Annotated in this window: 54 protein-coding genes and 1 tRNA gene (2 of these 55 running past the window's edge); 36 read left to right on the top strand and 19 right to left on the bottom strand. The window is 70.7% G+C overall.

Features of this window, described 5'->3' with window-relative positions; translation table 11 throughout:
* Nucleotides 1-2358 carry the 3' portion of a DUF6185 family protein gene (locus A3CQ_RS0133845; protein ID WP_020515388.1) on the top strand. The gene continues 102 nt to the left of window position 1, outside the view, so only the last 2358 of its 2460 coding nucleotides appear in the window; its start codon lies off the left edge, out of view; it ends in the stop codon at nt 2356-2358.
* 3 nt (nt 2359-2361) lie between these two features.
* Here the strand turns inward: A3CQ_RS0133845 and A3CQ_RS0133840 are convergent, their stop codons facing one another.
* The 4 genes from A3CQ_RS0133840 to acs all read right to left on the bottom strand — a co-directional run bounded on the left by A3CQ_RS0133840 (nt 2362) and on the right by acs (nt 8321).
* The gene (locus A3CQ_RS0133840) at nt 2362-3276 is read right to left on the bottom strand and encodes an alpha/beta fold hydrolase (protein ID WP_020515387.1); all 915 of its coding nucleotides are present in this window, start codon (nt 3274-3276) and stop codon (nt 2362-2364) included.
* Nucleotides 3277-3340: 64 nt separating this feature from the next.
* Nucleotides 3341-3712 (bottom strand): hypothetical protein, encoded by a 372-nt coding sequence (locus A3CQ_RS0133835; protein ID WP_020515386.1) that lies wholly within the window; start codon nt 3710-3712, stop codon nt 3341-3343.
* 78 nt (nt 3713-3790) lie between these two features.
* Nucleotides 3791-6097, bottom strand: coding sequence for an immune inhibitor A domain-containing protein (locus A3CQ_RS0133830; protein WP_020515385.1), 2307 nt, complete (start codon nt 6095-6097; stop codon nt 3791-3793).
* A 238-nt stretch (nt 6098-6335) separates the two neighbouring features.
* Nucleotides 6336-8321, bottom strand: coding sequence for an acetate--CoA ligase (gene acs, locus A3CQ_RS0133825; protein ID WP_020515384.1), 1986 nt, complete (start codon nt 8319-8321; stop codon nt 6336-6338).
* A 199-nt stretch (nt 8322-8520) separates the two neighbouring features.
* On the opposite strand from acs, the gene A3CQ_RS0133820 reads away from it, so the two are divergent.
* Together A3CQ_RS0133820 and A3CQ_RS0133815 are read left to right on the top strand one after the other, a co-directional pair.
* Complete coding sequence (locus A3CQ_RS0133820; RefSeq protein ID WP_026206510.1) at nt 8521-9261, top strand: Fic family protein; 741 nt, start codon at nt 8521-8523, stop codon at nt 9259-9261.
* 60 nt (nt 9262-9321) lie between these two features.
* Nucleotides 9322-9801, top strand: coding sequence for a PH domain-containing protein (locus A3CQ_RS0133815; protein ID WP_020515382.1), 480 nt, complete (start codon nt 9322-9324; stop codon nt 9799-9801).
* Between the two features lie 566 nt (nt 9802-10367).
* Here A3CQ_RS0133815 and A3CQ_RS0133810 read toward each other — a convergent pair.
* Nucleotides 10368-11165: an HAD family hydrolase gene (locus A3CQ_RS0133810; RefSeq protein ID WP_020515381.1), complete on the bottom strand. Its 798-nt coding sequence runs from the start codon at nt 11163-11165 to the stop codon at nt 10368-10370.
* Between the two features lie 477 nt (nt 11166-11642).
* Here A3CQ_RS0133810 and ssd point away from each other — a divergent pair, with 477 nt between their 5' ends.
* From ssd to A3CQ_RS0133770, 8 genes are all read left to right on the top strand, one after another.
* On the top strand, nt 11643-12722 hold the full coding sequence (ssd, locus tag A3CQ_RS0133805) for a septum site-determining protein Ssd (protein WP_020515380.1): 1080 nt from the start codon (nt 11643-11645) through the stop codon (nt 12720-12722).
* A complete protein-coding gene (locus A3CQ_RS0133800) occupies nt 12719-13903 on the top strand; it encodes a TadA family conjugal transfer-associated ATPase (RefSeq protein WP_020515379.1) in 1185 nt (394 codons plus the stop codon). The genes ssd and A3CQ_RS0133800 overlap by 4 nt, the downstream gene beginning before the upstream one ends.
* Complete coding sequence (locus A3CQ_RS62265; RefSeq protein ID WP_051115432.1) at nt 13900-14760, top strand: hypothetical protein; 861 nt, start codon at nt 13900-13902, stop codon at nt 14758-14760. Before A3CQ_RS0133800 ends, A3CQ_RS62265 begins: the two co-directional genes overlap by 4 nt.
* Nucleotides 14757-14939, top strand: coding sequence for a hypothetical protein (locus A3CQ_RS0133790; RefSeq protein ID WP_020515377.1), 183 nt, complete (start codon nt 14757-14759; stop codon nt 14937-14939). The genes A3CQ_RS62265 and A3CQ_RS0133790 overlap by 4 nt, the downstream gene beginning before the upstream one ends.
* Nucleotides 14936-15679, top strand: a complete 744-nt coding sequence (locus A3CQ_RS0133785) for a type II secretion system F family protein (protein WP_040433483.1) — start codon at nt 14936-14938, stop codon at nt 15677-15679. The genes A3CQ_RS0133790 and A3CQ_RS0133785 overlap by 4 nt, the downstream gene beginning before the upstream one ends.
* A 149-nt stretch (nt 15680-15828) precedes the next feature.
* The gene (locus A3CQ_RS0133780) at nt 15829-15957 is read left to right on the top strand and encodes a DUF4244 domain-containing protein (RefSeq protein ID WP_370657635.1); all 129 of its coding nucleotides are present in this window, start codon (nt 15829-15831) and stop codon (nt 15955-15957) included.
* The gene (locus tag A3CQ_RS0133775; protein ID WP_020515374.1) at nt 15954-16313 is read left to right on the top strand and encodes a TadE family type IV pilus minor pilin; all 360 of its coding nucleotides are present in this window, start codon (nt 15954-15956) and stop codon (nt 16311-16313) included. Before A3CQ_RS0133780 ends, A3CQ_RS0133775 begins: the two co-directional genes overlap by 4 nt.
* A complete protein-coding gene (locus A3CQ_RS0133770) occupies nt 16310-16678 on the top strand; it encodes an Rv3654c family TadE-like protein (protein WP_020515373.1) in 369 nt (122 codons plus the stop codon). The genes A3CQ_RS0133775 and A3CQ_RS0133770 overlap by 4 nt, the downstream gene beginning before the upstream one ends.
* A gap of 76 nt (nt 16679-16754) precedes the next feature.
* On the opposite strand, the gene A3CQ_RS0133765 is transcribed toward A3CQ_RS0133770, so the two are convergent.
* From A3CQ_RS0133765 to sftH, 3 genes are read right to left on the bottom strand one after another with little or no spacing between them, the layout of a single operon-like run.
* Entirely contained in the window at nt 16755-17762 is a 1008-nt protein-coding gene (locus A3CQ_RS0133765) for a hypothetical protein (RefSeq protein ID WP_020515372.1), read from the bottom strand.
* A gap of 2 nt (nt 17763-17764) precedes the next feature.
* Nucleotides 17765-18295 carry a SigE family RNA polymerase sigma factor gene (locus A3CQ_RS0133760; RefSeq protein ID WP_245577436.1) on the bottom strand — a complete coding sequence of 177 codons (531 nt, stop codon included), beginning with the start codon at nt 18293-18295 and terminating at the stop codon, nt 17765-17767.
* 54 nt (nt 18296-18349) lie between these two features.
* Complete coding sequence (gene sftH / locus A3CQ_RS0133755; protein WP_020515370.1) at nt 18350-20602, bottom strand: DEAD/DEAH box helicase; 2253 nt, start codon at nt 20600-20602, stop codon at nt 18350-18352.
* Between the two features lie 215 nt (nt 20603-20817).
* Between sftH and A3CQ_RS0133750 the strand changes: the two genes are divergently transcribed.
* From A3CQ_RS0133750 to topA, 6 genes are all read left to right on the top strand, one after another.
* Nucleotides 20818-21177: an STAS domain-containing protein gene (locus A3CQ_RS0133750; RefSeq protein ID WP_020515369.1), complete on the top strand. Its 360-nt coding sequence runs from the start codon at nt 20818-20820 to the stop codon at nt 21175-21177.
* Nucleotides 21174-21614 (top strand): ATP-binding protein, encoded by a 441-nt coding sequence (locus tag A3CQ_RS0133745; RefSeq protein ID WP_026206506.1) that lies wholly within the window; start codon nt 21174-21176, stop codon nt 21612-21614. Before A3CQ_RS0133750 ends, A3CQ_RS0133745 begins: the two co-directional genes overlap by 4 nt.
* A gap of 261 nt (nt 21615-21875) precedes the next feature.
* Nucleotides 21876-24230, top strand: coding sequence for a sodium-translocating pyrophosphatase (locus A3CQ_RS0133740; protein ID WP_026206505.1), 2355 nt, complete (start codon nt 21876-21878; stop codon nt 24228-24230).
* A gap of 82 nt (nt 24231-24312) precedes the next feature.
* Entirely contained in the window at nt 24313-24843 is a 531-nt protein-coding gene (locus A3CQ_RS0133735) for a hypothetical protein (protein WP_020515366.1), read from the top strand.
* 15 nt (nt 24844-24858) lie between these two features.
* The gene (locus A3CQ_RS64280) at nt 24859-25938 is read left to right on the top strand and encodes a hypothetical protein (protein ID WP_020515365.1); all 1080 of its coding nucleotides are present in this window, start codon (nt 24859-24861) and stop codon (nt 25936-25938) included.
* 195 nt (nt 25939-26133) lie between these two features.
* The gene (topA, locus tag A3CQ_RS0133725; protein WP_020515364.1) at nt 26134-28905 is read left to right on the top strand and encodes a type I DNA topoisomerase; all 2772 of its coding nucleotides are present in this window, start codon (nt 26134-26136) and stop codon (nt 28903-28905) included.
* Nucleotides 28906-28908: 3 nt separating this feature from the next.
* Here topA and A3CQ_RS0133720 read toward each other — a convergent pair whose 3' ends face one another.
* Complete coding sequence (locus A3CQ_RS0133720; RefSeq protein ID WP_020515363.1) at nt 28909-30207, bottom strand: D-arabinono-1,4-lactone oxidase; 1299 nt, start codon at nt 30205-30207, stop codon at nt 28909-28911.
* 137 nt (nt 30208-30344) lie between these two features.
* On the opposite strand from A3CQ_RS0133720, the gene A3CQ_RS0133715 reads away from it, so the two are divergent.
* Entirely contained in the window at nt 30345-30974 is a 630-nt protein-coding gene (locus tag A3CQ_RS0133715; RefSeq protein WP_026206504.1) for a TetR/AcrR family transcriptional regulator, read from the top strand.
* A gap of 19 nt (nt 30975-30993) precedes the next feature.
* Here the strand turns inward: A3CQ_RS0133715 and A3CQ_RS0133710 are convergent, their stop codons facing one another.
* Nucleotides 30994-32214, bottom strand: coding sequence for an amino acid deaminase/aldolase (locus A3CQ_RS0133710; RefSeq protein WP_020515361.1), 1221 nt, complete (start codon nt 32212-32214; stop codon nt 30994-30996).
* Nucleotides 32215-32311: 97 nt separating this feature from the next.
* On the opposite strand from A3CQ_RS0133710, the gene tmk reads away from it, so the two are divergent.
* Complete coding sequence (gene tmk / locus A3CQ_RS0133705) at nt 32312-34513, top strand: dTMP kinase (RefSeq protein WP_020515360.1); 2202 nt, start codon at nt 32312-32314, stop codon at nt 34511-34513.
* 3 nt (nt 34514-34516) lie between these two features.
* On the opposite strand, the gene A3CQ_RS0133700 is transcribed toward tmk, so the two are convergent.
* Together A3CQ_RS0133700 and A3CQ_RS54980 are read right to left on the bottom strand one after the other, a co-directional pair.
* Nucleotides 34517-35599, bottom strand: a complete 1083-nt coding sequence (locus A3CQ_RS0133700; RefSeq protein WP_026206502.1) for a peptidoglycan-binding domain-containing protein — start codon at nt 35597-35599, stop codon at nt 34517-34519.
* A 177-nt stretch (nt 35600-35776) separates the two neighbouring features.
* Nucleotides 35777-36202, bottom strand: coding sequence for a DUF2231 domain-containing protein (locus A3CQ_RS54980; RefSeq protein ID WP_245577433.1), 426 nt, complete (start codon nt 36200-36202; stop codon nt 35777-35779).
* A 425-nt stretch (nt 36203-36627) separates the two neighbouring features.
* On the opposite strand from A3CQ_RS54980, the gene A3CQ_RS0133685 reads away from it, so the two are divergent.
* The 6 genes from A3CQ_RS0133685 to A3CQ_RS0133660 all read left to right on the top strand — a co-directional run bounded on the left by A3CQ_RS0133685 (nt 36628) and on the right by A3CQ_RS0133660 (nt 40375).
* Nucleotides 36628-37074: a DUF6232 family protein gene (locus A3CQ_RS0133685; RefSeq protein ID WP_020515356.1), complete on the top strand. Its 447-nt coding sequence runs from the start codon at nt 36628-36630 to the stop codon at nt 37072-37074.
* 313 nt (nt 37075-37387) lie between these two features.
* The gene (locus A3CQ_RS0133680) at nt 37388-37816 is read left to right on the top strand and encodes a DUF6232 family protein (RefSeq protein WP_020515355.1); all 429 of its coding nucleotides are present in this window, start codon (nt 37388-37390) and stop codon (nt 37814-37816) included.
* Between the two features lie 213 nt (nt 37817-38029).
* Entirely contained in the window at nt 38030-38953 is a 924-nt protein-coding gene (locus A3CQ_RS0133675) for a helix-turn-helix domain-containing protein (RefSeq protein WP_051115431.1), read from the top strand.
* An 83-nt stretch (nt 38954-39036) separates the two neighbouring features.
* Nucleotides 39037-39228 carry a DUF397 domain-containing protein gene (locus tag A3CQ_RS0133670; RefSeq protein WP_020515353.1) on the top strand — a complete coding sequence of 64 codons (192 nt, stop codon included), beginning with the start codon at nt 39037-39039 and terminating at the stop codon, nt 39226-39228.
* 350 nt (nt 39229-39578) lie between these two features.
* Complete coding sequence (locus tag A3CQ_RS0133665; protein WP_020515352.1) at nt 39579-39773, top strand: DUF397 domain-containing protein; 195 nt, start codon at nt 39579-39581, stop codon at nt 39771-39773.
* 71 nt (nt 39774-39844) lie between these two features.
* On the top strand, nt 39845-40375 hold the full coding sequence (locus A3CQ_RS0133660) for a DUF6226 family protein (RefSeq protein WP_020515351.1): 531 nt from the start codon (nt 39845-39847) through the stop codon (nt 40373-40375).
* Here the strand turns inward: A3CQ_RS0133660 and A3CQ_RS0133655 are convergent.
* On the bottom strand, nt 40356-41474 hold the full coding sequence (locus A3CQ_RS0133655; RefSeq protein WP_040433481.1) for a geranylgeranyl reductase family protein: 1119 nt from the start codon (nt 41472-41474) through the stop codon (nt 40356-40358). The two genes, A3CQ_RS0133660 and A3CQ_RS0133655, sit on opposite strands and share 20 nt — an antisense overlap.
* A 63-nt stretch (nt 41475-41537) precedes the next feature.
* Here A3CQ_RS0133655 and A3CQ_RS0133650 point away from each other — a divergent pair, with 63 nt between their 5' ends.
* From A3CQ_RS0133650 to A3CQ_RS0133640, 3 genes are read left to right on the top strand one after another with little or no spacing between them, the layout of a single operon-like run.
* Entirely contained in the window at nt 41538-42104 is a 567-nt protein-coding gene (locus tag A3CQ_RS0133650) for a sugar O-acetyltransferase (RefSeq protein WP_020515349.1), read from the top strand.
* Entirely contained in the window at nt 42101-42670 is a 570-nt protein-coding gene (locus tag A3CQ_RS0133645) for a TetR/AcrR family transcriptional regulator (protein ID WP_020515348.1), read from the top strand. Before A3CQ_RS0133650 ends, A3CQ_RS0133645 begins: the two co-directional genes overlap by 4 nt.
* Nucleotides 42667-43881, top strand: coding sequence for an MFS transporter (locus tag A3CQ_RS0133640; RefSeq protein WP_020515347.1), 1215 nt, complete (start codon nt 42667-42669; stop codon nt 43879-43881). Before A3CQ_RS0133645 ends, A3CQ_RS0133640 begins: the two co-directional genes overlap by 4 nt.
* 163 nt (nt 43882-44044) lie before the next feature.
* Here the strand turns inward: A3CQ_RS0133640 and A3CQ_RS0133635 are convergent, their stop codons facing one another.
* Nucleotides 44045-45238, bottom strand: a complete 1194-nt coding sequence (locus A3CQ_RS0133635; protein WP_020515346.1) for a DNA polymerase III subunit delta' — start codon at nt 45236-45238, stop codon at nt 44045-44047.
* Between the two features lie 165 nt (nt 45239-45403).
* On the opposite strand from A3CQ_RS0133635, the gene A3CQ_RS0133630 reads away from it, so the two are divergent.
* The 3 genes from A3CQ_RS0133630 to A3CQ_RS0133620 are packed head-to-tail and all read left to right on the top strand — an operon-like array spanning nt 45404 to nt 46603.
* Nucleotides 45404-45721 carry a YbaB/EbfC family nucleoid-associated protein gene (locus A3CQ_RS0133630; protein WP_020515345.1) on the top strand — a complete coding sequence of 106 codons (318 nt, stop codon included), beginning with the start codon at nt 45404-45406 and terminating at the stop codon, nt 45719-45721.
* Nucleotide 45722: 1 nt separating this feature from the next.
* Entirely contained in the window at nt 45723-46019 is a 297-nt protein-coding gene (locus A3CQ_RS0133625; RefSeq protein WP_020515344.1) for a hypothetical protein, read from the top strand.
* Nucleotides 46019-46603: a hypothetical protein gene (locus tag A3CQ_RS0133620; RefSeq protein ID WP_020515343.1), complete on the top strand. Its 585-nt coding sequence runs from the start codon at nt 46019-46021 to the stop codon at nt 46601-46603. The genes A3CQ_RS0133625 and A3CQ_RS0133620 overlap by 1 nt, the downstream gene beginning before the upstream one ends.
* A 216-nt stretch (nt 46604-46819) precedes the next feature.
* On the opposite strand, the gene A3CQ_RS0133615 is transcribed toward A3CQ_RS0133620, so the two are convergent.
* Nucleotides 46820-48553, bottom strand: a complete 1734-nt coding sequence (locus tag A3CQ_RS0133615; RefSeq protein WP_020515342.1) for a hypothetical protein — start codon at nt 48551-48553, stop codon at nt 46820-46822.
* 171 nt (nt 48554-48724) lie between these two features.
* Here A3CQ_RS0133615 and A3CQ_RS0133610 point away from each other — a divergent pair, with 171 nt between their 5' ends.
* The gene (locus A3CQ_RS0133610; RefSeq protein WP_020515341.1) at nt 48725-49561 is read left to right on the top strand and encodes a PSP1 domain-containing protein; all 837 of its coding nucleotides are present in this window, start codon (nt 48725-48727) and stop codon (nt 49559-49561) included.
* Nucleotides 49562-49691: 130 nt separating this feature from the next.
* Here the strand turns inward: A3CQ_RS0133610 and A3CQ_RS0133605 are convergent, their stop codons facing one another.
* A complete protein-coding gene (locus tag A3CQ_RS0133605; RefSeq protein ID WP_020515340.1) occupies nt 49692-51413 on the bottom strand; it encodes a metallophosphoesterase in 1722 nt (573 codons plus the stop codon).
* Nucleotides 51414-51512: 99 nt separating this feature from the next.
* On the opposite strand from A3CQ_RS0133605, the gene A3CQ_RS0133600 reads away from it, so the two are divergent.
* From A3CQ_RS0133600 to A3CQ_RS0133590, 3 genes are all read left to right on the top strand, one after another.
* Nucleotides 51513-51589, top strand: a tRNA-Thr gene (locus A3CQ_RS0133600).
* A 140-nt stretch (nt 51590-51729) separates the two neighbouring features.
* Complete coding sequence (locus tag A3CQ_RS0133595) at nt 51730-52467, top strand: SDR family oxidoreductase (RefSeq protein WP_051115430.1); 738 nt, start codon at nt 51730-51732, stop codon at nt 52465-52467.
* Nucleotides 52468-52491: 24 nt separating this feature from the next.
* Entirely contained in the window at nt 52492-52782 is a 291-nt protein-coding gene (locus A3CQ_RS0133590) for a ScoMcrA-related endonuclease (RefSeq protein WP_020515338.1), read from the top strand.
* A gap of 14 nt (nt 52783-52796) precedes the next feature.
* On the opposite strand, the gene A3CQ_RS0133585 is transcribed toward A3CQ_RS0133590, so the two are convergent.
* From A3CQ_RS0133585 to ku, 3 genes are read right to left on the bottom strand one after another with little or no spacing between them, the layout of a single operon-like run.
* Complete coding sequence (locus A3CQ_RS0133585) at nt 52797-54074, bottom strand: MFS transporter (protein ID WP_020515337.1); 1278 nt, start codon at nt 54072-54074, stop codon at nt 52797-52799.
* A gap of 39 nt (nt 54075-54113) precedes the next feature.
* Nucleotides 54114-54599: an NUDIX domain-containing protein gene (locus A3CQ_RS0133580; protein WP_026206499.1), complete on the bottom strand. Its 486-nt coding sequence runs from the start codon at nt 54597-54599 to the stop codon at nt 54114-54116.
* Between the two features lie 14 nt (nt 54600-54613).
* Nucleotides 54614-55483 (bottom strand): non-homologous end joining protein Ku, encoded by an 870-nt coding sequence (ku, locus tag A3CQ_RS0133575; protein WP_020515335.1) that lies wholly within the window; start codon nt 55481-55483, stop codon nt 54614-54616.
* 71 nt (nt 55484-55554) lie between these two features.
* Here ku and ligD point away from each other — a divergent pair, with 71 nt between their 5' ends.
* Nucleotides 55555-55587, top strand: the beginning of a protein-coding gene (gene ligD / locus A3CQ_RS0133570; protein ID WP_026206498.1) for a non-homologous end-joining DNA ligase. 918 nt of this gene lie beyond the right edge of the window; 33 of the gene's 951 nt are visible here — the first part of the coding sequence; it begins with the start codon at nt 55555-55557; the stop codon falls past the right edge of the window.

Genomic DNA, 55587 nt, shown 5'->3' with positions numbered 1-55587 from the left:
AGCCTCCCGCCTGACGTCCACACCAGAGCCGCGCTCGAGCTGGCGGCGAAGGGTGTCGACGACATTCGCTGGAACACCTCCTATTCGGCCGTCGTCCCGGCAAGCTGGCTTTGGTCGGGCCGTTTGCTCAGCCCGGCCGAAGCGGACGAATTCGTCGAGGCGGTCGCCTGTCTACTGCCGCTCGGTTCCATCGACGTCGAACCGGAGCAGGTATCGGTCAGCCGAACGAAAGACGGCATCGCGGTCATGCTGCCTACGTCCGGTGATCTCTACGGATTCGACTTCCCGCCGGACGGTCCGTGGGAGCTGGACGAGACGAGAACGGTAAGGAGCCTCGGCAAGGGCAAGTGGGCGATGATGCTGCGTACGGGCGGCGACGTCGCCCCGTTCTTCAACGACGTGGTTGTCACTGCCAAGGGCCTTCGGCTCAGCGAGCCGTGGCCGTTGCCGGCGAGTGCTACGGCGACGCGTCTGGAGTGGATCAGGGCCGGAGCAGGTAACACAAGCACTCTGGCGTTTGACGTCGATCCACCCTCGTGGCGACGGATGCAGCAGTTCGTGGTTTCGGACTCCGGCTACGGCGAGGATGCGCCACTCGATGTCGAGGTGCTGGTGTGCTGCCTCGCCATCCTCGTGATTCTGCGACAACTGCGGAAAGCCGGCGATTCTGCGGACCGCCGGACGGCCGACGCCGTTTCCGCTATGCGACGGCGACGTCTCGGAGTGACCGCCGCGGTTTTGGTTGTGCTCAACATGCGGTATGTGGCGTTCGATGTCATGAGCCAGGTTCCCGCTTTACCCGAGCTTTCCTACAGCTGGATAAATGTAACGGTGCGGGGCCTCGTCCTGATCGTCGTCGCGACCGTACTGATACCGCCGAACCGCCGGTGGGTCAGGCGGACTGTGTTGATCTCAACGTCGATCGTCGTCGCCTTCGCGGCCTATTTCTATCCGGCTGAGATGCTGCTGAACGGCCTCGGCTGGCCAGCCGCCATTCTGTTGCTGGGATGGGTGACATCTGGGCTGCTGCCCAATGGTGGTCCGAAGAATGCCCGCGAGCTCGGTCACCGGGTCGCGATCGCGCTGCTTCTTCTTGGGGTCGCTGTGCTCGGTGCTCCCTCGGTCTGGTCCGCGGCACTCGTTTTCAATCTCGCGCCCGTAATTGTCGCCGTCGGCCTGATGATCACCGTTGCCGACCGGCGTCGGCGGATCCCGGTGCTCCTCGACCGAACCGACTGTCTTCTTGTCGCTCTGGCCGCGGGTCTGCTCACGTTGCAGGTGCTGCCGACGCATTACCTCGGCCTGTCGATCAGCGTCGCGACGCCCGCCCTGGTGATCTGCCTTTACGTCGCCATGCGTCTGCCGGGAGTGCTTCTTCGGCGAGCGGACGTCGAGTCCCACCTCGCTGGGGATGTCGGGGATCTGAGCCGACTGCAGACACGGCTGATGAACGCCGAGGAGCGCTTGGAGAACGTCGAAAAGCAGATTTCCACCCTGGACGCCGCCCCGTACCAAGCCACCCACGACGATCTGCGGCGGGAACTCGTCCGCCGTGCGGAAAAGTTGCGTTCCTGGGAGCTGTCCGACGAGCCGCACCCGCAACCACTACCGGCCACGCCTGGCCTGTTCGCGAAGGTACGTTTCGCTGTGCGCCGGTCGGCGCCGCAGGCACCCGAGGTCCCGGCACCGGTGGTGGTGGATCCGCTTCCGCCGGGAATCCGGCCGGTCGACCTCGCGCTGGTGCTGGGCCCGCGTGCGTCCGCCGGGCGCAACGCACGGACCGTCATGCGGTTCGGCCTGCTCCCGGTCCTGGTCTGTGCCGGGATCCAGTGGGGGCAGGAGGAGTTGGGCCCGAACTTCAAATCCGATCGGTGGTGGGATTCCACCCTGTCCGGCCCGAGCCACCTTGCCGATGTCGTCGCGTTCTGGCTCATGCCGTTGTTTGTGCTAGGACTAGCCTGGGGGTGCTTGCCGGGGCGCCGCGGCGCCGGACGCGCGCTGACTGTCTGGGTGCCTTTCGCGCTCGCCATGGGCAGCGCCTGGCTCATTCCGCGCCTGCTGGCGCTGGCACCCGCCGGCCGCTGGGTCTTCTTCACCAGCCTGCTGTTGTTCGCCCTGCTTCTGGCCGCGCTCGCGGCCGACCTGACGACGCTTCGCCAGCTCAGCGGTCGCACCAGGCCATCGGCCAGCGTGGCCCGATTCTACGGCGTCAACAAGCTGGTGACGGCACTGGGCCTTCTCATCCCGCTGCTGGCCAGCGGCCTGACGATCTGGGCGCAGATTCAGAAGGGGGTCCTCGAACAGCCGGCGCCGCAGCAGGAGACGCGCACGACCGGGACCGCGACCCCCACGCCGTGAGGGTCAGCCGGTCTTGAGCCAGCGGAGGATTTCGCCGGTGACGAAGTCGGGGGACTCCTGGTGCAGGAAGTGGCCGGCGTCGGGGATCAGGCGCCACTCGTACGGGGCGATCACGTAGCGGCCGGAGCCCTGGGCGGTGCGGGGGAGGGTGGCCGCGTCCAGCGCGCCGTGCAGCTGCAGCGTGGGGGTGATCAGCGGGTGCTGCATCAGCTTGACGAAGCGGTAGCCCTGCAGGCGCAGCGCGCTGCGGGCCACCCAGCGGTAGGCCTCCAGGGCGCAGAACGCGGCCTGCGGGATCTGCATCGCCTCGCGGCAGCGGTCGACGTAGTCGGTGAATTCGGGGGTCTGCCTCCACTGAGGACCGGCCCAGCGGGTCATCAGCTCGCCGACCAGGGCGGCGTTGTCGCGGGTCAGGATGTGCTCGTAGCGGGGGACCTGGAAGCGCAGGACGGTCGAGGACGCGGAGAGCTGGCCGCGTGGGTCGGCGAACAGGGCCGCGCGCAGCCGCAGCGGGTGCGCGGCGCCCAGCACCACCAGGCGGCTGACCAGCTTGGGGTGGAAGGCGGCGGCCGCCCAGCCGATCATGCCGCCGGCGCCGGCGCCGACGATCATCGCGCTGCGCTCGCCGAGGGCGCGGATCAGGCCGGTGACGTCGGCGGCCATCGTGTAGCCGTCGTAGCCTCGCGGGGGCTTGTCGCTGGCGCCGTAGCCGCGCAGGTCGATGGCGACGGCCCGGAAGCCGGCGTCGGCGACGCGGGTCATGACGTCGTGCCACGCCCACCAGAACTCGGGGAAGCCGTGCAGGAACAGCACGAGCGGGCCGGTGCCGGCCTCGACGACGTGGAACCGGCTGCCGTTCGCGCCGACGAAACGGTGCGTCCAGGGGCCCTCCACCAGGACACACGACTCGTCAACCATGCGTCCAGCCTAGGCTGTGGGGTCGATCCGGGCGGACCGCCGCCTCGACCCGGCACGTTCGGGATCAGCGCAACGGCTCGGCGGCCGTCATTTCCAGCAGTTGGCCGGGGCCGCAATCGATGCGTACGCGCGCGGGGGTGCCCTTGATTTTGATGCGTGAGCCCCGGTCGAGGCGAAGGCCCGCGGTGGAGTGGAGGGCGTAGAGGACGCCGTCGTCGGTCTCCAGCCCGTAGCAGGGCCCGGTGCCACCGGCCGTGACCGTGCCGACGATCCAGCCGGTCGGCTTGTTGTTGTCGGTGAAACCGTTCGGCGGGTGGGAGGCTGCCGGCGACGAGAAGACCGGGGGCGACGGGTCGGACGAAACTGAGGGCTGCGCGCACCCGCCCGCCAGGACGACCAGCATCGCGGCGAGAGCGGCCCGCCCGGCGTACGTCATGGGTCTGTCCTTAGAAAGGCGTGTGGATATGACGCGGCGCCCGGGGAAAGGGTTCCCCGGGCGCCGCAGAAAGGTTGGTCAGGAGACCGCGACCGTCATCGAGGTGCCGTTCTGGCTGAGCACCCCGATCTTGACGCCGACCGCCGGGAGCTTGACGCCCTGGTTCGGCAGCTCGTCGTAGTAGTACTTGCCCTTGTCGTTGAACACCGGGCTGGGCAGCTGCGGCCACACCAGCGACGGCTTGCCGTCGACGTGCAGCAGCATGCCATCGGTCGGGTGCAGGCCGAACGGAGCGTCGTAGACCTGGATCCGGGACCGGAACGGCACGCCGTTGACGTTGTTGAACGGCTTCGGGTGCGCGTCGATGTAGAGGTTGCGACCCGAGCCCGGGTGCTCGTTGGTGTTGTTGTCGGCCTGCGAGGTGTCCCAGTACGAGATCAGCAGACCGGTCTGGTAGTTGTAGTGCTCCACGTAGTCCGGCTTCGCGGTGGCCCAGCCGAAGTTGTACGGCCCGGTCGCCAGGTACTTGTCGTACGACGTGTAGCTGCGGTTGCCGGCGATGTAGTAACCCGGGTACTTGCTGGTGACGCTGGACCCGACGATCGAGAACCCGTTCTGCGTCCAGGTCGTGGCACCCTCGGCACCGTCCGCCAGCACCGTCGCGCCGTCCGCGGAGATCGTCAGCTCGTCGCCGAAGAAGCCGCCCTTCGACACGCCGCCGTCGGTCAGGTAGTGCAGCCGGAACTTGATCGCCTGGCCCGCGTACGCGTCCAGCGGAACCGCGATGTCCGCCCACGCCCCGGCCGAGTCACCGGTGATGGCCGGGTGGTTGCTCGCGTCGACCGGCAGCGCCGCGCCGTTGATCGTGCCGTTCAGCGCGGTCCACGTGCTGCCGCCGTCGGTGGAGGCCTCGAAGTACAGGTAGTCGTAGTCCTGCTCGATGTTGTACCGGCCCTTGAGCGTGAAGCTCGCGCTGGTCTTGCCGGTCAGGTCGATGTCGTGGACGAGCGACGTCTCCAGGTCGTCCGCGTTGCCGGAGAAGAACTGCTTCGTCCCGGCGAACGGGGCGCCCAGCTCGGTCGTGACCGGCTTCTCCGGCAGCGTCACCACCACGGCCTGCGGCTTCTTGGAGTTGTACTCCTCCGGCCCGAGGTTCACGATCTTCTTCTGGCCGGCCTTGACCGGGGTGTAGTTGAGCCAGTTGAGCTGGAGCTTGTTCCACGCGCCCATGTCGCCGGGGCGGGTGCCCAGCGCCTCACCGGGCGCGTTGAGCCGGCTCTGCGCCATCAGCGTCCAGTACTCGTTGTTGTTGTCGCCCAGGCCGCTGGTGTCGTAGTCGTCCGGCAGGCCGAGGTCGTGGGTGTACTCGTGGGTGAAGACGCTCAGGCCGCCGTTCTCGGGCTGCATGGTGTAGTCACCGATCCAGATCCCGGTCGTGCCGAGCTGGGTGCCGCCGAGCTTGTTGCCCGCCGGGCCGGTGTTGCCCGCGTCGCTCGAGTACGCGTACGAGCGGTGACTCCAGATGGCGTCCTCGCCCTGCTGCGGGTCGCCGTCGGCCTGGTCGCCGCCGGCGTGGACGATCTGGAAGTGGTCGAGGTAGCCGTCGGGCTCGTTGAAGTTGCCGTCGCCGTCGAAGTCGTAGCGGTCGTACTGGTCGAACGACTTCAGGTCGGCGGTCACGTCGGCGAGGCTGCGGCCGGCGGCCAGCTGGTCGGCGACCCACTGGTTGGCGGCGTCGCGCACGAGGTTCCAGACGTTGGTGCAGACGTGGCTGCCGCAGACGTCGCGGCCGTAGCGGGCCTCGTTGTAGCGGACCTTGACCCAGTCGGTGACCTCGCCGTCGACCGAGTAGCGGCCGGACGACTGGCTCTGCATGTACGTCTTGAGCGACTCGGTGTTCGTACCGGTGCCGAAGTACAGCTGCTGGTAGTGGTCCTGGTTGTAGTCCGCCTGCCACACCGTGCTGTTGTCGACCGTGCGGTCGGGCGCCGGGATCTTGTTGTTCAGCGGGCCGTCGAAGGTGGTCGGCCCGGCGGTGTTCGGGTCGGAGTCGACGTCCGGGTAGCTGGGGTGCCGCTCGTTGCCGAACTCGGCCAGGATCACGAAGATCCGGTCGGTGCGCTCGCGACTGAGCTCGACGTACTGGTCCTTCTTGCCGTGCCGGCCGACCTTGACGACCTGGCTGCCGTTCCGGTCCACCGGCTTGGCCCGCCCGCTGACCACATCGGACACCGCCTGTGCGCGCAGCGCACGACGCTTGTCCTCCAGGGGGCTGGGCAGATCGTCGACCCCCGCCGACCTCGCGCCGGGAACCGCCGTGACCGGCTCTACCGGTGGTGCCGCCTGGGCCACCGCCGGGAGCAACGCCCCGACGCTGGCGACCATCGCGGCGCCGAGCAGTCCAGCGACTACTTTGCGCACCACGCTTTACCTCCGCTTATGGCGCCGGGCGCTAAGGGGTGCGGCCCGGCAGAAAAACGACCCCGGGGTTCGGGGCAGGAGGTAAACGTATGTAAAGACAGCGATGGCTGGGCGGAATCGATATAGATCAGTTACGTGCTATGGGAGATCCATAACGCCGAAAGGGGCCGGCGTGAGCCGGCCCCCCTCGATGCGATATGGCCTAGTCCTCGGGTTTGGCGGTCTTCATCCCGGCCGAGATCAGATCCATCACTGCGGAGTCCTGCAGCGTGGTCACGTCGCCGAGCGAACGGTGCTCGGCCACATCCTTGAGCAGCCGCCGCATGATCTTGCCGGAGCGCGTCTTCGGCAGCTCGGCGACGAGCATGATCTGCCGCGGCTTGGCGATCGGGCCGAGCGTCTTGGACACGTGGTTGCGCAGGTCGACGGTGAGCTGTTCGCCCTTGTCGCCGTCGGTGTCCACATTGCCGCGCGGGATCACGAACGCCACGATCGCCTGGCCGGTGGTCGGATCGGTCGCGCCTACCACCGCCGACTCGGCGACGGCCGGATGCGAGACCAGCGCCGACTCCACCTCGGTGGTGGAGATGTTGTGGCCGGAGATCAGCATGACGTCGTCGACCCGGCCCAGCAGCCAGATCGCGCCGTCCTCGTCCTTCTTCGCGCCGTCGCCGGCGAAGTAGACCCAGTCGTCGCCCTGACCCGCGCCGGCGCCGAACCGCGACCAGTACGTGTCGATGAACCGCTCGTCGTCGCCCCAGATCGTGCGCAGCATCGACGGCCAGGGGTCGCGCAGCACGAGGAAGCCGCCGCCACCGTTGGGCACCGACTGCGCCTGGTCGTCGACCACGTCGGCGGTGATGCCCGGCAGCGGGGTCATCGCCGAGCCCGGCTTGGCCACGGTCACGCCGGGCAGCGGCGAGATCATGATGGCGCCGGTCTCGGTCTGCCACCAGGTGTCGACCACCGGGGTGCGGTCGCGGCCGATGTTCTTCCGGTACCAGATCCAGGCCTCCGGGTTGATCGGCTCGCCGACGCTGCCGAGAATGCGCAGCGAGGACAGGTCGTACCCGGCCGGGATGTCGTCGCCCCACTTCATCATCGTGCGGATGAGCGTGGGCGCGGTGTACAGAATGGACACCTTGTACTTGTCGACGATCTGCCAGAACCGGTCGCGGCCCGGAGTGTCCGGCGTGCCCTCGTACATGACCTGGGTGGCGCCGTTGGAGAGCGGGCCGTACACGATGTACGAGTGGCCGGTGACCCAGCCGATGTCGGCCGTGCACCAGTAGACGTCCGACTCCGGCTTGAGGTCGAAGACGGCGTGGTGGGTGAACGACGCCTGGGTCAGGTAACCGCCCGTGGTGTGCAGGATGCCCTTGGGCTTACCGGTCGTGCCCGAGGTGTAGAGGATGAACAACGGGTGCTCGCTGTCGAACGGCTGCGGCTGGTGCTCCGGGCTGGCCTGCTCGACGGTCTCGTGCCACCACTTGTCCTTCTCGCCCCAGGCGACGTCCTGGCCGGTACGGCGGACCACCAGCACGTTCTCGATGCTGGGGCACTGGGCGACGGCCTCGTCGACGGTCGGCTTGAGCGCCGAAGGCTTGCCGCGCCGGTAACCGCCGTCCGCGGTGATCACGAGCTTGGCGTCGGCGTCCTTGATCCGGGTGGAGAGCGCGTCGACCGAGAAGCCCCCGAAGACCACGCTGTGCGTCGCGCCGATCCGGGCGCAGGCCAGCATCGCGACCGCGGCTTCCGGGATCATCGGCAGGTAGATGGCCACCCGGTCGCCGGCGCCGACCCCGAGGTCGGTCAGCGTGTTGGCGGCCTGGCTGACGCTCTTCTGCAGATCGGCGTACGTGATGGCGCGGGTGTCGCCGGGCTCGCCCTCCCAGTGGATCGCGATCTTGTCGCCGAGCCCGGCCTCGACGTGCCGGTCGACGCAGTTGTAGGCGACGTTCAGCTCGCCGCCGATGAACCACTTCGCGAACGGCGGGTTGGACCAGTCGAGGACCTGGTCCCATTTCTTCGCCCAGGAGAGCCGCTCGGCCTGTTTGACCCACCAGGCGAGGCGGTCGGCGGCGGCCTCTTCGTAAGCATCGGCCTTGACGTTGGCGTCCACCGCGATCTGTTCCGGCGGCGGGAACTGACGTGTCTCCGATGACAGGTTCGCCAAAGTCTCGCTCATCAGGGCGGCTCCTCTTCACTGGTCTTCTTCGTTGCACATTAGTTACGCCGGAGTGCCTCGGCGACACTGCGGCCGGGCAGCGCGCTCGACGGCGCCAAAAGCGCGCTGGATGACCGATGGCTGATTGGTGCTGCGCGAATCTTGCCAGCTACGAGCTGCTTCGCGCATCCGGTGTTTCGCGTTTCTTACCGGCTACGGTGTGCGGGTGGATCCTCTTGCCCCGCTTCTCGACCTTGCCGACGTCGCGCCCGCCCTGGCCGGAGCCCGCGAGCACGCCGACGCCGCCATGCGGCACCGGGCCCTGCGCCGGCACGGCGGTCAGGTCGCGGCCGAGGTCAGCCTGCGGGCGGCCGTCGCGAGCGCCGCGCTCGAGGGCCATTCCTACGACCTGGAGGAGGTACGCGGCGGGACCGTCACCGATCCGGTCGTGCAGGGCGCGCTGCGGGTCGCCGAGGGGCTCACCGGGCTGGTCGACCTGTGGCCGCGCGCCCCTCGCCAGGTGCTGGCCAAGCTGCACGTCCTGGCCGCCCGCGGCGTGGTTTCCGCCAACGACCTCGGCCGCCTGACGTCCGGCGCCGACCGCATCGACGCCCTATCCGCACTGATCACGAAAAATGGGGAAAAGTCCGACCCGTTGCTGCTGGCGGCGATCGTCCACGCCGAACTGATCACCCTGCGCCCCTTCGCCGGGCCGGCCGGTGTGGTGGCGCGAGCGGCGGCCCGCCTCACCCTGATCGGCCGGGGATTCGACCCGCGCGGCCTCATCGCCGCCGAGCTGGGCCACCTTGCCCGCGAGCCCGAATACGTCGGATCGTCGGGCGCCTACGCCACCGGCACCCCCGACGGCCTCCGCTCGTGGCTGCGTCACTACGCCGCCGCGGTCACGACGGCCGCCGACGATCTGACCCTCATCGGCGATGGTGTCCTGGCCACGGCCTGATCGGTCAAACTTCCGTCGACTCCGGTCCCCGTGGACGTCCCCGCTGGGATACTCGCTCTTGTGGACGAAATCTGGACCCGTCCCTACTCGCCCGGCCCCGGCCGCTGGCTGATCATCGCCTGGGAAGCGGCAGCCCTCGGTTTCCTCGCCTGGGTCGCCGTCCGCGAGTTCGAGCTGGCCGGCCACAGCGTCCGGTTCGTCGCCGGCACGCTCGCCGCGATCTGGGTCATCGGCGCCCACCGCATCCTCCAGATGGGCGCCTACGTCGGCGCCACCGGCCTGCGCATCCACGGCCTGCTGCGGTCGCGCACCATGCCGTGGCGCGACATCGCCCACGTCCGCCTGCACAAGGCCACCCACCGCGTGGGTCCCTGGCAGATCGAGAGCGGCCTGACCGTCCTGATCGACCGCCACGACGGCTCCACCGTCAACACCGAGCTGTGGGCCCAGGGCATCGATTTCCACTCCCGCCCGCGCCTGTTCCGCGCGGTCTACCAGGAGCTGCGCTCACGCCATCAGGCCGCCCAAAACCCTTCCTAAGACCTTTTCCCGTACGAGGCGAGCACGAGGCGCTTGCCTTCCACGTGGGGCTGGGTGCAGCTCACCCTCCGCGCACAACACCGGGCTGTCCCGGCCCAAGACCTGCGCAAAATAGAGCCGGCGTCCCGCTAGGGGCGCCGGCTGTAGCGCGTCCGGACCGGGTTATCAAGCGTGCACCTGGGTCGTTGTCGACAGTCCTGAAACCTCTCGGCTCAGGTCCCGCCGCAACGTGCCTGCCGTGGCTGATCGCGCGTGGGTTCCCGGTGGCCGTGCACGAGTGCCGATGCGTGGTCCCGAAGTCTCGGACGCCTCCGAAGCTCGAGAAACCCGACCCCCGGTTTTCCCGGCTCCAGGCCCTCCGCAACGGTTCTCGCCAGTTCTTTCTACGCCGCTCGCCGCTTGATCGCCAGGCCTTCAGGGCGGCAAACCTGGCGTAACAGATTAGTCAGACCAAAGCCATTCGCGCTGCTCACTGGCCCTGTGATGACCATGGACGTGACTCCCTGCGCAGGTCGCGCCACGTTCCGAGACTGAGCCGGCGGGCGCTCACACCGTACGGGAAATGGTTAGACCTCGGCCCGGGAGCGCCGGTGGCGCGCATAGATGGAGAGGGCAATTGCCGCCCCTACCCCGACGCCCAAGGCGGCTGCCACCGGCACCGCGGGACCACCTCGGAGGCGTCGGCCGAGCGGGATCGGATTACGGAACTCGAGGATCGGCCACGTGTTTTCCAGGGCCGCCCGGCGCAGGGCGCGATCGGGGTTGACGGCGCTGGGGTGGCCGACGGACTCGAGCAACGGCAGGTCGCTGGCCGAGTCGGAGTACGCGTAGCAGTCCCCCAGGTCGTAACCGCGCTCGGCCGCCATCTTGCGCACGCCGACCACCTTGTTCGGCCCGGCCGCGTAGAACTCGATCTCGCCGCTGTACCGCCCGTCCACGATGCTCATCCGGGTGGCGATCACGTCGGTGATGCCGAGCAGGGCGCCGATCGGGCGGACCATCTCCTCGCCCGACGCCGACACCAGGACCACGTCGCGGCCGGCCGCCTGATGCTCGCTGATCAGGGTGGCGGCCTCGGCGTACACATAGGGGTTGATGAGCTCGTCGAGGGTCTCGGCGACGATCTGCTGAACCTGCTCGACACGCCAGCCCTTGCACAGCGCGGCCAGGTAGTCGCGGGTGCGAGCCATCGCGTGCTCGTCACCGGCGCCGCCGAGGCGGAACATGAGCTGTGCGTAAGCGGATTTGACGACGTCGCGCCGGCTGATCAGGCCGTCACGGTAGAAAGGCCGTCCGAAGGCCAGCGCGCTGGACTTGGCGATGACGGTCTTGTCGAGGTCGAAAAACGCGGCGCTGCGCCCCACGGGCCGAAAGTGTAGCCGCAAGTGGCTCATCACCGCCGTCCCCGACTCGCCGGGCGCGGGCGGTGGTGACGCGCTGTGAAAACCGTCAGACGGGCAGCACCCTCGCACTGACCCACAATCGGTACTCGACGTGTGCGCCTTTCGTGAGGCATGCTAGTGCTGTTGCGATCGGGATTCACGTTGTGCGGTCGCAGCGCTCACCATCGGCTTTCAGCACATGACCCTCGGTGGTTGCGCCCCCCGCGATCACCGAGCCGATTCGGCTCGACCCCCCCGGAGCCGAATCCTCGGACGGCCCCCGTCTCCCCCGACGGGGGTCGTTCCCTATCTGCACGCATAGCAGATCAACCCGTCGCGTGGGCGTTGTCCACAGAGCACCGGGTTGTCCACAGCCGGCCGCGTGCGGCGTTGCCGGGCACGACTTGCCTCCGCGAAGTTGGGCGCCTCATCCGCCCGACGCCGTGTTGGAGAGCCGCGATGCCCGCCCCGCACCTGCCCCTCGTCGTGACCGCCGACCAGGAACTCCTCGACGACCTGCTGCGCCTCGCCGCCGCGGGTGGCAGCGAGGTCGTGGTCGCCCCCGATCCCGTCGCCGCCCGGGCCGAGCTGGCCGCGGCGCCGTTCGTCGTGCTCGGCGCCGACCTGGTCATCGCCTGCCTGCGCGCCCGGCTGCCCCGCCACCCGCGGGTGGTGATCGTCGGTCGGCACACCTGGCCGCCGGGTGTTCAGGAGGCGGTCAAACGGCTCGGGCCGGTGCACGTCTGCCTGCTGCCGGCGGCCGAGGCGTGGCTCGTCGACCGCTTCGCCGACCAGCGGCCCGAGCCGCCGCCCGCCTCGGCCCGGACGCTCGCGGTGATCGGCGGCTGCGGCGGCGCGGGCGCCAGCACCCTCGCCGCCGGGCTTGCCGTCACCGCCGTTCGCGCCGGGCACCGCACGCTGCTCGTCGACGGCGACCCGCTCGGCGGCGGCCTCGACCTCATGCTCGGCTGGGAACGGCTCGGCGGCCTGCGCTGGTCCGCCCTCGCCCGGGCCGGCGGCCGCGTCGACCCGCCCGCCCTGCTGAACTCGCTGCCCCGGCGCGGCGACCTCGTGCTGTTGTCGTTCGCCCGGGACGAGTCGCCGCTGGTGCCGAGCGAGGCGATGGCGGCCGCCCTCGACGCCGGCCGCAGCGCCCGCGACGTGATCATCGCCGACCTGCCCCGGCACCTCGACGACCCGGCCGTGCTCGCGCTGGAGGCCGCCGACCGGGCGGTGCTGATCGTCCCGGCCGAGCTGCGGGCGACCGCCGGGGCGGCCCGGATAGCGCGGACGATCCGGGCGCATCGCGACGATCTCTCGCTGGTGGTGCGCGGGCCCGCGCCCGGGCGGCTCAAGCCCGAGCACATCTCGCGGGCGCTCGGGCTGCCGCTGGCCGGATCGCTGCGGCCTGACCCGGAGATGTGCCGCCAGATCGAGTACGGCCGGGCGCCCGCCGCCGGCGGCCGGGGATCGCTCGCGAAACTGTGCCGCTCGCTGCTCGCCGACCTGTTCGCCGCGCGTGACGAGGTGCCGGCATGACCACGTACGGGCAGCTCACCAGCTCGGTGCGGCACCAGTTCGCGCTGGGCGGGGTCGAGGCCACGCCGGCGGCGGTGCGCCACGCGGTGCGCCGGGAGGCGGCCTCGCTGGGCGACACGGCCGTGCTGCGGCTCGCCGACCGGGTGCACGACGAGCTGGTCGGCGCCGGTCCGCTCGCGCCGCTGCTGGCCGCGCCGGATGTGACCGATGTGCTGGTGAACGGCCGACACGTCTGGGTCGACCGGGGTCACGGCCTCGAGCGAGCGGCGTTCGCCTTCCGCGACCACGACGAGGTGCGGCGTCTCGCCCAGCGGCTCGCGGCCGCGTGCGGGCGGCGGCTCGACGACGGGCAGCCATACGCGGACGCGCGCCTCCCCGACGGCACGCGGCTGCACGCCGTGCTGCCACCGGTCGCGACCGACGGGCCGTACCTGTCGCTGCGGACCTTCCGGCAGCGGCCGTTCACCCTCGGCGACCTGGTCGAGCACGGCACCGTCACGAGCACCGTCGCGCCGGTGCTGGAGGCGATCGTGCGGGCCCGGCTGGCGTACCTGGTGACCGGTGGCACCGGCAGCGGCAAGACCACGCTGCTGTCCACATTGCTCGGACTCGTGCCTCCGACCGAGCGGATCGTGCTGGTCGAGGACGCGGCCGAGCTCCGGCCGGTGCATCCGCACGTGGTCACCTTGCAGGCGCGTACGGCCAATGTGGAGGGTGCGGGCGCGATCGGGCTGACCGACCTCGTGCGGCAGGCGCTGCGCATGCGGCCCGACCGGCTGGTGCTCGGCGAGTGCCGGGGCGCCGAGATCGTGGATTTGCTCGGTGCGCTGAACACGGGCCACGACGGCGGCGCGGGAACCCTGCACGCGAACACGGCGGCCGACGTGCCGGCTCGGCTGGAGGCGCTGGGGCTGCTCGGCGGACTGCCGCGGGACGCCCTGCACGCGCAGGTCGTAGCGGCGCTGCAGGTGGTGCTGCACGTGCGGCGGGCGGTCCGGGGGCGGGTGCTGGAATCGGTGAGCGTGCTGAAACCGGCCGAGCAGGGCCCACCGACGGTGGTTCCGGCCTGGTTGCGTACGCGTGGGGCCCAGCCGGGCGCTTGGGCGTTGAGTCAGCTTCTCGCGGCCCGGGGCGTCACGGTGCCGGCCGTTCTCGACCCGCCCGTGGGGGTGGGCGCGTGAACGCGCTGCCGGTGGTGTGTCTCGTGGCCGGCGCGGCCGTGATCGGCTGGTCAGGCCGGTGGCCCGATCCCCGGCGGGCCGTCTTGGTCGGGGTCGGGATAGTCGCGGCGGCCGGGCTCGTGGCCGGCGGACCCGTTCTCGGCGTGGTGGCGGCGGTTTACGCGGGCATCGGCGGGCGGGCACTACTCCTGCGGGCGGCGCGGCGGCGTGCGGGTGCCGCGCGGACCGCTTCGATCGCCCGGCTGGCCGGGCTGGCCGCCGATCTGCGGGCCGGGCTGCCGGTGTCCGGCCTGTCCGCGGCGGGGCTGTCCGCGGCCGAGCTGCCTGCGTCTGGCCTGTCCCCGTCTGGCTTGTCCGCGTCTGGCCTGTCCGCGTCTGGCCTGTCCGCGTTTGGCCTGTCCGCGTCTGGGTTGCCTGCGGCCGAGCTGCCTGCGTCCGGGCTGTTCGCGTCGGGGTTGTCTGCGTCCGGGCTGTCTGCGTCGGGGTTGTCTGCGTCCGGGCTGTCTGCGTCCGGGCCGACTCTGCTGGAGGGGCGCCTCGGGCGGCTCATCTCGTCGGTGTGGCGCCTGGCCGAGCGGACGGGCGCCCCGGCCGCCGATCTCGTGGAGCGGATCGAGGCGGATGCCCGGGCCGCCGATCGGGTGGCGGCGTCGGCCGCCGCCCAGGCCGCGGGAGCACAGGCCACCGCGCTCCTGCTGGCGGGGTTGCCGGTCGGCGGGATCGCACTGGGGTTCGCGATCGGTGCCGACCCGGTGGGCGTGCTGCTGCACACCCCGCTGGGTGCCGCCTGCGCGATCGGGGCCGTCATTCTCCAGGGCGGCGGGCTGATCTGGGCGGATCGGCTGGTGGCGCAATGAAGGAACCGTGTGCGCTGGACGCGCTGCTGAGCGCCGGCGGCCCGGTCCGGGTCGCTGTGCGGCCGTGCTGCCTCGCGGCGCTGGTGGGCCGCCGACCGACTCCTCCGTCCGACGGCAAGGTCGAGCCCGCGGAATTCGTCTGCGCCGCGGCCGACGCCGAACTGCAGGTGTCGCCATGACTCTGGTGGCGCTGGCCGCGGCCGTCTTGCTGATCGCCTCGACGCTATGGCGAAGCGGCACCCAGCGGCGACTCGATCGGCTGCTTACCGTGCCCGTCCCGCCCCGGCCACCTCTCGCGGCGGCACCTTTGCGGCGGGCCGACGACGGGCGCTGGGTGCGCCTCGGCATCGGTCTGCTGGTGGCGGCCGCGCTCACCGGTCTGATCTGGGCCTGGTGGGGCCTGCCGATCGGTGTGGCCGCCGGGGTCGGTGTCGAGCGACTGCTGCGGAGGCAGGAACCGGCCGCCCGTCGGCGGGAGCGGCTAGCGGCCGTGTCGGACCTGCCGCTCGCGGCCGACCTCCTGGCCGCGGCACTGAGGGCCGGCGCGCCGGTCGACCGCGCCGCGGCCGCGGTGGCCGACGCGCTCGGCGGTCCGCTCGGCGAGCGCCTCCGCCGGACCGCCCGCTCGCTGCGGCTCGGCGCCGAGCCGGCCGAGGCCTGGGCACACCTCGCCGGCCTGGACGGCGCCGACCGGCTGGTGGCGGCGGCGGTCCGGTCCAGCGCCAGCGGCGGCGCGCTCACCGGGGCGCTCGGGCGGCTCGCCGACGACCTTCGGGCCGATCGGGCCGTCGCCGCCGAGGCAGCCGCCCAGCGGGCCGGAGTGCTGATCGTCCTGCCGCTCGGGCTGTGCTTCCTGCCGGCGTTCCTGCTGGTCGGCGTCGTCCCGGTGCTGATCGCGGTCCTCGGCGACGTCTTCTGAAGCCACACGACTCCGTGACCCGCCCCGGTCACGGAACCCCACAGCGGTCGCCGACGGGCGGCCGCTGGCAACCACAACCGAAGGAGAACCACGTGCGCAAACTGATCGCGAACCTCGCCCGGCTGCGGACCGAGGCGGGCGACGCCGGGATGAGCACCGTCGAGTACTGCGTGGGCACGCTCGCGGCCGTCGCGTTCGCCGGCGTGCTGCTCAAGGTCGTCGCCGGCGACCACGTGCAGGCCGCCCTCACCGCGATCATCGACCGGGCCCTGAAATGATCCGGCGCCGGCAGCCCGGGCGCGACCGGGGATCGTTCACCGCCGAGTTCGCGGCCGGGCTGCCGGCGCTCATGCTGCTGCTCCTGACCGGCCTCACCGCGGTAGCGGCGGTGACGGCCAAGGGGCAGTGCGTCGACGCCGCTCGCGAGGGTGCGCTGGCCGGGGCGCGGGGCGAGGCCGCGACCCCGGCGGCCGAGCGGGTAGCGCCGACCGGTGCCGAGGTCGACGTAGCCCCCGGCACGGACACAATCACTGTGGAGGTGCGGGCGCCGGTCCGCCTGCTAGGCACCCACCTGCCGGTGATCACCGTGACGGGCCGGGCGGTCGCCGCCCGCGAACCCAAGGTGCCCGGATGAGACGGCGCGACGAGCGGGACCGGGGTGCGGCGTCGATTCTCGTGCTGGCCGTCGGACTGGTGCTGGTGGCGGCCGGGCTCGGCGGCGCGGCGATCGGCAACGCCCGGGTCGCACGCCACCAGGCACGGAACGCGGCCGACCTGGCGGCCCTGGCCGGGGCAATGGAGGCGGTCTACGGCCAGGACGTGGCCTGCGAGCGAGCGGGCCGCTTCGCCGTGGCCAACGACGCCCAGGTGACTTCATGCGCCGTCGACGGCCTGGAGATCGTCGTGCGGGCGGAGGTGGAGGTCCGCCCCCTCCCACAACTGGTCCGGCACGTCAGTGCGGCCGCTCGCGCCGGCCCGGTCTCCGGCCCGGCGGAGTGACGCCGCGAGGAGTGCACGAGGACGCCAGGGCCGGCGGGACGGGCCGGTCCTGGCGTCGGTTAGCAGTGGATCGGGATCAGAACTTGCCCTTGGCCACGTCGGCGATCGTCACGCGCTCGACCGTGTAGTTGACCGTCACGAAGTCGTTCGTGTACTTGATGGGCAGGCCGGACTCGGCGTTGATGACCAGGCTCTCGTGATCGTTGCCGCCGATCGCCGGCTGGCCGGCGGTCAGGGTGAGCACCTTCTGGCCCTGGTACGTGCCGGGGGCGACTTTGATCTCCGGCATCTGGTTCAGCAGTCGCAGGACGCCGGCGCGAACCGTCGGGCTGCCGGCGCCGACCATCAGCGCGTCCATCGAGTTGTTCCAGACCCAGTTGTCGGTGGTGTTGACCGCGTACAGGGCGGGGTCGGCGCCCTTCGGCAGCTTCTTGAGGGACGCCGCGGGCAGCGACGGGGTGACGCCAGGCGCCTCGAGGGTCGGCTTGACCTTCGGGTTCTTCGGCACGTAGGCGAACGCCATCTTCTTGCGGGCGTCGTTCAGGTCGCCCTTGGCCGCGTACTTCGCCGCCGCGACGACCGCCTTGCGGCCGGCCTCGTCCTCCTGCAGGTGCTTGCCCTTGACCTGAGCCGGCAGGGCGCCCTTGGTCTTGGCGAAGTAGTAGTCCCCGTTGTCGGCGTGCAGGTCCCACACGTCGACCTTGAGGCCGGTCTTGTACACCTGGTCGCGCAGCAGCAGGGTCGCGTCGCCCGCGGGCTGCTCGGCGGTGGTCAGGTAGCCCACCAGCTGCACCAGCGGCGCCTCCTGGGTGGCGCCGGCCGACGCCGTCGAGCCGCTGGTCACCGACGGCTTCGGGGCGGCCAGCTGGGCCGGGGCCGTGGTGCCGGTGCCGCTGGTGGCCACGGCGACCGCGGCGATCGCGGCGGCGGCGAAGCTGGTGCCGGCCGTCGCGCGCCAGGCCAGACGGCGGTTGCGCAGCTTGCGGCCCCGGGCCTCGATCTGGTCGAAGTCGGGCGTGAACGGGCGGTTGCCGACGGCGTCCTGCAGTGCCGCGCTGAGGTGTTCCTCGGTGTTGTACGGCATGGTCAGTGCTCTCCTCGGTTCAGGACGGACTTGAGTTTGATCAACGCCCGGCTCGTCTGGCTCTTGACCGTTCCCTCGCTGCACCCGAGGGCCGCGGCGGTCTCCCGCTCGCTGAGGCCCTCGAGGAACCGGAGGACGACGGTGGCCCGCTGCCGAACCGGCAGCGACTGCAGCGCCCGAATCAGGTCGGCCCGGTTCACCACTCCCTCGGACTGGTCCGGGATGGTGAAGTCGGCCACGTCGACGTCGGTGTGCGCGGAGACATTCCGGTTCCGCCGCCAGTGGCGCCTCGACTCGTTGATCAGGATGCGTCGCACGTACGCGGACGGGTTGTCGGCCCGCTGGACCTTGCGCCAGTGGCTGTAGGCCTTCGCGAGAGCCTCCTGGACGAGGTCGTCGGCCAGGTACCTGTCCCCGCACAGCAGGAACGCCGTGCGGTGCAGCGATGCGGCGATCCCCTGGACGAAAACCCGGAAATCGTGCTCCGCGCCGCTCGCCGTCCCGGCCGGTCGGTGCTTCATTACGGTCGTCACACCCAGCAAGATCCGCGCCGGACCGCGGACGTTGTCAACGACCTCGAATCTTTTTCAGCCGAGCGCCGCGAGGACCGCCTCCAGGACCGAAACCGCGCCCGATTTGTCCAGCGGATTGTTGCCGTTTCCGCACTTCGGGGACTGGACGCAGGACGGGCACCCGGTCTCGCAGGCGCACGCCGCGATCGCCTCCCGGGTCGCCCCCAGCCACTCCGCCGCCTTCTCGTACGCGCGCTCGGCGAAGCCCGCACCGCCCGGGTGACCGTCGTAGACGAAGACCGTCGGCGCCTCCGTGTCCGGGTGGTTGGCCGTCGACAGCCCGCCGATGTCCCAGCGGTCGCAGGTGGCGATCAGCGGGAGCAGGCCGATGGCCGCGTGCTCCGCCGCGTGCAGGGCGCCCGGGAAGTCCGGCGGCACCACCCCGGCGTTCTCCAGCGCCCGCGGCGACACGGTGAACCACACCGCCACCGTGCGCAGTTCGCGCGCCGGCAGGTCCAGCGGCCGCGTGTCGATCACCTCGCCCGACCCGATGCGGCGCCGCTGGTAGGAGACGACCTGGTTGGTGACGTCCACCTCGCCGAGGAAGAGCCCCACCGGGCCGGCGTCGACGTACGAGCGGACACCGACCACGGCCAGGTCGGTGACGTCGCGGGCGTGGGTCGACCAGTCCGGCTCCTCCTGGTGCACGAGCGCCACCGCGTCCTCCAGGTCGAGCTCGTCGACCACGAACGACACGCCCTGGTGCAGGTAGACCGCGCCGGTGTGCAGCATCGCGTGCGACGACCCCGCGTCGACGGTCCCGAGCAGGCGCCCGGTCGACGACTCGACGACCGAGACCGGCGCGCCGCCGGTGCCGCGCAGGTCGACGTCCGGCCGCCCGGTGTGCGTCCAGTACCACCCGGACGGGCGGCGGCGCAGCGCCCCGGCCTCGGTCAGGCCGTCCACCGCGGCCTTCGCCGGGGTGCCGCCGAACAGGTCGAGGTCGGCGGCGGTGATCGGGGACTCCGACGCGGCGCAACAGAGCTGCGGGCCCAGGACGTACGGGTTGGCCGGGTCGAGCACCGTCGCCTCGACCGGCCGCCCGAACAGCGCCGACGGATGGTGCACGAGGTAGGTGTCGAGCGGATCGTCCCGGGCGATCAGCACCGCGAGCGCCGACCCGCCCGCCCGCCCGGCCCGTCCCGCCTGCTGCCAGAGCGATGCCCGGGTGCCCGGGTAGCCGCAGATCAGCACCGCGTCCAGCCCGACCAGGTCGACGCCGAGCTCGAGCGCGTTGGTCGAGGCCAGCCCGAGCAGCTCGCCGGAGAGCAGCTGCCGCTCGAGCTCCCGGCGGTCCTCCTTGAGGTAGCCGGCCCGGTACGCGGCCACCCGGTCGCCGAGCCCCGGCACCGCCTCGTCCAGCTGCCGCCGGGTCACGGCCGCCACCACCTCGGCCCCGCGCCGCGACCGGACGAACGCGAGCGTGCGCGTTCCCGACACCACGGCGTCGGTGAGCAGGTCGGACGTCTCGCGCAGTGCGGAACGCCGTACGGGCGGAAGGTCGTCTTCGGCCGGAGGCAGGAGCGGCGGCTCCCAGAGTGCGAAGGTCATCGCCCCGTGCGGCGAAGCGTCCTCGGTCACGGCGGTGACCGGCAGCCCGGTCAGCCGGGAGGCGGCGTCGGCCGGATCACCCGAGGTGGCGGACGCGAGGATGAACGTGGGCGAGCCGCCGTACCGGGCGGCCAACCGCCGCAACCGCCGCACCACGTGCGCGACGTGGGAGCCGAAAACTCCGCGGTACGCGTGACACTCGTCGATCACCACGTACGAAAGCCGGCGAAGGAACGACGCCCACCGTTCGTGTCCCGGAAGCATCCCATGATGCAACATATCTGGATTTGTCAGTACGAAGCGGGAGTGCTGGCGGATCCAGTCGCGTTCCTCGCGCGCGGTGTCACCGTCGTAGGTGGCCGGGCGTACGTCGGGAAGACCGAAACCCGCGACGGAGCGCAACTGATCCGCGGCGAGCGCCTTCGCCGGCGCGAGATAGAGCGCCGTAGCGCGCGGGTCCTCGAGCAGCCGCGCGAGCACCGGAAGCTGATAGCCGAGCGACTTGCCCGACCCCGTCCCGGTCGCCAGCACGACGTGTTTCCCCTCGAAGGCGAGCGATGCGGCGGCCGCCTGATGAGCCCACGGCGCGGCGATCCCGCGCTCGCGGCATGCCGCCACGAACGACGAAGGGGCCCACGACGGCCATTCCGCCCGGGTGCCCGATCGGGCCGGCATCCGCTCGACGTGCGTGACCGGCTGAGAGGAGAGCTGGGACAACGAGTCTTCAGTCCGGTCAAGGGTGGTGGCGGGGTGGTTGGATGGGGAGGCCGGGCGGTGGGCGGTGGACGTCACGCGATGCACTCTGACACCGGTATGGGCCCCACCTCAAACGGGTACGTGGGGAGGGTGCCGTGCGTCGCGGGAAGCCGGTCGGTGGTTAGATTCGCTGGGGAGATCGGCTGCCTCAGCATGTCCCGCAGGGAGGAGGAGCGATGGAACTGTCCCTTGCGAGCCGGACCGTCGCCGAGCACACGGTGCTCGAGGTGGGCGGCGAGGTCGACGTCTACACGGCTCCGCGGCTGCGGGAGCGGCTCGTCGAGCTCGTCGACGCCGGCGCGCGAAACGTGGTCGTCGACCTGGGCGGTGTCGAGTTCCTCGACTCCACCGGCCTCGGCGTTCTGGTCGGGGCGATGAAGCGGCTGCGCGTGGCGAACGGCCGGTTCGGGCTGGTCTGTTCCAAGGAGCCGCTGCTCAAGATCTTCCGGATCACCGCGCTGGACCAGGTTTTCCCGATCTACCCGACGATCGAGGCGGCGACCGAAGACGGCGACGGCAGCGGTCCCGCTTCGTGATGGCGACGGTTCGGCTGTCCTTCTCGCCGGCGCCGGTGCATGTCCGGACGGCTCGCCTGGTCGGTGTGGCGGTGGCTCGGCGCGCGGGGGTCGCCGAGGAACTGCTCGACGAGGTCCGGCTGGCGATCGGCGAGGCCTGCACGCGGGCGGTGGCTCTGCACAACCAGTACGGGCTACCCGATCTCGTGACCGTTGAAATGTCTGATTCGGACTCATATGCCGTTCGGGTGATCGATCACGCCCCGATCGAGGCGAGTGTCGGCCTGGCCAAGCTGCCCCCCGACGAGCTCGCCGACGAGTCCCTGACCGACGAGGCGCTGACCACCGGAGTGGGCTTCGCCCTCCTCGCCGGATTTGTCGATGACCTGGAGGTTCGTCCGGTCGAGGACGGTCCCGGGACCCAGGTCCGAATGGTGTGGCCGGTGCAGCGGCGCTGAGCCGCGAAAGACACCAACGAAGATCAAAAAAGATCCGTACCCCTCTGGCGCCGCGCTAACACAGCGGCGAACATCACCACGACACGGCCGGAGCCGGGTGTGACCACCACCACGAGCGGCCGATACAGTACGCGAGTTATCAGCTACTGCTCCTGGTCCCGCGTCCGCGGGACCCAGTTGTCGTCTCCCCGGTAACGGGGAATGCGCCCGGCCGGGTTCGTCCGTCGGCATCGGGCGCGGTCGGTGTACAGGAGGACATTGATGTCCGGGACCTTGATAACTTCTGCCGCGGGCGGAGTGTCCCTGAGTGGTTCGAACGTCACATTTATCATCGTCGCGCTGGTCTTCGCGCTGATCGCGCTGGGCTTCGCGGCGATGTTCGTCCAGTCGGTGCTCAAGACGGGGCGCGGCACCAAGAACATGCAGGAGATCGCCGGCGCCGTGCAGGAAGGCGCGTCGGCGTACCTGTTCCGCCAGTTCAGGACGCTGGCGATCTTCGTGGTGATCGCGGTTGTTCTGCTCTTCCTCTTGCCGGTGCACGACACCGACAACGAGACATGGGTCAAGATCGGTCGCTCGCTCTTCTTCATCGTGGGCGCTGTCTTCTCGTCGTTCATCGGCGGTGCGGGCATGGCCCTGGCCACCCGGGCCAACCTCCGGGTCGCCGCGGCGGCCGGTGAGCAGGGCGGGCGCGAGACCGCGATGGGCATCGCGTTCCGCACCGGTGGCGTGGTGGGCTTCCTCACCGTGGGCCTCGGCCTCTTCGGCGGCGCGCTGGTCGTGCTGATCTTCAAGGGCGACGCCCCGACCGTGCTCGAGGGATTCGGCTTCGGCGCCGCGCTGCTCGCGATGTTCATGCGGGTCGGCGGCGGCATCTTCACCAAGGCCGCGGACGTCGGCGCCGACCTGGTCGGCAAGGTGGAGCAGGGCATCCCCGAGGACGATCCGCGCAACCCGGCGACCATCGCCGACAACGTGGGCGACAACGTCGGCGACTGCGCCGGCATGGCCGCCGACCTGTTCGAGTCGTACGCGGTCACCCTGGTCGCCGCGCTGATCCTCGGCCAGGCCGCGTTCGGCCAGGACGGCCTGATCTTCCCGCTGATCGTCTCGACGATCGGCGTCGTGATCGCCATCGTCGGCGTCTTCATCACCCGGCTGCGTCCGTCCGACCGCAACGGTCTCACCGCGATCAACCGGGCCTTCTACATCTCGGCGGCGCTCTCCGCGATCATCGTGGCGGTGGTCAGCTTCATCTACCTGCCCGACTCGTTCGCCGGGTTCAAGGACACGAGCATCGAGGCCGGCGTCCTGAACAGCGGGCGGGACCCGCGCTGGGTCGCCGTCGGCGCCGTCGTGATCGGCATCGTGCTGGCGGCCGCCATTCAGGCGCTGACCGGGTACTTCACCGAGACCAACCGCCGCCCGGTGCAGGACATCGGCAAGTCGTCGCAGACGGGCGCGGCTACCGTCGTGCTGGCCGGCATCAGCGTCGGCCTCGAGTCCGCGGTCTACTCGGCGCTGCTGATCGCCGCCGGCGTCTACGGCGCGTTCCTGCTCGGCGGCTCGTCGCTGACCCTGTCGCTGTTCGCGGTGGCGATGGCCGGCACCGGCCTGCTCACCACGGTCGGCGTCATCGTCGCGATGGACACCTTCGGCCCGATCTCCGACAACGCGCAGGGCATCGCCGAGATGTCCGGCGACGTCGACGAGAAGGGCGCCCAGATCCTCACGGAGCTGGACGCGGTCGGCAACACCACGAAGGCGATCACCAAGGGCATCGCGATCGCGACGGCCGTCCTCGCCGCCACGGCGCTGTTCGGGTCGTACACCAACAGCCTGGCCAGCTCGCTGACCGACGCCGGGGTCAAGGACGTCCCGGGTGAGATCCTCGGCCTGCTCAACATCGCGAACCCGCGCAGCCTCGTCGGCCTGCTGATCGGCGCGTCCGTCGTGTTCCTCTTCTCGGGCCTGGCGATCAACGCGGTGTCCCGTTCGGCGGGCGCGGTCGTGATGGAGGTTCGCCGCCAGTTCCGCGACCACCCCGGGATCATGGACCGCACCGAACGGCCCGAGTACGGCCGCGTCGTCGACATCTGCACCCGGGACGCGCAGCGCGAGCTGATCACGCCCGGCTTGCTGGCGATCCTGGCCCCGATCGCGGTCGGCTTCGGCCTGGGCGCCGGCGCGCTCGCGGCCTACCTGGCCGGTGCGATCGGCGCCGGCACGCTGATGGCGGTCTTCCTGGCCAACTCCGGTGGCGCCTGGGACAACGCCAAGAAGCTGGTCGAGGACGGCGCGTACGGCGGTAAGGGTTCCGAGGCGCACGCCGCGACGGTCATCGGCGACACCGTCGGTGACCCGTTCAAGGACACCGCGGGCCCGGCGATCAACCCGCTGCTCAAGGTGATGAACCTGGTCTCGCTGCTGATCGCGCCGGCCGTGGTGAGCTGGAGCATCGGCTCCGACGCCAACACCCCGCTGCGGGTGACGATCTCGCTGGTCGCGGCGGCGATCGTGGTGGCGGCCGTGGTCTTCAGCAAGCGCAAGCCGATCTCGATGGGCGACGCTCCGGCCCCGGCCGGCGAGAAGCCCAACGCGCGCGTCAGCGCCTGACAAACGTGGGCGGGGGTGCCCACGCCTGGGCACCCCCAAGCACCATGGAAGGTTGTCACACCCGGGCCGTACGCTGCTTCCCATGCGTCCGGCCCGTCCCCTCTCGGTAGTGCTCCTGTTCGCGCTCATGGCGAGCGTCGTGGCCTGCTCCGGCGCACCCGACCCCCGGGTCTGGGCCGCCTCGGTCTGCGCCACGCTGAGCCCCTGGCGCACCGAGATCGGCTCGCTGACCAGTCGCGCCCAGCAGCAGATCAACGCGAACACGACGCCCGGCCAGGCCAAGGAAAACTTGAGCCGCCTCTTCGTCGGCGCGCATGACGCGAGCGAGACGGCACGGGCAGGCGTCGCCAAGGCGGGCGTGCCCGACGTGAGCAACGGCCAGCAGATCGCCGAGGGCTTCACCGGCGCGCTGGCCGGGCTGCGCGACGCCTACGGCAAGGCCGCCACCGGCATCAACGGCCTGGCCACCACCCCGTCCAAGACCTTCTACGAGCAGGTGGCGAAAGTCGTCGATCAGCTCAACACCGACTACGCGGCGAGCAGCCTCGACACGAGCAAGCTCAACTCGCCCGAGCTGAAACAGGCCTTCGACGAAGTGCCCGAGTGCCGGTGAGGTGACCGACCCGCGATGACCGAGACGGGGTGGCCGCTGATCCCGCGTGAGGTGCTGCCCGCGGCGGTCCCGGCGGCCAAGAGACGGCCGATGCCGCGCCCTCCCCACGCCGATCCGGGCCGCCAGCTGCCGTTCTTCGGCGCCGAGACGACCGAGCCCTCGCCGGCCGATCTCGCGGGCCTGCTCGCAGGTCCCGGTCAGCTGGGCCGGATGGGTGGCACCGCCCGTGTCTCCGTCGAGGTCGACGCCGCCTGGCGCGTCCACGTCCTGGTCGCCGAGCTGGTCGCCCGCGGCCTCACCGCACACTGGCGCCCTCTCGATCAAAATCAACTTCAAGATCAAGCAGACGTACGCGCCGGCGAGCCCCCGGCCACCCCAGTGAGCGACGATCACCGTCCCGCAGCGCCCGACCCGTTCGACGACGTCTACCCCGATCCCGACGCCTGGCCCGACTCCTCCGCCGGGGATGAGCCGGTCGGCGACGATCTTCTGGAAGATGGCCGGAGAGATCCACAACACCCGGACGCCGGCCGGCGACATCCCGTTTCAGGGGAGCTCTCTCTCACGGCCGGCCGGCGCCCGGCCCGCAGTGGGGAGGAGTCCGAAAAATCGGATTCGCTCGGCCGGTCGGCACCTCCGGCCGAGCGCGGCCCGGGGGTGACCCCGCACCAGGAGGCTCAGGACAAAGAGACAGACGCTGACGAAACAGACGAAGCTGACGAGGAGCCGTCGGCCGCCGAGCCGCGACCGCGGTTCGAGGTGCTCACGGCGTACTCCCGTCGGTTGAATGGCCTGGCCCGCGCCTGGCCGGACGCCGCCGCGCAGCTCTTTCTCTCCGGACCCCGGCTCCGTCTCTGGGTCGCGGCGGCGGGTGAACCCGTCCCGGGCGGGTACGCTTTGGGTCTTGACCCCGTCAAAGACCCGGTCGCGATCGATGCCGCCCTGGTACGGGCGGGTCTCGCCGGCCGTGTGTCGGATGACGGACGTCACTATTTGATCGTGGGGAAGCGCCGCCTGCGGCGTCTTGCCGAACTGGTCGGCGATCGCCCCGACGCGGCGCCGGAGCATGTGTGGCCGTTCGCAGCGAGCGCGTGATCTTCCTGGATTGTGTGCGACACGACTCACCTTTCGCGGTGTACGGTGTCGCCGTCGGACGCATGCGGTGGCCGGACCGTTACCATCCGACTCCGGGGTTCCCCGGGAATGCGGTCTGCTCCGGCGCGTTACGTTGAAAGTCTGTGACCCGCCGGTACGAATGGCGGGACGCTGAGTGCGAAGTTTGGGAGTGCCGTGCCGAGTGCCACCAGGACGACCCGTCTGGTCATCGTCGAGTCCCCGTCGAAGGCCAAGACGATCGCCGGTTATCTAGGCCCCGACTATTTCGTCGAGGCCTCCTTCGGCCATGTCCGCGATCTGCCGCGCAACGCGGCCGACGTGCCCGCCAAGTACAAGGGCGAGTCGTGGGCGCGGCTCGGCGTCGACGTCGACAACGGCTTCCACGCGCTCTACGTCGTCTCCCAGGACCGCAAGGCACAGATAGCCAAGCTCGTGAAGCTGTCGAAAGAGGTGGACGAGATCTTCCTCGCCACCGATGAGGACCGCGAGGGCGAGGCGATCGCCTGGCACCTGGTCGAGACGATCAAGCCCAAGGTCCCGGTCAAGCGGATGGTCTTCCACGAGATCACCAAGCCCGCCATCCAGGCGGCGGTGGCCAACCCGCGCGACATCGACCGCGACCTGGTCGACGCGCAGGAGGCCCGCCGCATCCTCGACCGCCTGTACGGCTACGAGGTCAGCCCGGTGCTGTGGAAGAAGGTGATGCCCCGCCTCTCCGCCGGGCGGGTGCAGTCGGTGGCGACGCGCATCGTGGTCGAGCGCGAGCGTCAGCGCATGGCCTTCCGCACCGCCGAGTACTGGGACATCCTCGCGACGCTGGCCGTGCAGGGAAAGATCGAGGGACCGCGCAACTTCCAGGCGACGCTGATCGCGCTGGACGGCGACCGCATCGCCACCGGCAAGGACTTCGAGCCCACCACCGGCCAGGTCAGGCCCGGTTCCGGCGTGGTGCACCTGGACGAGTCCGGCGCGCGCGGCCTGGCCGCCCGCCTCGAGGACCGTCCGTTCACGGTCACCCGGGTCGAGGAGAAGCCGTACCGCCGCCGGCCGTACGCGCCGTTCATCACCTCGACGCTGCAGCAGGAAGCGGCCCGCAAGCTGCGCCTCTCCGCCTCGCAGACGATGCGCACCGCGCAGCGGCTGTACGAGAACGGCTACATCACCTACATGCGTACCGACTCGGTGAACCTGTCCGAGACCGCGATCACCGCGGCCCGCCGGCAGATCGGCGAGCTCTACGGCGCCAACAACGTGCCGCCGCAGCCGCGTCGCTACACCGGCAAGGTGAAGAACGCGCAGGAGGCGCACGAGGCGATCCGCCCCGCCGGCGACAACTTCCGCACCCCCGGCGAGGTCGCCAACGAGCTGTCGACCGACGAGTTCAAGCTGTACGAGCTCATCTGGCGCCGCACGATCGCCTCGCAGATGACCGACGCCGTCGGAAACTCGGTGAGCGTCCGGATCCGGGCGATCTCCACCACCGGTGAGGAGGTCGACTTCGGCGCCTCCGGCAAGACGATCACCGACCCGGGCTTCCTGCGCGCCTACGTCGAGTCCTCCGACGACGAGAACGCCGAGGCCGAGGACGCCGAGCGCCGGCTGCCGACCCTGGTCAAGGACCAGCCGCTGACCGCGGAGGAACTGGCCGCGGCCGGTCACCACACCATCCCGCCGGCCCGCTACACCGAGGCGTCGCTGGTCAAGGCGCTGGAGGAGCTGGGCATCGGCCGCCCGTCGACGTACGAGTCGATCATGCGGACGATCCAGGACCGCGGCTACGTCGAGAAGCGCGGCCAGGCCCTGATCCCGTCGTTCCTGGCGTTCGCGGTGATCGGCCTGCTCGAGGGGCACTACCCCCGCCTGGTCGACTACAACTTCACCGCGGCCATGGAGGGCCAGCTCGACGACATCGCGGCCGGCGACCACGCCGCGCTCGACTTCCTCACCTCCTTCTACTTCGGCAGCCAGACGGCCGGGCCCGACGACTCGATCGCCAAGGCCGGTGGCCTGAAGAAGATGGTGACCGAGAACCTGAGCGCCATCGACGCGCGCTCGGTCAACTCGATCCCGCTGTTCACCGACGAGAAGGGCCGCAACGTCGTGGTCCGGGTCGGCCGCTACGGGCCGTACCTGCAGCGGCAGCTGCCCGACGCGCCCGAGGAGTCGGCGGACGACCGGGCGTCGATCCCCGAGGGCGTGGCTCCGGACGAGCTCACCCCGGAAAAGGTCGACGAGCTGTTCCTGGGCGGTGGCGGCGAGCGCTCGCTCGGCGACGACCCGAGCGGCGAGCCGGTGCTGCTCAAGTCGGGCCGCTTCGGGCCGTACGTGCAGGCCGGCGAGCGCAAGTCCTCGCTGTTCCGCACCCAGACGCCCGACACGCTCACGCTGGAGCAGGCGCTGCGGCTGCTGAGCCTGCCGCGCACGCTGGGCAAGGACCCCGAGGGCAACGAGGTGCTGGCCGCCAACGGCCGCTACGGGCCGTACGTGAAGCGCGGCGAGGACTTCCGCTCGCTCGAAAGCGAGGACAAGCTCTTCACGGTCACCCTCGACGAGGCGCTGACGCTGCTGGCCACGCCGAAGACCCGGCAGCGCCGGGCCGCCGCGCCGCCGCTGCGCGAGATGGGCAACGACCCGGTCACCGAGAAGCCGATGGTCATCAAGGACGGCCGGTTCGGGCCGTACGTGACCGACGGCGAGTACAACGCGTCCCTGCGCCGCGGTCAGACGCCGGAGGAGCTCACCATCGAGCAGGCCTCCGAGATGCTGGCCGAGAAGCGGGCGAAGGGCCCGGCGCCCAAGAAGAAGGCGGCCGCCAAGAAGGCTCCGGCCAAGGCGGCCGACGACAAGGCACCGGCCAAGAAGGCCGCGGCGAAGAAGGCCTCGCCGGCCAAGAAGGCAGCCGCCAAGAAGGCCGCCCCGAAGAAGGCGACGGCCTCGGCCGAGTAACGGCTAGCCGAGCACCCGGTCCAGGTACTCGTTCGTGAAGACCCGGGCCGGGTCGAGGCGGTCGCGCACGGCCACGAAATCGTCGAACTTCTCGTACGCCGGGCGCAGGTCGTCGGCCGACCGGTAGTGCAGCTTGCCCCAGTGCGGACGCCCGCCCAGCGGCTGGCAGACCGCCTCGACGGCCCGGAAGTACGGCTCGTACTCGACCCCGGTGAACTGGTGCACGGCCACGTAGGCGGACTCGCGTCCGTACCCGTGCGAGAGCCAGACGTCGTCCGGCCCGGTGAAGCGCACCTCGACCGGGAACTGGACCTTGAACGGTAGGCCCTCGATGATCCGGGGCAGTGCCGAGATCACCTCGGGCAGCGCCGCGCGCGGGACCTCGTACTCCATCTCGGTGAAGTGCACCCGCCGCGGCGTGCAGAAGACCCGGTCGGAGCGCTCGGTGTAGGTCCGGGCGGTCAGCGCCCGGGCGGCGACCGCGCTGATCGTCGGCACCGTCCCCGGCGCGACCTTGCCGAGCCGGCAGACCGCCCCGAAGACCGTGTTGGACAGGAACTCGTCGTCCATCCACCCGCGGAACCTCGACAGCGGCTTGTCGTGCGCCGGCACCTTGTTGTTGATCTTCAGTTGGGCCCGGTCGGTGTACGGGTACCAGTAGAACTCGACGTGGTCGTTGGCCGGGATCCACTGGTCGAGCCCGGCCAGGACCTCCGCCAGGGGCATCGGCCGCTCGTCGGCCAGCAGGGTGAATGCCTCCACGCAGCGCAGCGTCACCTCGACGAGGATGCCGAGCGCGCCCAGCCCGAGCCGCGCGGCCGGGAAGATCGGGTCGTCCTTGCCGACCGCGAGCACGTCGCCCGACCCCGTCACCAATTTGACAGCCTCCACGCACGACGCGAGCGTCGCGTGCTCCGCGCCGGTGCCGTGCGTGCCCGTCGAGATCGCCCCGGCCACCGTCTGCTGGTCGATGTCGCCGAGGTTGGGCATGGCCAGCCCGTGCTCGGCGAGCAGCGCGTTCAACACGTGCAGCGGCATGCCGGCCTGCACGGTGACCAGCGACCCGTCGATCGACACGAGGCCGGCCAGCCGGTGCAGGAACAGCCGCTGGTCGTTGGCCACGGCGATGGCGGTGAACGAGTGGCCGCTGCCCACCACCTTGATCCGGCGTCCGGAACCGGACGCTTCCTTGACCTGGGCCGCGACCTCGTCGACAGTGCCAGGAGTCAGGATGTCGGTCGCGTGGGCCTGCTGGTTTCCACCCCAGTTGGTCCAGCGGCGGGCGATCACGGGGGTCGTCATTATGGCTTTGTCCTCCGTACGAGCGGACAGTCGCACAAAACTGGGCGTGTGGAGTGTCCTCCGCGTCCCGTCGATGCCTCTCGCTCGTTGATCCGAGTAACGTTCCGATTATCACTGCTGAGAGGGAGTGGCGACGCGTGTCGACACCAACCGTCACCACCGGGCCGCTGCGGCGTGTCCCGGTGCAGGGCAGAAGCGTTGCCCGGGTCCAGCGCATGCTCGACGCCTGCGCCGAGCTCGTCGATGAGGAAGGCTACGAGGGCCTGACCACGACGCTGCTCGCCGAACGAGCCGAGGTCGCCATCGGCTCCGTCTACCAGTTCTTCCCCGACAAGCGGGCGATCGTGCAGGCGCTGGCCATGCGCAACATGGACGCGTACCTGCAGGGTCTGTCCGCCCGTTTCGGCAGCGAGACCTTCGCCCACTGGTGGGACGGGGTCGACGCCGCCATCGACGTCTACATCCAGATGCACCGCAGCGTGCCCGGTTTCCGCACGCTGCACTTCGGCGACGTGGTGGACGTGCATCTGCTCGACGTCGAGCGGGACAACAACGCGGTCATCGCCGACCGGCTCGCCGAGCTGCTGGTCGACCAGTTCCAGCTGATCGACCGGGCCCGCCTGCGGTTCGCGCTGCAGATCTCGGTCGAGGCGGCGGACGCGCTGATCAAGCTGGCGTTCCGGCGCGACACCAACGGCGACGAGTCGGTGCTGACCGAGGCCAAGGCGCTGATCCGGGAGTACCTTCACCGTCACGTGACGGCCTGATCGGTCACCCCGGGCTCTGTCAGCCCAAGAAGGCATGGCCCTCTCCGCGGTACGTCGGGGCCGGCGCCGCTGTCTCACCGTCGATCAGCTGTAGCTCGTTGACGTGCTCGCACAGCTCGCCGGCCTTCGCGTGGCGGAACCACACCCGGTCGCCGGGGCGCAGCGTGTCGGCCGCGGCGCCGAGCAGCGGCGTCTGCACCTCGCCGGCGCCCTCGTCGGGCTTGAACCGCAGCCCCTCCGGAAGGTAGGGCTGCGGCAGGCGGGACGTCTCGGCCGGGCCGGACGCGATCCAGCCGCCGCCGAGCACGGTGGCGATCCGGGGCGCGGGCCGCCGCACGACCGAGAGCGCGAAGAAGGCGGCCGGGGTGGGCCGCCAGTTCCGGTACGCGTCGAAGAGCGTCGGGCCGTACAGGCCGGAACCGGCCGTGACCTCGGTGACCACCGGGTCGGCGCTGGTGGCCGCCACGCTGCCGGTGCCGCCGCCGTTCACGAACTCGAGGTCGGCTCCGGATTCTGAGGCCAGCACTGTGCGGATGGCCGCGACCGCCTCGGCGCGGCGCTTGACGATCTCGAGGTACGAGCGCGACTGCATGAGCCGGATGGCCCGGCCGCGCAGCGCCTGCCGGGGCGGCGCGTCACCCACGCCGGCGATCTGCGCCTCGTAGGACATCATCCCGACCAGCGCGAAGCCGGGGCGGGCGACCAGACGGCGGGCGAGCACGGACGCCTGCGCGGCCGAGTGCACCGGCGACCGGCGTACGCCCACGTGCATCGGCCCGGGCTTCCAGGACGAGTCGAGGTCGATGCAGAGCCGCACGGGGGGCCGCTTGCCGGGCGGGGTCACCCGGTCGACGACGTCGAGGTGCCCCGCGTGGTCGACCATGAGAGTGATCGCCCCGGCCAGGACCGGGTCGGAGGTCAGCGCGGCGATCGCCGTACGGTCCACGGTCGGATATGCGACCAGGACGTCGTCGGTCACCCCTTCGCGTACCAGCCAGATCGCCTCGGCCAGCGTGTACGCCATCACGCCGTGCCAGCCCGGCTTCGCGAGCGCCCGCTCGATCAGCTGCCGGCAGCGCACCGACTTGCTGGCCACGCGCACCGGCTTGCCGCCGGCCCGGGCCACGAGCTGGGCCGCGTTGTCGTCGAACGCGGCCAGGTCGACCGCCGCGATCGGCGTCTCGAGGTGGCCGGTCGCCCGGTCGAGGCGCTTCTGCAGGTTGCTGCGGTCGGCAATCACGCCAGCACGGTAACGCCTGGATCGGGCAATGCGAAAGAGCTTCACTTTTGCGTTACCCGAACGTGCGAAACCAGGCGGGTCGGGGCCGCCGGGTAGGGTGCACCCTGCAGGGATCACGGGAGGTACGGCCATCGACACCGAAACGCGCGATAGCGGACCCGTCGACCTGTCGGGGATCGCGGCGCTGCGCTCCGTCCTGCGTATCCGGCCGTTCCGGCGTCTGTGGCTGGTGCTCAGCCTCGCCTCGTTCGGCGACTGGATCGGGCTGCTCGCCACCGGCATCTTCGCGGCGGCGCAGTTCCAGAGCAGCGCGGGCCAGGGCGCGGCGTTCGGCGGCACCATCGCCGTCCGCCTGCTGCCGGCCCTGCTGCTCGGCCCGATCGCAGGCGTGTTCGCCGACCGGTTCGACCGCCGCTACACCATGGTCATCACCGACCTGCTCCGGTTCGTCTTCTACGGCTCGATCCCGATCGTCGCCCTGGTCGGCGCCTCGCCTGGGGTCGTCGTCGCCTGGGCCACGATCGCCACGTTCATCGGCGAGACGATCACGCTGATCTGGATCCCGGCCAAGGAGGCCGCGGTACCCAATCTGATCCCGAAATCGCGGATCGAGATCAGCAACCAGCTCACCCTGGTCACCACGTACGGCATCACGCCGATCCTGGCCGCGCTCGCGCTCTCGGCGCTGACCGCCGGCGTCCAGCAGTCCGGCGTCACGCTGCCCGACTGGGCCCAGCCGGTGGAGATCGCCCTCTACCTGAATGCGATCTCCCGGCTCGCCACCGCGCTCACCGTCTTCTTCGGCATCAAGGAGATCGGCGGCAAGAGCGCCGAGCGGCAGCGCGAGGCGCAGCAGAGCATGTTCCGGCAGTTCCTCGACGGCTGGAAGTACATCGGCAGCACCCCGCTCGTGCGCGGCCTGGTGCTCGGCATCTTCGGCGCGTTCGCGGCCGGTGGCGTGGTCATCGGCGCGGCCAAGACCTTCGCCACCTCGCTGGGCGCCGGCGAGGCCGCGTTCTACCTGCTGTTCGGCGTCATCTTCATGGGCCTCGCGATCGGCATCGGCCTCGGTCCGATGATCATTCGGGACCTGTCCCGCCGCCGTTGGTTCGGCATGAGCATCGTGCTGGCCAGCGGCTCGGTGATGTTCCTGGGCGCCGCGTTCCACCTGTCCATGGCCCTGGTCGGCGCGTTGCTGGTCGGCGCGGGCGCCGGCATGGCGTTCCTGGCCGGCACCACCCTGCTGTACGGCGAGGTCGACGACGCGGTCCGCGGCCGGGTCTTCGCGGTCGTCCAGATCGGCGTCCGGATGGTCCTGCTGCTGGCCATCACGCTCGCCGGCTTCCTGGTCGGGCTGGGCAGCTCGCGGCGGATCGACCTGGGCGCGTTCAGCGTGCAGGTCTCGTCCACCCGGGTCCTGCTGCTGGTGGCCGGCGCGATCGGCATCTGGGTCGGGATCAGCGCGTTCCGGCAGATGGACGACAAGCGCGGCGTGCCGGTGCTGGCCGACCTGTGGGGCTCGATCCGCGGCCGCCCGCTCGCCCCCGCCGAGCAGTTCGTGCGGGCCGGGGTCTTCGTGGTCTTCGAGGGCGGCGAGGGCGCCGGCAAGTCCACCCAGGTCGAGCGGCTCGCGGCCGCGCTGCGCGCCGACGGCCGTGACGTCGTGGTCACCCGTGAGCCCGGGGCCACCGATGTGGGCGCCCGCATCCGCGCGCTGGTGCTGGACAAGACCGAGTCGCCCGCGCCGCGCGCCGAGGCCCTGCTGTACGCGGCCGACCGCGCCCACCACGTGGCCACCGTCGTGCGTCCCGCGCTGGCCCGTGGCGCCGTGGTGGTCAGCGACCGGTACGTCGACTCGTCGCTGGCCTACCAGGGCGCCGGCCGCACCCTGCCGGTCTCCGAGATCTCCTGGCTGTCCGCGTGGGCGACCGGCGGCCTCAAGCCCGATCTGGTCGTTCTGCTCGACGTGGACCCGAGCGTGGGCCTGCGCCGGGTCGACGCGCGGGGCCAGGGTCAGGACCGGCTCGAGAGCGAGTCCCGCCAGTTCCACGAGCGCGTCCGGTACGCGTTCCTCGACCTGGCCGCGGCCGACCCGAAACGCTACCTGGTGCTCGACGCGGCCCGCCCGGCCGACGAGATCAGCGCCGCGGTCACCGAGCGACTCGCCGGCCTGCTGGCCGCGGCACACACCGCGCCCGCGCCCGACGACGTCCCGGCCACACCCGATCTGCCCGAGGAGCCCGGGCTGGAGGAGATGGCCGAGCTGTTCGGCGTGGAAGACGAGTCCCCGCGGAAGTGACGCTCAACCCGACGCCGACGCGCTGGGCTGCGGCTTGGCGCCGGTGGCCGCCTTCTTCTGCACGGCCGCGATCGTGGCGGCGTCGACCGTGCCCGTGGCCTTGACCCCGAGCTCGGTCTGGAACGCCTTGAGCGCCTCGGTCAGCGCCGGCGTCCAGGTGCCGTCGACCGGACCGGGCCAGTGGCCGGCCAGCTTCAGCGTCTGCTGCACGGCCGCGGTCGAGGCGGTCGCCTGCTGGGCCTGGGCGCCGCCCTTGGCCGCGAGCTCGGCCTGCAGCGCCGCGTCGGTGGCCTTGTCGACCGTCCCTGTCACCGGCAGGCCGTGCTTCTCCTGCAGCGCCGAGACGGCGTCCACGGTCGTCGGGCCGTACACGCCGTCGATCTCGCCCTGGTAGTAATCCGCCCCGGCCAGCGACTTCTGCAGCGCCAGGGTGTAGTTGCGGGCCGCCTGCCGAGCCTGTTCCTGCTTGTCCTCGGGAAGGCAGCCAGCCTCGTCGAACAGCCGCAGCCAGGCCATCTCCAGCGCGACCGCGGCCGCGTTGAACTGCTCCGAGGCGTCCTGGAGCGGACTCTGCGCGGTGACGCCCTGCTGTGCGGTGGCGAAATCGGCGTCGGCCTGCTTGACCCGGTCCACCGTGGCTGCCGACACGGGCGGGGTGGCGCTGGGCGACGGCGCGGACGACCCCGGCGGCGAGGCCGAGCTCAGCGCCGCCTTCGCCTCGGCCAGCTCCTTCTCGGCGGTGGCGACCGCCTCCTTCGCGTCCCGCACCTGCTCGGCGCCGGTGAGCACGTCGGAGCGGGGCTCGGCCAGGTCGGCGCCCGCCTCGGTGACGTCGCCGACCGTCGGCGCGGTCGTGGTGAGGACGTCGCCGTACCGGTCGAGCGCCGTGATGTAGCTGGCCGTCGACCGGCAGAACTCGTCGACCTTCTTGGTCAGCTCGGTGTTCGCGTCGTCGAGGGCCTGCTGCTTGTTCTCCACCCGGTTCTCGGCGACCGTGGCGCGGGGGTTGCCGTCACCGCCACCGCACCCGGCCAGCGCCAACGCGGCGACGCCGACCGAGGCGGCCAACCATCGAGCAGTACGCATGTCAGCGGCGGTCGTTCCGTTTGCGCAGGATGACCACGATCCCCGCAACCACCAGCAGGATGGGGAGCACGAGCCCCCAGAGCAGCAAATTCACGGCAACCCTCCGATCGTCGTGTCGCGACCAAGAGTCGGCCACCGCGAGCGGTCCGGGATCACCCCTGCCGAATGAGGAACGGGTCAATAACCTCGATTTCCCGCCGCGGCCTTGGCGAACGCGGGGGTGCGGCCGTTGGCCAGTTCGCCGCCGAACCATGCGCCGAAGCCCGAAATGGACACCGCCAGCAGCTCGAGGAGCAGCAGGCCGAAGCCGGCGCCGCGGTCGTGCGCGCCGACGCGGACCATGAGGATCACGGCGAACAGGAACAGCACGCCCATGTTGAGCAGGACGCGCAGCACGCCGATGCGCTTGGCCAGCGGCCGGCGGACGAACGCGAGGTCGATCACCCCGGCGAGCATGGCGAGGAATCCGCCGATCAGACCGGCCACGACGTTCCAGAACGCCAGGGCTCCGAGCATGCCCGGTCCGCCGAGCAGGTTCGCGATGTCGAAGATCACGGCCATCGTGAACAGTCCCAGCGGGAACATCACCAGGATCGGTTGCACCGCTTGACCTGCGATGTTCAGGCGGCTCTCCATGCGGTCATCGCCCTTCCTACCTGCGTAAATCGTAGGTTCGTCGTGGCATCCGTGTGAGGCCTACCCGGTGCATACGTCAATGAAACGCCGCAGAAGGGCCCCGAGTGACGCACTACTCAGCAGTACTCGGCTTGTACGCAATCTGCAACATGGCAGATTGAGTAGTAGCGGATAGCCGGGTGGCGTGCTCTACTACCAGTAGAGCAACAAGGGCGGAGATGGAGAGGTCACACCGTAACGGCACCCGGCGGCAACCGGGTGCCGTTTCACCTCTAAGGCTCCGTCAGTGCCAAGAAGGTAAGCACTGCGAAGGGCGAGGCGGGGAATTCTCTCTGCGCCAATGGTGGCTCTCATATCCCTGTCTCGCAAGGAGTCAGGGGAAGGAGTTCGCCATGCGCATCTATTACCGCGGGCCTGACGCTGTCGTGACCAGCGAACTCTTCGTCGTCCGGCGCGGTTCGCCGCCCGGACGATTCGTCATCCGGGATCTGCGCGACGTCGGAATCGCCCCCGGTCCACCGGACGGAGTACGCCTATCCGTCGTCGTTCCTCCCGCCGCCGCGGCCACTTTGGTCGCGGCGGCGGCGGTCTCCGCGGCGGGCGGCGTCCTGGTCGGCGTCGTCATCGCGGTCTCGGCCGCGGGCGCCGGCCTGGCCTGCGCGGTGGTGCGGCAGCACCGGCCGCGTCGCTGGGAACTGCGGGCGACGTACCGCGACCGGGAGGTCATCCTGTACACGTCAACCGACGCCCGGGTCTTTCACCAGGTCAGCCGGGCGCTGCGGCGGGCACTCGAGAACGAGCGGCCACCGTACGCCGATCGGGAAGCCGCCGCGGCCTGATCGGGTGGCCTTCCCCCGGCCTTCCCGCCGCCCACAAGCCGCCGGATTAGCTTGTGCGCAGTCTGCCAGATGGCAGGTTGAACGGTAGCGGGGAGACTGGTGGCCATGCTGTACTCGGTCTCAGACAGTCCGGAGGGCGGAGTTTCGAGGGGAGAGTCAGAACGGCACCTGGCGGCAACCAGGTGCCGTTTCACCCCCCACCCGAAGGCCTGCCCCGTCCAGCGAGATGGGAATTCTCTCTCGGTCGCGTCGGCGCCCGTTCTCTTTCCCTTCCTCGCCGGGAATCCATCGGGAACAGAGGGGGAAGCCGGAAATGCGCACGTACTATCGGGGACCCGACGCCGTCATCACCGACACCCACTTCGTGTGGCAGAGCCCGTCCGTGAGAATTTTCGCCATCGATGACCTCGACGACGTCCGTCTGGAGCGCACTGTGGCGCGGGGACCGTCCGGGGTGGAGTTCGCGCTGGGACTCGGCCTGCTGATCCTGGCCGTCGCGGCCGGCCTGAAATTCGGCGTCATGGCGGCAACACCGCTGGTAACCGCGCTGGTCGCCGTCGTCCTCATTGCCCTGCGGCGCCGGGGCGGGCACGCTTGGGAGATCCGGGCTCGCTACCGTACACAGGACGTCACGATTTACACGTCGCCCGACCCGCGAATCTTCAACCAGGTGACCCGGGCGCTGCGGCGCACGATCGAGCGACGTGCGCTAAGGCAGTCGTACGGGCTGGCCGCGGGATAGCCGAGCGCGATTAACCAGGCAGGACGGCGACACGTCAACTTTCGATCACGCAATGTCAGGATCAAGTTTTGCCGAACCGCCGTACGCCGATTTCCCATCTGGTACGACGGTAAGTAAGCTATCGCGCGACCTCGCTGGATGCCTGCTGGCAGTCAGCGATGTCGCAGCTTACGTGTCGGCACCTATTCCATCGTCTCGACGCTGAAGGACCTCATGACTGAGGGTGACTCGCCCACTGTTGCGCGACGTCGCGTGCGCTTGGCGCTGCGCGAGGCTCGTGAGGCTGCGGGTTTCACCCAGCTCGAGGTCGCCGAGGAGATGGAGTGGAGCCTCAGCAAGGTCATCCGGATCGAGAACGGCGACGTCAGCATCGCGCCGAACGACCTGCGACCGCTTCTCGCCTATCTGGGGATCCGGGACAAGGTGCGGACCGCCGATCTCATCGAGTCGGCAAAGGTCGCTCGCACGCGACAGCGTCAGGCCTGGTATCAGACGCCCGAATACCGCGAACATCTGACCGATCCGCTCCGTAAGCTGATCGAGTACGAGGCCGAGGCCACGGCGATTCATCTGTATTCGGTTTTCCACGTTCCTGGATTGCTCCAGATACCCGAGTACTCTGCCGCGCTCATCGAAACGTGGAATGAAGAGCTCCTGCCCGATCAGATTAGGTTCCGGCTGGCGGCACGGAAACTCCGGCGCGACGCGGCGCTCGCCCGCAACGGCTCGCTGCGGTTGACCGCGCTGCTGGACGAGTCGGTCTTCCGGCGCCCGCTGAGCGGGCCGGCCCTGCTGAGCGCCCAGCTACGGGAGCTCGTCCGGGTGTCGGAGACGGGACAGCTCGGGGTTCGCATGATCCGATTCGACTCGGACGTGACGATTTCCTACAACGCCAATTTTGACATCCTCTTCCTCGGAGCGGACGGCGATCTGTCCAGCGCGGTCATGTATCGCGAGGCAGGCCTCAGCGACGAAATCATCGAGGATCCGACGATCTCCAAAGTGAACGCGTCGGTACCGCCGCCTCCGGGACCGGTGGCCCGTCACTATGATCGTTATCAGAAGCTCTGGAACGCAGCCGACAATGAAGATGACACAATCGCCTTTATCCAGAAGCGGATTCGCGAATTGGGGTGACCAGAAGTTGTCCCGTAACCATTCCAGAGGTACCAGGTTCTAACACTCGACACCATCGCCGACTCGGAAGGTCAGGCTCTCAAGTGAACATCGACGACACGCCACAGTGGCATAAGAGCAGCTACTGCGGCACCAGTGCCTGCGTCGAGGTCGCGCAGACCTCGGACGTTGTACTTGTTCGCGACTCCAAGAACCCGCAGGCCGCCCCGCTCGCGTTCACCACCGACGAGTGGACCGCATTCGTCAAGGGTATCAAAGCGGGCGAATTCAACTAAACGTGATTTATTAGGTCCGCGTGCGGGGTCGAGCTTCGGCCCGCCCCCGCCCGTGGGTCTGTGCCGATAACTCACCGGGCGCGTGCCCGTCCGGTCCTGTCAAGAATATTCCTGGCGGACATTTCCGCTTAAGGCGACCTATAGGCCGCCATTTCTGAGTGCCATCCTCCGGTTCACTCACGCGAGCGAGCCGTCGAGTTGCCGCCGATCGCTTACCGTGGAGTTCGTTGGTCCTCTCACGGAGGGTTTCGCGATGGGTGAGTTTTGCACCACCCGCGCCCGAGTTCGACTGACGACATCGTCTCCCACGTACGCGACGGGCAATCGCGAGATGGAACGGAGGCAGAGAGATGCATGAGATCAACGCGGCGCCGTGGCGGAAGAGCAGCCGGTGCGGCAGCGCCACCTGCGTCGAGGTCGCCAAGGTCGACGGCCGCTTCCTGGTACGCGACTCGAAGAACCCGGACGGTGCGGTCCTGTCGTTCACCGAGGAGGAATGGGCAGCCTTCGTCGAGGGCGTCGGCGCCGGCGAGTTCCACTTCTGAGGCCGTTCATCATTCGCCAGGCTAGGTCGTACCGGGGGACGCCCCGGGTCGAGAGGGGCATACTGGCGCAGGTGAGGGCTTACCCGCACGCAGTCGACACCAGCAGGTTCGCGGTCCTGCACGACGCGGCCGAGTCGATGCTCGACGACCTCCACGAGCGGTACATGGTGGAACGTCGGGAGAGCAAGGAACTGCTGGGGGCCGAGGAGGCCCTGGTGCGGATGGTGCGGCTCATTCCGCGAACGCCCGCCGCCGGGCCTCTCGCCATCGCCTTCACCGACTTCCCGGGCCTGGTGGTACGCCTCGGCCGCTGGTGGGCCGAGATGCTGCCCGCCTGCGGTTGCGAGGCCTGCGACGAGGACCCGGCCGAGCTGGTCGGGGTGCTGCGCGGCCAGGTCGCGGCGCTGATCGAGGGTGGGCTCTGGGAACGGGTGCGCCGCGGCGTCGGTGGGTCATGGTTCGAGACCCGGCTGATCGGCGTGGAGCTCAGCGCCCGGCGCGAGGGGCCGCTGACCAGCCGCGACGCCCGGGACGCGCGCCGGTGCGGGTTCGCGGCGCCGGTGCAATGGGCGCCCTGGCCGTTCAGGCCCCTAGGAGTTTGACCGCGGCGTGGATCCCGCGGCGGTTGATCACGTTGGCCATGGCCAGCTCGCCGCGGCAGAACATCTCGAAGGCGCGCCAGCCGATCGGGGTCGTCATCGCGAAGTGGATCAGCATTGGGCGCTTCGAGAAGAGGTCCAGCAGGCGGCGGCCGGCGGTCATCTCAGGCACCAGCTCGGCGGCGACCTGCCGCTCATAGGCCGCTAGGTCGCCGGACGCCGCCGCCGCGCCCGCCCATGAACCGGAGCGCAGGGCGTAGCTGATGCCCTCCCGGGTCCACGGCTCGAGCAGGCCGGCCGCGTCGCCGGCGACGATCACCCGGCCGCGGCGCAGCGGCGCGTCGAGGCGGCGGCAGCGGGTGAGGTGGCCCGAGTCGCGCACCACCGGGCGGTCGGCGAGGCCGAGCTGGGCCACGAAGTCGCGCAGGTACTCCTTGGTCTCGGCGCCATGCCCCTTCGTCATGATCACACCGACCGTGAGCTGGTCGTCCTTGGGGAAGACCCAGCCGTACGAGCCGGGGAACGGGCCCCAGTCGAGCAGCACCCGGCCGCGCCAGCGCCGGCAGTCGTCCTCGGTGGCGGCCAGTTCCAGCTCGAGACCGAGATCCTGCTGGTCGAAGGTGACGCCGACGTGCCGGGAGCTGATGCCGGCCGAGCCGTCGGCGCCGATCACCGACCGGGCCACGATCTCCTCTTTGTCGTCCAGCGTCACGGTCGCCGTGTCGCCGTCCTCGGAGATGGCGCGGACCTGGGAGTCCTGGCGGACGGTGGCGCCGGCCTTGAGCGCCGCCTCGTACCAGGCGTGGTCGAAGTCGTCGCGGCGGACCATGGTGAGCAGCGGGCCGCCGCGGGCGTGCCGGGTGAACGTGCGCCGGCCGCCGCGGGTGAAGGTGACCGCGTCGATCGTGTCGCGGCCCGGCACGGCGGCCAGGCGCGGACGGGCAATCTCGAGCGATGTGCCGATCAGCCCGCCGCCGCAGGTCTTGTAGCGCGGGTGGGTGGCGCGTTCCAGCACGATCGTGCGGGCTCCCGCGGTGGCCGCGGCATGCGCGGCGGCGAGTCCGGCGGGGCCGGCCCCGACCACAGCGACATCCCAGATCACGAGCGGAGAGTCTAGTCAGGCCGGTTATGTACGAGCGTACATATGCTGTGTACGATCGTACGCATGGAAACCCGGACCATGCGTGAGCGGATGCTCGCCGGCGAGCTGTACATCGCCGACGACCCCGATCTCGCCGCCGAGTCCCAGCGGGCCCAGGCGCTGACCCACCGGCTCAACGCGGCCGACCCGACCGATCACGCGCTGCGCCGTGAGCTGCTCGAGGAGCTGCTCGGGGCGTTCGGGGAGGGCAGCGAGATCCGGCCGCCATTCCGCTGCGACTACGGGTACCAGACCTTCGTGGGCGCCCGCACCTTCGCCAACTTCGGGCTCATCAGCCTCGACGTGGCCCGCGTGACCATCGGCGACGACGTGCAGATGGGGCCCGGCGTGCAGCTGCTCACCGCGCTGCACCCGGTCGCGGCCGGCCTTCGCCGCGACAAGTGGGAGGCGGCCCGGCCGATCACCATCGGCCACAACGTCTGGCTGGGCGGCGGTGTCACCGTGCTGCCCGGGGTGACCATCGGTGACGATACCGTCGTCGGTGCCGGGGCGGTGGTGACGCGCGACCTGCCACCGCGCGTGGTCGCAGTCGGCAATCCGGCCCGCGTGATTCGCGAGGTGGAGCCGTGACGACCATCCCCGCCGCCCGGTCGCCGCGGCGTTACGACCCCGAGCGCAAGAGCCGGATCGTCGACGCCGCCATCGAGACCATCGCCCGGCACGGGGTCGCCGGGACCACCATGCGCCGGATCGCGGCCGCCGCCGACGTACCGCTCGGCTCGCTCACGTACCACTTCGACGGCCTGGACGACCTGCTGGCGCAGGCCTTCCAGCGGCACGCCGAGCGGATGTCGCCGCTCTACGAAGCGCATTTCCACGGCGTACGGGATGAGACCGGTTTTGTTGATGCCGTGACCGACCTGATCCACGGCGACGCCGGCGCCGACACGCGGGATTGGGCCGTGGCGTACGAGCTCTATCTGGCCGCCCTGCGCAATCCGGCGCTGCGGAGCGTGACCGAGGCCTGGATGCGCAGGTCACGCGCCGTGCTCGAGCGATTTGTCGATCCGGTGACCGCCCGCGGAGTGGACGCCCTGATCGAAGGAATGGTCATGCACCTGACCCTTTCCACCGCCACGTTCGACCGCGCCGACACGCACGCGATCGTCGCCCGACTGCTGGAGGTTTCTCGATGAGCACGGTCGAGATGGTCGCGTCGCCCGTGCGGCAGGCGACCCGGGCGGTCTACGCGGCGTTCATCATGCTCGGCTTCGCCGGGTCGAGCTGGGCGGCCCGGATCCCGCAGGTGCGCGACCACCTCTCGCTCACGCCGTCGCGGCTGGGGCTCGTGCTGCTGGCCATCGCGCTCGGCTCGATCGTGTCGCTGCCGCTCGCCGGGCAGATCGTGGCCCATTTCGGCTCGCGGCGCACGGTCACCACGATGGCGGCGATCATGTTCTTCGCGCTCTCCGGCGCGGCGATCGGCTACCGCTTCGGGGTGCTGCCGGTCATGATCGGGCTGTTCTGCTTCGGCTTCGCCAACGGCGCCTGGGACGTGGCGATGAACGTGCAGGGCGCCGTCGTCGAGCGGCGCCTGGGACGGGCGATCATGCCCCGCTTTCATGCCGGTTTCAGCGTCGGCACGGTGGCCGGTGCCCTGGTCGGAGCGCTCGCCATCGCCGTGCACCTGTCGGTCACGATCCACCTGATCGTCGTCGCGGCCCTGGTCGCCGTCGTGGTGATCGCCGCCGTGCGCTCCTTCGGCCCGGACGAGGACCCGTCCGCGGTCGTCCCGGACCAGCCCGCACACGCCGCGGCCGCGCCGTCCAGCCGGCTGCAGCGCACGCTGGCCACCTGGCGCGAGCCGCGCACGGTGCTGATCGGCTTCTTCGTGCTGGCCTTCGCCTTCACCGAAGGCGTCGGCATCGACTGGATCAGCGTCGCGATGATCGACGGGTACGGGGTGCCCGCGACGGTCGGCACGCTCGCGTTCGCGGTCTTCCTGGCCGCGATGACGACCGGCCGCTGGTTCGGGCCGGGCTGGCTGGACCGCTACGGCCGGGTGCCGGTGGTCCGGGTGCTCGCGCTGGTGAGCGTCGCCGGGCTGGCGCTGTTCGTCTTCGGGCCGTGGCCGGCCCTGGCCTTCGTCGGGGCGCTGCTGTGGGGTTTCGGGGCGTCGCTCGGCTTCCCGGTGGGCATGAGCGCCGCCGCGGACGACCCGGCCCACGCCGCGCCGCGCGTGAGCGTGGTCGCGACGATCGGGTACTGCGCCTTCCTCGGCGGGCCGCCGCTGATCGGTTTCCTCGGCGACCACGTGACGGTCCTGCGCGCGCTGCTGGCCGTGATGGTGCTGCTCGCGGTCGCGATCGGGCTGGCCGGCGCCGTGAAGCCACTGCCCCGGAGCTGAGGCCGGGACGAGGCGTTCGGCGCGGATCTCTGGCCCGCAGGGGGGCCTGATGTCGGTGCGTCGTCGTCGAGCGGCCCGCCGTGATCTGTGCCGAGCCGGTCCCGGCGCCGCGGCCCGCGCGTCGGCGCGTGGTCACGCGGGGAGCGGCTGCGTTGGCGCGCGGTCAGCCGCGCCAGAGGGTGAGCATCATCGCTTCAACGGCGATGTCGGGTTTGACGTTCTGGTCGATGGCGTCTCGGCAGGCCAGGACGGCTTCGAGGCGGCGGAGGGTGCTTTCGGCGGTCCATTTGCCGGCGGCGGCCTCGGACTGTGAGGCCACGTCGGTGTGGACGACCGGGACGGGGGCTCGCAGACTGGTGATCAGGACGTCCCGGTAGAAACCGGCGAGATCGACCAGGGCGCGGTCGAGGGCGTCGCGCTTGGCGCGGGTGGCTCGGGAGCGCTGTCGTTTTTCCAGGTCTTTCAGCTGGCCGGCGGCGCCCCGCATGGCGCCCGCGGCGCCGCGGCCGGTGCCGCCGGCACCCAGGGCCTGTTCCAGGGCGGCTCGCTCGGTGGTGTCGGACTCGGCCACCGCCTCGGCCGCCTCGGCGTCGGCGGCCTTGATCAGCGCGGCGGCGGCGTCGTAGGCGGCGCCGACGCCGGTCAGGCGGCGGGGGACGGCCAGCACGGCGTCGCGGCGGCCGCGGGCCTCGGCGTCGGCGGCCAGGCGTTTCGCCCGGCCCACGTGACCCTGGGCGGCGGCGGCGGCCCAGGCGGCGACATCGGCGGCGACCCCGTCGCGGCGGGTCAGGACCTCGGCCACCGCCTCGGCGGGCGGCTGGCGCATGGTGATCACGCGGCAGCGGGAGCGGATCGTCACCGAGATGTCGTCGGGGTGGGTGGACGGGGCGCAGAGCAGGAAGACCGTGCGGGGTGGCGGCTCCTCGATCGCCTTGAGCAGGGCGTTGCCGGCCTGCTCGGTGAGGCGGTCGGCGTCCTCGATGACGACCACCTGCCAGCGGCCGCCGGAGGGGGCGCTGGCGGCGCGCAGCACTAGGGCACGCATCTCGTTGACGCCGATGGACAGGCCCTCGGGGACCACGAAGCGGACGTCGGCGTGGGTGCGGCCGAGCGCGGTGTGGCAGCCGTGGCACACGCCGCAGCCGACGCCGTCGCGCTCGCACTCGAGGGCGGCCGCGAAGGCGCGGGCGGCGACCGAGCGGCCGGAGCCGGGCGGGCCGGTGAAGATCCAGGCGTGCGTCATCGCGCCGGCGGCGACCTGTTCACCGGCGACGACCCGGGCGGCGGCCTCGGCGGCGCGCCGCAGCGTTTCGACCGGCTCGTCCTGGCCCACCAGATCAGCGAAGACGTCTGTCACGGCAACGATGGTATTGCGCGGGTCCGACAACATCGCCCGCCCGGGCCCGACGCCGGGCACGTTATCCACAGGGGACGACTCGGCGTAGCGAAAGGGTGACAGTTCCGGGTACGGTCTGGTCCCGGAAAGCGACGGGGCGCTGACGCGCGGTGAGGAGCCTGGGGGATGGCGCGCGAGATCGATGAGGCGTGGATCGAGGAGGCTATCGACCGATATCGACGTCTTGATGAGTTGCGCGCGGAATTCGACAAGGCCGTGGCGTCGCATTCCGTGTCGGTGCACTCTCCGGACGATTCGATCGAGGTACTGGTGACGGCCGCGGGAGAGATCGCCGAGGTGCACATCTCGGGGTCGCTGCAGCATCGGGACACGGCGGAATTCGCGCGCGAGATCCAGGCCGTCGTGACCAGCGCGGCCGAGGCGGCCCGCTGGGCCCGTGCCAAATTGCACGGCGAGATTTTCGGCAAGCTGAAAGAGGACTGAGATGGATCACGTGGCCGACCGGCTCGATCGGGCGGCCGACACGCTCGCCACCGTCGACCGGCGGCTGCCGTCGCTCGGGGTCGCGGCGTCGGCGTTCGGCGCTGACGATGCGGGCGTGCCCGGCCGGCTCGGGCGTGCGCTGCATGCCCGGTGGGCGGCGGTGCTCGAGGCCCGCGGGCGCGAGGCGGCCGATCTCGCGGTGCGGCTGGCCGAGGCGGCGGGCGCGGTGCGGGCGGCCGCGCGAGACTATGCGGCCACCGATGAGACGGTCCGGCGACGGCTGGATCGAGAGCGCTGATGGACCGTCTCGACGAGGTGCTCGCGGTCGCGGCACCGCTGCTCGCGCGGGTCGACACGCTGCTCGGGGAGCAGGGGGCGCCTGCCGACCACGAGGTGTGGCGGGAACTGCGGCGAGTGCGGCTGCTCCCGGGCGACGCCGCGCGGGCGGTGGCGTCGTTGCGGCCCGCGGAATTCGACGACGCGGTGAGCCTGCTGCGGGCCGACGCGCGGGCCTGCGCCGAGGTGGCCGAGGGCCTGCCACCGCCGGGCGAGTGGGACGGCGAGGCGGCGGAGGCCTACACGGAGCTGCGCGGGCAGGTGGCCGACCGGCTCAGCGGGGACGGTGAGAGCCTCGACGAGCGGCTCGAGGCGTCGGCCGATCTCGCGCAGGCGTTGGTCGACTGGATGGCGCGGGCGCGTGCCGATCTTGCCTACGCCCTGGCCGGGGTGCTGACATCGACCGATGCGCTGACGGTGGGGGACGATCCGGGCGCGGCCGCCGGGGTGGCCGCCGCCGTCCTGCGCACGATCGCGGAGAGCTATGTGGAGGCCGACGATCTGCTGCAGGGCTCGGCCGAGATCGCGGAGGCGATCGCGATGTGAGTCGCCACATGCGGCGCGGCGCCGCCTTCGGCTCGTTGAGTCCGATTGCGACGCCGCGTCTCCTGCACCCCCCGCAGGTACCGCATACTCAACGCCATCCATCGAGCGTTGTCGTGGGCCCGGCCCGGGTTCGGGACGCTCGGCGGAGCAGGACGGCACGACCGTCGGCCCGGACTCGACCCTCGGGGGATCGATAACTGTCCATCCGGGTGATGGTCACGCCCGGGCGCGACGGCGGCGCACGCTCAGCACGAGAGCGCCGATGCCCGAGAGCAGCAGTGCCGCGCCGGCCATCGCCAGGCCGGCCACGCCGGGCCCGGTGATCGGGAGTCCGCCGGCGGCGCCCGATGTGTCGACCGGAGTCATGCGCTCCTCGGGAGCCACCGCCGCGGCCTCGAGCAGGCCGATCGCGAAGTCGAGCTTGACCGCGGAGGTCCGGCCGCCGTACCCGGACTGTCCGCGATCCTTGTCCGCACCACCCTGGGTGAGCGACACCTCGATCGCGGTCGCACGGGCCGCGATGGCGTGCCCCTTCTCGGCGCGACGCTCACCACCCAGGGTGATGTGCAGCCGCGTGTCGCCGCCGGTGGCCGGGGCCGACTCGGAGACCGGGTTCGGGGCGTTCACCGTGGGCAGGCCGGGCACGTGCGGCAACGGCAGCGGACGGCTGGCCGGGCGCAGGCCGCCGAGGCCGGCCGCGTCGAGCACGCCCGATTCGGTGGCGTCCCGCACGGCACCGAGCGTGACATCGGCCGACTCACCGGCGGTGTCCAGGCGCTTGGTGGCGATGCCGTCGCCGGAGACCTCGATCACCGCGGGCTCGTAGCGGACGTCGCCGCCCTCGCTCGACATGGTCGCGGTCAGTGACGGCGCCTTCAGCACGCGCAGCTTCACCCGGCCGCCGGCCAGTTCGAAGGTTCCGGCCGCGACGGTGGCCGAGGCCACCGTGCGGGCATCGCCGTCGCTTCCCTCCAGCGCCGTCGTGCTCATTCCGGCGGCCTTTTCCCGTACGCGGACCAGCGGCGTCCCGGCCGTACCGAGCAGGGTCGCGCCGTGCACGGCCGACTGCGCCCGGGCGGTTTCCCCGGCTGCGTTGCCACAGGCCATCGCCGCGTCCCACCGGGCACGACCGGTGAGATTCCCGGCGCCGATCTTCAGCGGCCCGACCCGGCCGGCGGGGGTCGTGCGGGTCGACGGCCGGCCGTTGGTCGGCGGCGCCTGCTGGAGCAGTGGTTCGGTCCAGGCGGGCTCGCCGTCGGCCTGGCCGTCGAGGATCCGGGCCACCGCCGCCGACTTGATCGTGGCGGTCGCGACCATGGCGGCGCGCGCCTCGCCGAGGCCGACGTCGCTCAGGCTCAGGCGAGCGGTCTTCGGGGCCGCGTCGCCGCCGCCCTGCCGCCCAGGCAGCCGGGGAAGCTCGCCCCCGCCCATGCCGCCGGTGTCGGCGGACTCGCCGCCGCCCGCGCCGCTCGTGTCCACGGGCTCGCCGCCGCCGATGCCGCCGGTGTTCGCCGACTTGACGCCGCGCGTCGCGCCGGAGACCGCGGGCTGGCCGGTGACCGGGTCGATCGGCGGCAGGATCGGGTTGTTCGGCAGGACTCCGTCGATCAGCTGCCGCCCCACCGCGCCGATGCCCTCGCTCAGGGTGTCGTTGTCCTCGTCGGAACCGTCGATCGGATCGGTGAGGACGTGGTCGGACGCGCCCTCCCGGGCGGCCGGCGCCTCGTCCGACGGCGCCTCGTCCGACGGCTCCTTGGTCACCGGCCGCTCCTCGCCGCCGGTGCGAATTTCGAGCTCATCGATCCGGAGCAGTTCGGCGCCGGACTGCGCCGCATAGTTTTCGGCACGTTCGCAGGGCGCGGGCGCGGCGAAGGCCGGCTGCGGCGCGGCGACCGATCCGGCGAATCCGAGTGCAACGACACTGGCGGCCAGCGACCTTGCGGGCTTCATGGCGATTCCCTCCCGAAGTGTTCCGCGATGGGGCGGCGTCTACGGGTCTGCCCAACGACGGTCGATCTGGGCGGTTGCGTCGCATCTATGCGACAACCCCAGCGGGTAGTCCAAAACCGGCATTTGGTACGCCTGATCTAGGTTCGGTGAGGTCGTCGTAGGCTGGGGGCCATGGGCATGCTGTGCGCGGTCAGCTTCAACCGGTACGGCCGTCTCTACTACCTCGATCCGGGCGAGTTCGCGCCCCAGGTCGGCGACCGGGTGCTGGTGCCGACCGACGACGGACCCGAGGTGGCGGAGTGCGTCTGGGCGGCGCAATGGGTGGACGAGGACACGGCCGGTTTCCCCAAGGTCGCGGGCCTCGCCGCCGACGATGACCTGCGCCGCGACGAGCTGCTGCGCAAGCGCAAGGCCGAGGCCAAGGTCGCCGCCAAAAAGCTGATCAAGGCGCATGACCTGCCGATGAAGGTCGTCGCCGTCGACCACGTGCTGGACCAGGCCGGTTCCGGCGGGGCCCGGACGACCATCTACTTCACCGCGCCGCACCGGGTCGACTTCCGCTCCCTGGTACGCGACCTCGGCGCGACCCTGCACTGCCGAGTCGAGCTGCGCCAGCTCTCGGCCCGCGACTCGGCCCGCGTGCAGGGCGGCATCGGCTCGTGCGGCCGCGACCTGTGCTGCGCCACGTTCCTCACCGACTTCGAGCCGGTCACGATCCGTATGGCGAAAGACCAGGACCTGCCGCTCAACCCCCTGCGCATCTCCGGCGCCTGCGGCCGGCTCATGTGCTGCCTCAAATACGAACATCCGCTGTATCAAAAGTTTCAGGCGTCGGCCCCGGCCGTCGGCACCCGCGTCACCACGCCCGACGGCGATGGCCGAGTGATGGCGCACAGCGTCCCGCGCGACGAGGTAGTCGTCCGTATGGACGCCGACGGCTCACGGTGCTCCTGCAGCCGCGCCGCGGTGTGCGGCCCGCGACAGAGCCACGAGGAGCGCTACAGCTGAGCCCGGCGCCGCTCGTGGGCGACCGTGGCTGGGGCCCAGGCCTGCAAGGGCCCGCGGTGAGCGCTGGCGCGGGCTCGTGGGGGACCGTGGCTTAGCCCCGGCGCGGCTCGTGAGGAACTGCGGATGGGTCTCAGGTCAGCTGGATCGGGGGCTCGATGCGGTGGGGGACCAGCGGGGCGTCCGGGTTCAGCCAGGACGTGTCCGGGGCGCCGGCGGGGTCGGCTTTCCACTTTCGGCAGATCTTGTCGATGCCTATCGGGTGGATCGTCAGGGAACCGTCGGCGGCGATGTGCAGGCGTAGGAAGCTCTTGTGGTCTTCGATGCCCTGGCCGGCGAACAGCTCGTTGACGTTGACCCGGAACTGGCCGGCGATCAGCAGGTAGAGCGCGCACAGCTGGGTCGACAGGAAGCCGATGATCGGGCCGTAGATCACCGCGGCGACCACGAGCGGCCCGGGCCAGGGCCAGTCGTGCGCGGGCAGTTGCAGCCACACCCAGGTGCCGAGGATCGCGAGCCCGATCTGGGCGAAGCCGTGCCCGAGCCCGAAGAGCCAATGCCGGGCGTGATTGGCGAACGCGGCGCCCGGCGGCTGGGCGAACAGGACCGTGCCGGCCAGGATGATGACGACCATCAGGCCGAGCGGGATCGTGAACAGCCGCTGGATGTTGCCGCCCTGGCTGGCCGCGCCGGCCATGGCCAGCATGGTCAGCGTGTGGATGATGCCGAGCATGGTGGCGAAGCCCGGGTTGCGGGCCGGCACCCGGCGGAACACGCCCCAGCTCATCCGCCTCGAGTCGGCGGCGGACGGGAAACGGGTCTGCAGGGCGTACTCCCGGCTGCGGGACGCGCTGCGGGTCAGCGTCTCCTCGGGCGGGACGGTGAGCTTGTCGGGCAGCTGGTGGGTGGCCAGCAGGTAGGCTCCGCCGCCGCCACAGGTGATCAGCTGCCGGTCGGGGCCCGAGTAGCGCGCGTAGTGGTGCAGGTCGCCGGAGACGAGCACCCGCACGTTCGCCCCGGTCGGCGCCAGGATCGTACGGATGAAGTAGTCGGTGGCGTCGTACTCCTTGGGGTCGGCGGCCGCTTTCACCCACTTGGGTGACGGGGTCATCAGGATGATCCGGTCCTGCGGGCCGACGTGCTTGGCCGCCTTTTCGAAATACAACAGCTGAGGATCATCGATGTACGCCCCGAACTGCTCGTCCATCGCGAACAGCCACCAGTCCCCGGGCAGCTTGACCGCGAAGTACGACCGCCGCTGCTGGGTGCGCCAGCCGCCGATGTGGCCGTCCTTGCGGCGGGCGAACAGGCGCAGGAACGCGGTGAGCCCGTCGTACCAGTCGTGGTTGCCGGGCAATGCGAACAGGGTCGGCCGTGGCCCGCCGGCCGGTGGCTCGGGCAGGGCCGCGCGGTAGGGGCCCTTCATCCGGTTCTCGTACCCGTCGCCGCTGGCCAGCGGATAGACCTGGTCGCCGCCCATGAGCAGCAGCCGGCCGCGCGGCAGCGAAGCACCGTCGATCTCAAGGTGCGGCTGGGCGAGCAGCCAGGCCACCGAGTACGTCGCGTGGAAGCCGTCGCCGAGGTCGGCCACATAGTCGAGCCACATCTCGCCGTCGGCGGTCGCCGAGTGGTCGAACCACTCGCCGTCCAGCGAGTTCTGCAGCTCGCGCTTGTCGAGGTACGCCCCGAAGAGGATCGCCAGCAGCGCGCGCAGCCCGGTGCTCAGCAGCAGCAGGGGCGCCAGCCAGCCGACCGGTCGCTGCGGGGTGAACCCGATCTCCTGCGGGTCCATGCTGCGCGGCCGGGGCGGAAGGACGGGTTCCGCCTCGGCGGGCCGGGAGTGATCGTCGGTCACGCCTGGCACAGTAGTCCCGGGGGCCGACAGAAAGCAGTCTGGTTCCGGCGGTACCGGGGGCGGGCGCGAGGGACCGATACCGTACACTTATCCATCGTTGCCGCCTTAGCTCAGTCGGTCAGAGCGACGCACTCGTAATGCGTAGGTCGACGGTTCGATTCCGTCAGGCGGCTCCAGTTGCGGAAGGGCTCGTCTACCCGGGAAACATGGGGTAGACGAGCCCTTTCGGCTTTCCGGGCGGCGGAGACGCTAGCCCTCGCCCGCGGCTACCCGCTGGGGGATGCAACCGAGGTCGCTGCCGACGGAGGCTTCCGGCGTGACAGAAGCAAACCATCACATCGGGCCGCTACGGGGTCAGCGCGTGCTTGTCGTCGGGCGGGGTAGCGGGATCGCTCGGGCGGTGACGTTGGCGGCGCGGGACGCGGGTGCGAACGTCGTCGCCGCCGGGCGGGACGGCTCGGCGCTGGCCGCCGCGTATGCGGGGGAGCCCGCGATCAGCACGGAGACCGTCGATCTGACCGACGAGGAATCGATCGCCGCGCTCGGGGAGCGGCTCGGGCGGGTCGACCACGTGGTGTCGACGGCGTCGGCGCGGGCCCGGGGGCGGCTCGCGGACCTGAATCGGGACGCGATCCGGCTGTCGTTCGACACGAAGGTGATCGGGCCACTCATGCTGGCCAAGCACCTGGCCCCGCGGATGGCCGAGACCGGGTCGTTCGTCGTCTTCTCGGGCGTAGCCGCTGCCAAGATCGCGGTAGGCACGATGGGAGTCGCCATCACGAACGGGGCCGCGGACGTGCTGGCCCGGTCGCTCGCGCTGGAGCTGGCGCCGATCCGGGTCAACGCGATCTCGCCGGGGGTCATCGACACGGGAGCCTGGGACGGGTTGGGTGAGGTGGGCAAGGCCGACTACTTCGCCGAGATGAGCGCTCGCAACCCGGCGCGGCGGATCGGCACGACCGACGATGTCGCCGACGCCGTGCTGTACGCGTTGACCAGCAGCTTTCTCACCGGGCAGACGCTGCACATCGACGGCGGGGAACCGCTTACGTGATCTTGTGAGAGGGAAGGGCAGGTCATGACCGTGAATTGGGACCCGGTGACGCCCGAGCAGGTTCGGCGGGCCATCGAGGAGTACGACCGGCTGGGCGCCACGGCGTTCTTCGCGGCGCACGGGTACGCGCCGACGACCACCTACGACCTGGTGTGGGAGGAGCGGCGGTACCCGCCCAAGGCGATCCTGGGCACGGCCTACGAGTTCGCGACCGGCGCGAGGCTCGCCTCGGGGGATTTCGAGGGCGGCCGGAGCGGGGCCGTACGGGTCCTGGGCGGGCTGGGTTTTGATGTTCGTCCCCGCCGGGACAGCTAGCACCCCGTACGAAATCAGGAAGCCGAAGCAGCGAGCCAAGCCTGGTCGGCGGCTTTTTTGCGGGCCAGGCCGTCCTCGCCGTCGTAGCGCAGGAAGCGGGGGAGAGCGACGGCCAGGGCCGCGGTGCCGGCCATGCAGAGGACGCCGCCGAGCCAGATGGACCCCGAGACGCCCAGGCGGGTGCGGGCCATCAGGCCAGAACGGAGCTGGCCGAGCAGCGGACCCGTCGTGTACGAGAGCATCTCGATGCCGGCCAGCCGTCCGCGCAGATGATCGGGGATGGTCTGACTCCACATGATCGAGCGGAAGATGCCGGAGATCATGTCGGCGCCGCCGGCGAAGGCCAGGCAGGCGAGGGTGAGCCAGAGGGTGTGTGAAACGCCCACGCCGACGATGCCGAGACCCCAGAAACCGGCCGCGATCAGGACCATTAGGCCGTGACGGTGGGTGCGCGACGTCCAGCCCGAGGTGAGGGTGGCGATCAGCGAGCCGACCGAGGGCGCCGCGTAGAGCAGACCGAGGATGCGCGGGCCGCCGAGTTGGGTGGCGAGGAACGGGTAGAGGGCCTGGGGCATGCCGAAGAACATGGCGTTGATGTCGACCAGGTACGTGCCCAGCAGCTCGGGGCGTGACTTGGCGTAGCGCAGGCCGGTGACGACCGAGCGGATCGAGGGTCGGTCGGCGGCCGGCGGGGGCGGCACTGCGCGGACCAGGGTGAGGCAGGTCAGCGAGACCGCGAAGGTGACCAGGTCGAACGCGTAGACCAGGGTCAGGTCGACCGCGGAGATCAGCAGGCCGGCCAGGGCGGGGCCGCCGAGCTGGGCGATCTGCATGCCGAGCGACTGCAGGGCCATCACGGCCGGTAGCTGCTCGGGCTCGACCAGGCGGGGGACCATCGCCTCGAGGGCGGGTCGCTGCAGGCCGTCGACGCACGCGGCCAGGGCGGCGACCACGTAGAGCAGCCACAGGTGGGGGCGGTCGGACAGGGCGTTGAGCAGCAGCACGCCGGTGAGGGCGGCCAGGGCGAACTCGCCGCCGCGGACCAGCAGGCGACGGTCGAGGTAGTCGGCGAGCGCACCGCCCACGAACGCCATGACCAGCAGCGGGACCAGCTCGCAGACGCCGAGCAGGCCGACCATCAGCGGGTCGTTGGTGAGCTTCGCCACCTGGTACGGAATGGTGACGTACGTGATGAACGACCCGAACGCCGACACGGCGCCGCCGGTGAAGACCAGGCGGTAGTCGCGGGACGTGCGGAGCGGGCTCAGATCGAGTCCCAGGCGTCTGCTCACGGGCGGCGATGCTACGGCTCCGCGGCGTGAGCCGCGACGTCATTTCAGCACTAAACGGCCCGTGGCCTCGAACGATGCAAGATCGGCAAGGGTTTCGTCGACCACGAAGGACTGGTGCGGCAGGGCGTCCAGCGGGAAGAAGCCGGCGTCGACCGACTCCTCGGTCTGCCGCTGCAGCTCGCCCTCCCAGGTGTGGATGCGGAAGCTCATGAGGATCTGCTGGTACGTGTGCCCGTAGTCGTTCGTGTACGTGTACGCGGAATAGAACGCGAACGGGGTCAGCGACGTCGCCCGCAGGCCCGTCTCCTCCCACACCTCGCGGATCGCGCACTCCTCGATGCTCTCGCCGAGCTCCATCGCCCCGGCCGGGATCGCCCACCGGAGGTTGTCGGAGCGCTGGATCAGGAGCAGGCGATTCTGGTCGTCGAGCACCACCCCGCGCGCCCCGACGAAGAAGATCGTGTCGGAGTCGCCGACACTCGCCCGCACCCTGCCCAGATAAGACTCAGCCCACGTCAGTGCCACGGGGGCAAGAATAGTCAGGCCGATTTCTTGGCGGCCTTCTTGGCCGGGGCGGCCTTCTTCGCCGGCGCCTTCTTGGCGGCCTTCTTGGCGGGAGCAGCTTCCTCGCCGCGCGCTTTCTTCGCCCGCTCCACCGATGCCTTGAGCGCCGCCATCAGGTCGATCGCCGCCGCCGGCGCCTCGTCGGCCTCCTCCGGCTGTACGACCTCGCGGCCCTCGACCTTGGCGTCGATGACCTCCTGAAGGGCGGCCCGGTAGTTGTCGGTGAACTCGTCGGGCTTGAAGCTGCCGGCCATCGAGTCGATCAGCGAGCTCGCCATGGCCAGCTCGGCCGGCCGGGTCTCGATGTCCTCGTCGAGGAAGCCGAAGTCGGGAGTGCGCACCTCGTCCGGCCAGAGCATGGTGTTGAGCACCAGCACGCCCTCGTGTACCCGCAGGGTGGCCAGCTGCTCGCGCTGCCGGATCGCGATCTTGACGATCGCCACGCGGTCGGCGTCCTGCAGGGCGTCGCGCAGCAGGATGTACGGCTTCGCGGCCTGGCCCTCCGGCTCCAGGTAGTACGCCTTCGCGAACAGGATCGGGTCGATGTCGTCGGCGGGCACGAACTCCAGCACGTCGATCGCCCGGGACGTGGTCAGCGGCAGGTCGGAGAAGTCCTCGTCGGTCAGGATGACCATCTCGCCGCCGCCGATGTCGTACCCCTTGGCGATGTCGTCGTAGCTGACCACCTCGCCGTCGATCGAGCAGGTCCGCTGGTACTTGATCCGGCCGCCGTCGGTCCGATGCACCTGGTGGAACCGGATGTCCTTTTCCTCCGTGGCGGAGTAGAGCTTCACGGCGATCGACACCAGGCCGAACGAGACCGCGCCCTTCCAAATCGCGCGCATGGTGAATATCCCCTCGTCGTCCTGATCAGGATCGCACTACTGAGGCCCCTGCGTAAGCCTATGGTGATCGAGTGCCCGGTGCTCCGCTCTCTCCGATGCTCGCC

The sequence above is a fragment of the Paractinoplanes globisporus DSM 43857 genome, from assembly GCF_000379645.1.
Lineage (GTDB): Bacteria > Actinomycetota > Actinomycetes > Mycobacteriales > Micromonosporaceae > Actinoplanes > Actinoplanes globisporus.
The sequence above is the reverse complement of the archived record's forward strand: the minus strand, read 5'-3'. Positions and strand labels throughout refer to the sequence as shown.

Bases quoted from the DNA above. Each gene is read 5' to 3' on its own strand.
- A3CQ_RS0133640 (WP_020515347.1), top strand. From the start codon at position 42,667: ATGAGCACGGTCGAGATGGTCGCGTCGCCCGTGCGGCAGGCGACCCGG.
- ku (WP_020515335.1), bottom strand. From the start codon at position 55,483: ATGCGCGCGATTTGGAAGGGCGCGGTCTCGTTCGGCCTGGTGTCGATC.
- A3CQ_RS0133790 (WP_020515377.1), top strand. From the start codon at position 14,757: ATGAAGGAACCGTGTGCGCTGGACGCGCTGCTGAGCGCCGGCGGCCCG.
- A3CQ_RS0133800 (WP_020515379.1), top strand. From the start codon at position 12,719: ATGACCACGTACGGGCAGCTCACCAGCTCGGTGCGGCACCAGTTCGCG.
- A3CQ_RS0133750 (WP_020515369.1), top strand. From the start codon at position 20,818: ATGGAACTGTCCCTTGCGAGCCGGACCGTCGCCGAGCACACGGTGCTC.
- A3CQ_RS0133785 (WP_040433483.1), top strand. From the start codon at position 14,936: ATGACTCTGGTGGCGCTGGCCGCGGCCGTCTTGCTGATCGCCTCGACG.
- A3CQ_RS0133740 (WP_026206505.1), top strand. From the start codon at position 21,876: ATGTCCGGGACCTTGATAACTTCTGCCGCGGGCGGAGTGTCCCTGAGT.
- A3CQ_RS0133770 (WP_020515373.1), top strand. From the start codon at position 16,310: ATGAGACGGCGCGACGAGCGGGACCGGGGTGCGGCGTCGATTCTCGTG.
- A3CQ_RS0133700 (WP_026206502.1), bottom strand. From the start codon at position 35,599: ATGCGTACTGCTCGATGGTTGGCCGCCTCGGTCGGCGTCGCCGCGTTG.
- A3CQ_RS0133610 (WP_020515341.1), top strand. From the start codon at position 48,725: ATGGGCATGCTGTGCGCGGTCAGCTTCAACCGGTACGGCCGTCTCTAC.
- A3CQ_RS0133840 (WP_020515387.1), bottom strand. From the start codon at position 3,276: ATGGTTGACGAGTCGTGTGTCCTGGTGGAGGGCCCCTGGACGCACCGT.
- A3CQ_RS0133765 (WP_020515372.1), bottom strand. From the start codon at position 17,762: ATGCCGTACAACACCGAGGAACACCTCAGCGCGGCACTGCAGGACGCC.
- A3CQ_RS0133835 (WP_020515386.1), bottom strand. From the start codon at position 3,712: ATGACGTACGCCGGGCGGGCCGCTCTCGCCGCGATGCTGGTCGTCCTG.
- A3CQ_RS0133720 (WP_020515363.1), bottom strand. From the start codon at position 30,207: ATGACGACCCCCGTGATCGCCCGCCGCTGGACCAACTGGGGTGGAAAC.
- A3CQ_RS0133775 (WP_020515374.1), top strand. From the start codon at position 15,954: ATGATCCGGCGCCGGCAGCCCGGGCGCGACCGGGGATCGTTCACCGCC.
- A3CQ_RS0133735 (WP_020515366.1), top strand. From the start codon at position 24,313: ATGCGTCCGGCCCGTCCCCTCTCGGTAGTGCTCCTGTTCGCGCTCATG.
- ssd (WP_020515380.1), top strand. From the start codon at position 11,643: ATGCCCGCCCCGCACCTGCCCCTCGTCGTGACCGCCGACCAGGAACTC.
- A3CQ_RS0133620 (WP_020515343.1), top strand. From the start codon at position 46,019: ATGGACCGTCTCGACGAGGTGCTCGCGGTCGCGGCACCGCTGCTCGCG.
- A3CQ_RS0133590 (WP_020515338.1), top strand. From the start codon at position 52,492: ATGACCGTGAATTGGGACCCGGTGACGCCCGAGCAGGTTCGGCGGGCC.
- A3CQ_RS0133665 (WP_020515352.1), top strand. From the start codon at position 39,579: ATGCATGAGATCAACGCGGCGCCGTGGCGGAAGAGCAGCCGGTGCGGC.
- A3CQ_RS0133685 (WP_020515356.1), top strand. From the start codon at position 36,628: ATGCGCATCTATTACCGCGGGCCTGACGCTGTCGTGACCAGCGAACTC.
- A3CQ_RS0133830 (WP_020515385.1), bottom strand. From the start codon at position 6,097: ATGGTCGCCAGCGTCGGGGCGTTGCTCCCGGCGGTGGCCCAGGCGGCA.
- A3CQ_RS0133650 (WP_020515349.1), top strand. From the start codon at position 41,538: ATGGAAACCCGGACCATGCGTGAGCGGATGCTCGCCGGCGAGCTGTAC.
- A3CQ_RS0133625 (WP_020515344.1), top strand. From the start codon at position 45,723: ATGGATCACGTGGCCGACCGGCTCGATCGGGCGGCCGACACGCTCGCC.
- A3CQ_RS64280 (WP_020515365.1), top strand. From the start codon at position 24,859: ATGACCGAGACGGGGTGGCCGCTGATCCCGCGTGAGGTGCTGCCCGCG.
- A3CQ_RS0133680 (WP_020515355.1), top strand. From the start codon at position 37,388: ATGCGCACGTACTATCGGGGACCCGACGCCGTCATCACCGACACCCAC.
- A3CQ_RS0133675 (WP_051115431.1), top strand. From the start codon at position 38,030: ATGACTGAGGGTGACTCGCCCACTGTTGCGCGACGTCGCGTGCGCTTG.
- A3CQ_RS0133780 (WP_370657635.1), top strand. From the start codon at position 15,829: ATGAGCACCGTCGAGTACTGCGTGGGCACGCTCGCGGCCGTCGCGTTC.
- acs (WP_020515384.1), bottom strand. From the start codon at position 8,321: ATGAGCGAGACTTTGGCGAACCTGTCATCGGAGACACGTCAGTTCCCG.
- A3CQ_RS0133615 (WP_020515342.1), bottom strand. From the start codon at position 48,553: ATGAAGCCCGCAAGGTCGCTGGCCGCCAGTGTCGTTGCACTCGGATTC.
- A3CQ_RS0133630 (WP_020515345.1), top strand. From the start codon at position 45,404: ATGGCGCGCGAGATCGATGAGGCGTGGATCGAGGAGGCTATCGACCGA.